This is a genomic window from Hydrogenophaga taeniospiralis (assembly GCF_020510445.1).
Classification (GTDB): Bacteria; Pseudomonadota; Gammaproteobacteria; order Burkholderiales; family Burkholderiaceae_C; genus Hydrogenophaga.
The window spans coordinates 3,520,787-3,573,954 of the sequence record NZ_JAHBAG010000001.1; the positions used below are offsets into that span (position 1 = coordinate 3,520,787).

A 53,168-nucleotide genomic window follows, 5' to 3' on the forward strand; every position below is an offset into this window, starting at 1 on the left:
CTGGAACCTGGCATCCGCGATGAGCCAGGGGAGACAACTGCGAGGCGGATCTGTGGTCTATTCGGTCGCGACGGGCTCGGTGGGTGCCGCAGCGGCCGGCAAGGTGGCGGGTTTGTAGGTCTCGATGGCCTGGCCTGCCAGGTCTTGTGATCCGGTCAAGGCGTTGTTCATGATGCCCAGCTCAGTCTGGCGAATCTCGCCGCTGGTGGTGATGCGCAGGCGCTCCGTTTCGGAGCCTTCATCCAGCGACTTCCACGGCACCACGGCATCACGAAACCAGCCGCGCGCCTCTTGAGACACCGCCAGCCAGGTAGGCTTTTTCTGGGTCGGGGCAGCAATCGAAAGCTGCGGCGAGCCACCAGTTGCCGCCGGCGCGTACACCTTGAACCGCTTGGCGTGGATCACGATGGGCTGGCCGTCCATCGGCTCAATGTCCAGCAGCAGCTGGGGCCCGGCGCCGTCTTTGCCCGCGCCATGCACGGCCTTGACGGCGCCGTAGTAGTCGCGGTTGATGAGCACGTCGCGCGCGTCGCTGCTGGCCAGGCCGGCCGTGACGCCCTTGGCGGTGCTGGTGCTCTCGTCGGTCACAGTCTCGGCCACGCGGACGATGGGGTCGGCCAGGCCGCCAATGTCGAGACCGGCGCAGGCGGTGAGCGCCAGCGCCATGGCGCTGGCGGCGATGAGTCGGTACAGGGTGCGTTTCATGGTGCGTCTTTCGGTGGGGTTGCAGGGGTGGGTGTCAGGTCAGCAGCGGCACGCGGCCGGATCTCGAATGGCCTGGGCGGCACGGCGTTGATAGCGCGCTCGAAGCGGTCTTTGCAGATGACCGCGCAGCTCTTGAGCGCGTCGGGCAGCCACTGCAGGTTGCCGATTTCGTCGCAGCCGCCGGATGCGAGCGGGATCACGTGGTCGATGGACCAGTTGGGGCACGCGGTGTCTGGCTTGTCGGTGGACGGGCAGGGGTGCACGGCCACGAAGTGGCGCAGAACGGCGCGGCTGCGCCTGATGGCGCCGCTGGCGGTGCGCGCGGGATCGCCGCAGTAGCGCGGGTCTGCCGGCGCGCCGGGCTCGCCTGGCGCGGGCAAGGCCGCGCTGGCGCAGAGGGTGGCCAGCGCGAGGGCGGCGGCCAGTGTGGCGTGGGCAAGGCGGCTGATCACGGGGCCTCCAGCACAGGGTTTTCGGTCTTGCCGGCGAAGTACCGGCTGTAGAGCTGCACGGCGGGCACCACCCACACCGGGCGCACCACGGCCAGGGCCTTGAGCGCGAGCCTGGGCACCAAGGGGTACCGGTTGGCGATGATTTTCATATCGTTCCGCAGCATGCGGCCGAGCAGTTTGTCGGCAGCGCGGCGGCCGGCGTCGTCGATCACGCCGAGTTGCCAGAGCTGGCAAATCGCGTCATGCCCCAGGGCCGGGCGAACGAACGCCTTGTCGTTGTAGGCCGGGCCGCTGGCGCCGTCCCACGCGTAGTGCCGGCGCACGATGAGCCGGCCGTCGATGGTCAGCCAAACGAAGTCATTCCCGCCAGGGCCGTTGACCGGGTAGATACCAGCCGAGGCGACCCACATCTCCCAGCCTTCCGTGAGCTGGTACCGGTAGCCGGCCTTGTAGTGCACGACCTGCAGGCCGTCGAACTCGCCAGCACTCACGCCCGCCAGGGCCGCGCCCGCAGGCACCGGGCCGCTCACGCCGCACCCCCGCCCGTGATCGCCTCGACGATGGACGTGGCCACGCGCCACTTGCGCGCTTCGTATTTCGCCAGCTCTTCCGGGTTGCTGAGGAAAAAGCACTCCACCACCAGGCCGCCCAGGCGCACGAAACCGAGGCGGCCGCGGGCGCTCTGGCGCTGGTCGATCCACCCGCCAGCGCCGCGCACCGGCGTCTCCAGCACGTGGGCGATCTTGCGGGCGATGGTGCGGGCCTGCTCCACCTGGGCGTGCAGGCTGACCACCTCCACACCGCGCGCGGCGCGGCTTTCTGAGGCGTTGCAGTGCAGCTCAATGGCAAGGTCTGCCCCCGGCACCAGCGTGAGCGCGTGCACCAGGGGCAGGTTGGTCAGCAGGCCGCCGTCGGTGCGCACGGCGTGGCCCAGGCCGCGCAGCTTGCCGGCAACGATGTCGCGCAGCTCGGTGACGATGGCGGCTTCGGTGGTGCCGTCTGCGGCCACAGCGCCCGGGTCGCGCCCGCCGTGGCCGGCGGTGACTGTGAATTTCATGGGGTGGTCATCCTTCCTTGACGCGGGTGCGAACGATGAGCGTGGCGAAGCCGGAGAGCACCAGCACCTCGGCCAACGTGGGCCGCTCCAGGCGGGCGAGCATGCCCACGGCATCGCCAGCGGGCAGGCCCAGGGCCAGCAGCACGGGCGCGGCCAGTGAGCCAGCGGCGCCCAGGGCCAGCAGCAGCCAGGCTGCGGCCTTGAGCGCGTCCACCAGCCGCTCGCGCGGGCTCAGCCCACACGCCAGCGGCTGGGCGCGCTCCAGCTTGTTGAGCGCCTCGGCCAGCACGACCAGGGTCGAGAGCGCATGCACGATCTGCAGCGTGGTGCTCATGGTGTTGGCCCTCCACTGGCGGGCGTTCCGCGCGGCTTCGGCAAGTACCTTTCCATCACGACGCGAAGCGCCCACTGGGCAAAGGCGCCGATGCTGAACGCTGCCGCCAGCAACAGCGCGTCGGGAAGATTTTTGATGACGAGCGCGGCAGGCGTGAGGTACCCAGCCGTGATGCTGCTGGCCAGACTGACCCAAAGGCGCCGTCCCGTTGTACGCACAAGGTGGCGCCAGGTGTCGCCGCTGGCGGGCACGGAGCCCAGCAGCACAATGGCCACCAGCGCGCCCGCGAAGCCGGCCACCAGCACATCGGGCCGCAGGCCCAGGTTGATGCCGGCAATGGTGAGGGCGGCGATGGCGCCGGGGGCGGTGGCCAGCGTGGCCGCGGCGGGGGTGATGGGCTCGGGCATGGGCTACAGCTCGCACGACAGCGTGGCCTGGTAGCTGATGATGTAGCCGGCACTCGACGTGCCTGCTGCAGTCACCTGGAAATACGACGCCGTGGCCGACGCAGTGCGCGCACCGACCGCGCCAGCTGACGAATCCGTCACCGATCCCACCGACGGCGTTGCCGCCATGGGCGGCATGAGCGGGACACCGATGCCCGTCGACGCTCCGCTGGCGGTCACGCCGGCCACAAAGAGTTTCTCTCCAACACGTACCCACTCCCGCACCTTGGCCCTTGTGACAGCCTGATCCTCATACGCGTACGCCTTTGCAGTCAGGCCGCGGTACAGCCGCACGCCCGTCACCTCGATGTAATTACCGATAGTGTCCAGCACGTTGACCTGGCTGGATGTAGAGAGAAAGCTTCCGGCCTGCCACGACCCGGCCGTGGTCTGACGCGTTGTGCCGTTGGCCAGCGTGAACGACACCGACAGACCAACGCCGTCCTGAAAATTCCACCCAGAACCGAAGGAAGACCCCGATGGAACGGGCGCCGGAACGGTGATCGAATAGAACGCCCAAACGCCGCTGACGGCCACCGTGAATTCGGCTACATAGCTGAGCAGGAACCCACCGTTCCGGAAAGCGACACAGTGCACACCGGCCTTGTTGCTGCGGTACCAGAATCCAATGGTGAAGCCGCGCAGATCGCTCACCAGGCTGCGCGCCCTGCGGCCGACGATGTTCTGGTAGATGAGCTGCACATCGCCTGCTGAAATGGTGGCATCCGCAGTTGTCACCTCGATGCGCATCGCATCGATAAATCCCCGCGAATCAATCTGCACGATGGGGTGGTCCCAGCTCTGCACCTGCGACACCGTGAGCGCTGCCGCATTGCTCTTGCCCACCTTCCAGAGGTCAATGGTGGGCTGACCGTCAACCACCGCTGCGAACGAAGCTCCACGGCTGACGCTGGTCATCTCGCCGTTGATGAGGTAGTTGTCGTTGTTCTGCGCGCCGGCCAGCTCGTCAATGGCGGCCTGCACCGTGCTCGCGGCCATGCCGGAGACGCCGTTGGAGTAGGCGTGCGAGGATGCGGACAGCAGGTCCATCCAGTCCGTGTTAGCGGTCGTCGGCTGGCTGGCCGTCACGTCAGCCAGGTTGACCAGTAGCAGCCAGAGCTTGCCGCCGTGGCTCACCACGGACCCCAGGGCCAGGGCGCCGGTGAGACCGGACCATGCGCCGACGAAATTTGCCGCAGCCAAAGCGGTGGTGGCGGCTTCCAGCGCGGCCGTGGCGTTGGCGTAGGCGCTGGTGCCCAGCAGCTGCATGCCAGGCGAGGCGTCCTCGCGCATCCAGCGGTGCATTTCGGCCATGCGGACCGGCCAGGTGTCGAGGTCGCTCGGGTCTGGCAGCAGCTCCAGCGGGTCGGCGATGGCTACGGGAGCGATTGGGGTGGTCATTTGAATCCTTTGAGTTCGATGGATGTTCTGGAATCGTTCGGGGCAATGGCCTCCACCTCGGCGGTGAGCAGGCCGAAGCCGCGCAGGAAGTCGTAGCGCGCGTCGCGCGAGATGCGCAGGGCCACGGGCACGTCGGCCACGTTGTCCACCGCGCGCTTGATGGCGTTGGCTTCGGAGGTGTCCATGTAGGCCACGGCGCGAATGTCCGATGTGAATCCGCGGCGCAAGATCTTGACGTTCCCAAAGTCGTCTTCTTCCAGCTTTGAAAACGGGCGCTGGCGGGCGCTGGCGCCGTACTCTGCGCAGCCCAGAGCCTGGTAGCGGCCGAAGAGCGCAGCGGCCAAGCTGAGCGGCTGGCCGGCGGTGCCGGTGAGCGTGAGCGTGACTTGGGAGGCGTTGGCCGGCTGGATGCCATTGACCTCGAATTGCTGCCGCACCTGGGGCAGGTCGAAGTAGTAGGTGATCCACGGGCTCTCGCCGCTGGGCCAATAGAGCAGCGAGTAGGTGCGGTCGAAGATGAGGTTTCCGCCCGGCGCGTCGAGCACCTCAACGCGCACGGAGACCACCCCTTCCAGGCCGAACAGCACCACGTCGGAAATGGAGCCCGGGCGCACGACGATGGAGAGCGAGCCCGACGTCACCGTGGTGGCGGTGGACCGGTACCAGTCGGCCCAGGCCCAGCGGTTGGTGGGGCCGGCGTCAATCCAGCGCGTGGGCGCGGTGTGTGGCTGGGCTGCGTTCACGCCGCCGGCTGCGTTTTTGTAGACCCGGTGGGTGACTGAGCTGTAGGCGTAGGCGCCGATGGCGTAGTTCGTCGCCGGGTTGAACAGCACCTCGCCCACCGTGCCATCGGGCATGACGCGGGTGGTATCGGGCTCCGCCGCGCTGCACGACACGAGGTTCGCGTCGGTGATGGTGGCGCCGAGCAGAAAGGCCGTGTCTCCACTCATGACGACGCCCCCACGAACTGCTGGTCTGACTGCATGTCGCCCAGCACGCGGGCCGCCGTGCCGGTGTTGTCCACCACCTTGCCCATGGCCCTCTCCAGGCCGCCGATGCGGTCGGCCAACTTGCTGATGGCGCCGGCCACATCGGCCCCGCCACTGGCCAGCATCTGCCCGGTCTGCTGCGCGGTCCAGTAGCGGGCTGGCCCAGTAACCTCCAGCTCTGGCTCGTACTCACCCACGATGCGGGCACCGCCGTAGTGCATGCCCCCGTCAGCGAACGCTGGCAGGCTGATGCCGGCGCGCTGGCCGATGATGGCGCGCGTCTGCGCCAGGCTGTTGAAAACGAACGCCATGGTGTACTGCTGCTGGGCCAGCGTTTCGGCGGTGGCCTTGGCCATGTCGGTCACGGCCTGGGCCAGCTCGGGCAGGGCCTCGGCTGCACGCTGGTCGCCAGCGCGGGCGGCGGCCGTGGCCAGGGCGAAGTCGGCCATGGTGACGGACTGGCCGGCCAGGCTCTCGCCCAGCAGCTCGCCACGGATGCGGCGCATTTCATCAAGCAGTGTGTCGGCGATGCCGGCCCAGGTGTCTTTGATGGCCTGGGCGGCGCGGGCCTGCGCTTCGGCTGCGGCTTTGGCCTGAGAGGCCGCCGAATTCAAGGCCGATCCGTAGGCCTTGATCTTCGGTGCCGACTTGACGCTGATGTGAGAAATGGTGCCGATGGAGTCTTGCAGGCGCTGCATGCCCGCCTGAAACTCCGGGTCCGACAAGATCGCGTTTAGGGTCTCGATCGCGTGGTTCGCCGTTGCGATCACAGCATCGATTGACGCCTGGCTGATGGCGGTGGAGATTGACCCGCCCGTGGTCACGGCGAGCATCATGGGGGCGATGATCTGCGTCATGAACGCTTGCGAAATTTGCGAAGCAAACGGGCTGACGATGGTGTTGTAGATGCCACCCAGCACCATCTCGCTCAGCTGCTCGCCCACCTGCGAAGCGCTCATGCGGCCCAGCATGCCTTGGGAGATGATGTCGGCCATGCCGGCAGCGCTGATGCCGGCCGCCTCCAGCCGGGCGTTGTTGGCCTCGAGCACGGCGCCGAAGTTTTCCAGCCCGGGCACAGTCTCGGCCATGCGCACCTGCAGCTTCTCCAGCTCTTCGGCCATCCTTTCAGCCGCCTCGGTGTCGCTCAGGCCGCGCAGATTGATCTGCACGGAGCCGACGAATTGCTCGATTGATTCGCTGCTGTAGCCCAGCACGCGTGCCATGGTGGCCGTGCCTTCCTGCAGGTTGCGCAATTCGGTGGTGAAACGGTCCGCCTGCTCGGGGTCCATCTCGCTGCGCGTGGTCTTGTTGGAGCGGAACAGGCCGCCCTTGTAGCGCTGGTAGTTCTGCGCGCTGATGCCGCCCTGGCCATCAAAAGTGCCCTCCATGCCGTAGGCTTTGAGACGGCGACCAAACAGCGTGGCCATGCGCGTGGCGCCGGTCATGATCTCGGTCCACTTGCCGGTGATGCCGATGCTCTCCATGAGCTTGTACTGAAAGTTTTCCAGGGAGCCTTCGTACACCGCAGACCTGCCCTCACCCTTGAGCGCCTGGCGGTTGTAGCCACGGTCGTACAGGCCGCTGGCGGTGGTGAGCGCGGCGTAGATCCAGCCGATGATGGGCACCCACGAACTGGCGCCCGCGCTCGCGGCCCCAGCTCCCGCCCCGGCAGTTGATGCGGTGGACGCGCCGGCCACGCCTGTTGACCCGGCAGATGCGGCGTTGACGCCAGCCAGCGTCGTGGTGTTCACGGTGCCTGCGGTGGACGCGATAGCGGCCGTGCTGCCGGAGCCCGTCCAGGCGCCGTAGAGCTGCTGGGCCGCGTCGATCCAGTTGATGCCGCCACCGCCACCACCGGCCATGCTGGTGGTGCCCTGGCCAGACCAGGCGCCGTAGAGCTGCTGGGCGGTGTTCGCCAGGTTGCCGCCACCAGACGCCTGGCCACCACCGCCGCCGAACAAGCCCGCCAGCGCGGACAGCCAGTCACCCCCGCCCTGCGCGTTGCCGGAGAAGGCCGACAGGAGCGATCGCGAAAGCGTTGTGGCCAGCTCGCGGGCCACGTAGGTTTTGAAGGTGTTGACCAGGGACTTGGCGAAGTTGTCACCGAAGCTGTCGCCGCTCTCGAAGCCGCGCATCAGCGCGTCGGTGAGGCTTTGTTCAATGGAGTCTGCGGTTTTTTGCCAGGCCGCCTTCGCCTTCTCGGCCGCGTCAACCGCCTCTTGCTTGGCAGACCCCTGGCGCTTGAGGTTGGCCAGCGTGTTGAGCTGCTCGGCCTCTTTGCGGTAGGCCTCGCCCATCTGGCCAGACCAGTCGATTTCGTCGGCCAGCGCGGCCAGGCGCAGTTTGGTGGCCGCCGTCTCTTCGAGCTTCGCGGCCTCCAGTGCTGCCACCTGCGAGGTGCTCAGGCCCATCACCTCGATCAGCTCGCGCTCTTTGGCCACCTGCTCTTGCAGCGATGCGGCTGCTGCCTGCTGGGTCTCGACGGCAGCGGCGTTGGCCTTGGCGTCTTCCTCCTGCAGTTTGGCCAGCGCCTGGGCGGCCTCGGCAGCGAAGCGCTGCGTGCCCACGAGGTTTTCCACCGCGGTGCGGTACTCATCGACGCCGATGCGGCCCTTCTGGTAGCCGGCGTAGAGCGTGTTCAGGTCGGCGTAGAACGACGGGTCGAGCCCGACGTCTTTGGCCGTGATCTTGTTGTACAGCTCGGCAAATTCGTCCTTTGCTCTTTTGGCCGCTGCGCCGGCTTTTTCGACCTGCCCATACTTCGATGCGATCTTCCCGACGATCTCGACATAGGCCTGCTCGGTCAACAAGCCGTTGGCACGCGCCGCCTGGGCGGCGTTGAGGTCCCTCGTGTAATCGGCCACGGACCCACGCAGGCCGCTGTACGCGACCCGCAGCGCGTCCAGCCCATCAGATGCGTTGGCTCTGGCGACGAAGCGCCCAAGCCTGGCGTCTTCGGCTCGGGTGTCAACACCGGCAAGCGACTGCAGCGCACGCCCTTGCAGCGCGGCCTGCTTGTCTTGCGCCTCTTCCAGTTTTGCGATGTAGAGCGAGAGCCGGTGAATCCTACTTTTGGTCCAGATGTCGTCAGGAGCCACCGCCAATAGATCGGCCAGTTCACCGTACTCCCGGCGAGCCTCCACCAACTTGGCGTTGGCGCTGGCGGTCTGTTCCGCCATCGTCTTGAGGTTGTCGGGCATCAGGCTGATGTTTTCATTGAGATCGAAAACATCACCGGTGAGCGCGTTGACGGACCAGTTGAAGGTGTTGAACACCCCAGCCAGGCCGCCAAAAGCAGCCCGACCGAGCAACACGCCCGCACCATCGGCCAACTGGCGGATGGCCCCGCCACCAGCCGTATTCGCCGACTGCATGGCTTCCGTCATCACACTCATGGTGGTACTGACGGCCCGGGTGTCGTTTGCCATGGCAGCGCCAATGCCGCCCTGGCTCACGCTCAAGACCAAGGAATTCCAGCTGTCGGCCAGGTTGCTGATGGCGCCGTCGAGCGTGCGAGCGCGCTCATCCATCGCGGAGGCGAAATCCACATTGCCGATGCGCTGCAGGTACTCAGAGATCTCGGCCGCGTTGTTCCCGATGGAGGTGGTGACGCCACGAAACGTAAGCGCCACCTGGTCGCCGTCCTTCTTCGCCCGGATGCCGAACTCTTTCAGGCGCTCAAACTCGCCCGTGGCTGCGTCCGCCACGGCCTCGATCATCTGATTCAGGCCCTTGCCCATGGCGCTGGCGGTATTGCCGTAGCTGCGCAACGCCTTCTCGCTCGCATCCATGCCGAGCGACTTCATCTTGATGAACGCGTTCGTCACCTCGTTGAGGCTGTAGGGCGTGGTTGCCGCAAAGGTCTTGATCCAGGCGAATTCCTTTGCCGCCCTGGCGCTGCTGCCTGTGACGGTGATCAAGCTGGAGTTGATGACGTCGAATTCACGCTGGACTCGGACCAACTCCGACACAACAACGGCCGCACTAAGACCACCAGTCAACCCAGTGAAGAGCTTCATGGCCTTCCCCGCCGACCCAACACTCTTTTCCACTCTGTCAAGGCCGCGCTCTACCGCGCCTGCCCCTTCGAGCGCAAGCTTGATGCGGGCGGTGGTGGTGTTTGCCATGCTGTGTGTTCCGGCTGGGGTGTTGCGGGGTGGTGGTGGTGGTGTCTGCGGTCAGTCTCAGGATTCAGACCACACGGTCAGCGCGGCGCGCTCTGCAACGGCAATGGCGTCCATGGCGGCGCGCAGGCTGCGCTGCCGGCGGTGGGCCCAGCCGTGGGTGGCGAGCCAGCGCTCGACGCCGGCATAGTCCAGGCCCGTGCGCCGAGCCGCCCGCATGTCAGAGAGCCATCGCCACTGCGTTTGCACCTGGTGCCAGGCAAACCAGTACGGCAGGGTTTCAGGCCACAGCCAGAACGCTTCCTCGGTTGGCCTGGGGCCGACCACGCGAAGGCCAAAGGAGGCGGCGGCGGCGTCGAGTTCGTCGACGCTGTCGTCTGGGTCGGTGGCATCGTCAGCGTCATGGCGGGCACTGGTGTCGAGCTTGCCGAGCGCCCAAAGGCGCACGGCGTCCGCTAGTTTTTTTGCACCCCTTTGGCGCCGTTGCTGGCCACCACGGCATTCAGGTACGCCTGATACATCGTCAGGCTCGCACCAGGCAGTTCCTGGAGCGAGGAAAACGCTTCTACGCTGTAAGGCGCCGGCTGGTTGTCTTCGGTGAGCACCAGGGCCTGACCACGCCAACCGGTCACTTTTTCCCGCAGGAATTCGTCGATGGTCAGATCCCCCAGCGTGGTGCCGGAGGTCATGAGCTCATTGGCCTGCGCGGAGTCGATGCGCTTGGCCAGCAAGCTGAACTTGAAGTCTTTGAAGCTTCCACCGTCGCGCAACTTCAGGTGCACGGGGAAGTCGATGATGTCGCCGATGGCGAGTTTGAAGGCCATGTGTCAGTTGCTCCGGGTTGGTGTTGTTGTTGAGGCGATCACAGAGCGACGATGCGGATTTCGTCGTTGCCCGTGAGCGGCAGGGCGCGCAGGTCCATGCCGATCTGGATGCGGCCGTTGTAGTCCTGCTGAGTGGGGTTGATGCGCTGCACGGCGGGCGCGAACACCAGCACCTTGGCGCCGGCCGCGGTGCCATGCACCAGGCCCACAGAGGTGAGCGTGTTGGCGCTGATGGCGGCGTAGGCGGCCACTTCGGCAGCGGCGTCCAGATCGAGCTGCAGGGAGCCAGTGGAGGCGCGGTTGGGGATGTCAACCTCGGTGCACGGGCCGAGCATGGAGCTGTACTGCACCTCGTTGCCCAGGTTGAGCATGAGGCCGCGGCTGCAGAACTCGGTGCCACCGGAGAGGGCGCCCGTGGCGTAGGTGCAGCCGAGCTTGACGGCCGCGCTGTTGGCCGTGGTGACAACAACGGGGGTCTTCCACGCGGTGAGGGTTTGCGTGGGGTTGCTGGCTTCGGCGGGGCCGCCGTCCAGTCCCGTGAAGTTGAAGACCATCTTGGGGATGGAGCCCTCTTCCAGGTTGAATTCGGCGGTGCCGCGGCAACCCAGCGCCTTGTGTACCACGCCGTCGCGGTGGTAGTAGATGGTCAGCGATTCGAATGCGCTGCTGATGGGGTTGTATTCCACACGGGCACCAGCCGAAACGGTTTCGGCCATGCCGCAGGCACGCAGCAGCGGGCCCCAGGCAGGCGCAGTGCCGGCGGCGCCGGAGCCGCTGATTTCGACGGAGAACGAACAGGTGACGTAGCGCGTGCCCACCAGTTCTTCATCACCGCCGAGGTACGACTTGATGTTGTTGCGCGGCTGGTTGTTGTAGGTGTGGCCGAAGGTGGGGTCGCTGATCAACACGGCGTTGTCAGCGCCGGTGGGCACGGCGTCGGTGCCGTAGGTGGTCTCGATCTTGGCGAGGATGGCGGAGAGTCGGGTTTTGCGGGCCATGGCGGGTTACTCCTGTGGGGTGCTGGTGGGTTCGGTGGGTTTGCGGTCTGCAGCGGCCGCCTTTGCCGCCACCAGGGCAGACAGGTCGACCTTGGTCTTCTGGAGCACGAGCGCGCCATCGGGCTGGCGGATGTAGCTGCCACCGGACTGGGGCAAGCGGTCGGACGCGGCAGGGGCGGCGGTGTCTTTGGGGGCGGGCATGTCTATGCGCTCCAGGGGGTGAGGGTGTTGGCTTGGGTGCGGTGGCGCACCACGAGGCGGAAGGTGGCCGAGGCGAGCGGGGTTTCGAGGGCGTCGAACTCCCAGCGCAGGTCTGGCGCGGAGTCGATGTCGGTCACGTCTGGCAGTCCAAGGGGCGCGGCGAGCAGGGTGGCCCAGCAGCTGGCGACCATGTCATCCACCGCGTCGGCGGGGTCTTGTGCTCCACTGGTGGCTCGGGCCGCTGCCTCCACTTCGACCAGGGTTTCCCAGTCGGTAGCGCCGAGGGGCGCGTCGGGCTGGCGCTGTGATCCGGCCAGGCGCACGAAGATGGCCTTGCTCTCGCTCTGGCTGACGGGGCGGCGGCGGTTGCGGTAGACGGTGACGCCGGGATGTGCCAGCTCCAATGGGGCGGCCAGGCCGTCGATCAGCAGCTTGAACGCGGTGCTCACGGCTGGCGCTCCAGCAGCAGGCGCGTCATGCCGGTGCCATCGGGCTGCACGTTGACGACATTGAAGGCCACCAGGGTCGGCGAGCCCACCGCGCTGGGCAACATCAAGACGCTGCCGTGGCCGAGGCCCTGCAGGTCTTGCGTGGCGCCCAAGGCGGTGGGCTGGCTGGATTCAAAGGCGCCGCCGAGGCCGGTTTCATACCCGTCGTCGAAGATGACTTGCACTTCCACGTTGGTAGTCACGATCAGCGCGGTGGTGCTGAACTCGGACTCCTGCAGGAAGGGGGTGAGGTCTTCGACGAATGGCATGGCGCTCAGCCTTTCAGGGCAGCGAGGGCTGCGGCGGCGCGGTCGAGCGCCGCCTGGGCGGCGGCTTTGGCGGCGTCGTCAGCGGCGGCGGCGAGCATGGCTTCGGCTTCGGCCACGGCTTTTTCAGCGGCGGCGAGGGCTTCGGCTTTGGCGGTTGCTTCGGCCTCGGCCTTGCCGGCCTTGGCTTTCTTCACCGCTTCCAGCGACTCGGCCATGCCCTTGGGCAGTTCGCCGTCGTACTGGAACTCTTCGCCGGCCTTGAGCTGCAGGGCACCGGTGGCCTGGTACCAGCCTTTGCGGTCGGGGTTGGGGGTGAGGGCGTGGCGGCGGGCGCTGGCCTGGTCTTTGCTGAGACCGAGCTCGGCACCCGCCGCGAAGGCCACCACCGAGAGGGCGATGTATTTCATGGCGGGTGGTCCGATCAGGTCAGGGTCACCAGGGCGGCGCGCTGCCAGTAGCCGTAGCCGACGTTGCGGCTGGCCTTGACGCCGTAGCGGTGCTTGTTCTCGTTGAACTCCAGCTCCGAGCCTTCGGCCACCGCGCTGATGGACACGGCTTCTTCTTCCTGACGGATGAAGGCCTTGGTCTCGGCGTCGGTGCGGAAGACGGAGATCTTGTCGGTCCAGGTCAGGCGGGCGTTGGCGGCCATGCGCATGGTGAAGCCGCCCAGAGTGCCCAGCGTGAGGATGGTGTTGGTGCGGGAGACCGAAGCGCCGTCCATGATGACGCTGGCACCGATGGCGCCGGCCACGCTGTTCATGAGCGGGATGGGCGTCATGATCAGGAACTCGCGGGCGTTCTCATTCATGGGCTCGCCCTGGTTGTCCTTGAAGCCCAGGATGGCTTGCACGGCTTTCAGGATGGCGGCCTCGGCTTCACCGGCGGTGGGCGCGGTGGGCGTGGTGACGTCGTGGGTCAGGTCGTTCGACTGGGTGCCGCTGTCGCCTTCGGCGTGATCGGTGTCGAAGAAGTACTGGCCGTCGTAACAGACGCCGGATTCGGCAGCGATGATCAGCTGGCTCAGCAGTTTGGCCCAGTGGGCGTTGGTGCGCTGAGCCAGCTCGCGAACGCGGACCATGACCTGCCCGGTTTTGTCGCGGCGCATTTCCTTCACCAGGACTTCGAGCGTGGCTTCAAAGTCTTTGTTGGCGATGGTGACGCCTTCGCTGGTGAAGCCCTTGGCTTGGCGACCGCCAATCCACTCACGCATGGTGGGCGACTGGCCCAGCCACTTGTAGGTCTCGGACTCCTGGTCGGAGTCGAACAGGTTCGAGACCTGGGGAATCCACAGACCCCCCATGTCCTGTTCGAGGGTGTTGTAGAACTCGCCGATGATGGCGCGGCTGGAAAGGCCTTGTGCACTCATGATGTGTTTCCTTCAGTGGGTGTTGTGCGTGTTGGGTGGGCTGCGGCCTGGGCTTACAGCGAGGCGGCGGTGAGCGCGTCGAATTCGACGATGGCCACACCACTGGAGACCCAGCGCGAGACGCGGCCGATGGCGGTGGCGCTGGTGCTGGTGAGGGTGAAGCTGTTGTCGTCGAGCGCGTAGACGATGGGGCGGTCGTTGGCGGTGATGGCCGTGGCACCGGCCACGGCCAGCTGCACCTTGCCGCGCGTCTTGACACGCACGTTGACCGCGCCAGCGGCGCCGGCCGAGTTGTCGGCTTTGGATTCGGCGAAGCCGAGGAAGGGGTCAACGGCCACCAGGGGGCGGGCGTAACCGGAGGCGTTTTCACCCACGGCGGCACCTTCGTAGATGATGTCGGTGGCAACCACCGGGTACTCTTCGATGGTGCCGAGTTCGTAGGCGCGGGGGGTGTCAGCGGCGAGCGTGGTCATGATGTGGGCTTCCTTGTGTCAGGGGGAGTTCAGCCGCGCGCGAAGATGCGAGCGCGGCCTTCTTCGGTGGCTTTGGTGAACGCGGTGAACGCGCCGACGGAGCTGAACTCCTTGCGCAGGTTCGCGTCTTTGTCCCAGGCCGCTTTGCAGCGGTCTTCCAGCGGCAGTGATGCATCGACACCGGCGCCCGCAGCGGCTGCGGCGGCTTGCTCTGCGGCGCTGGGCAGCACGGCGGTGATGGTGGCGCCGGGCACGATGGCGACGGGCTTGGGCGCTTCGGCGGCGGCGGCCTGGGCGGCTGCGGTGCGCAGGTTGCGCTCGGCGGCGTTGATGGCCATGGCGGCTTCGCCGGGGCCGGACTTGCCGTCGAACTTGAGCGAGGCGATCAGGGCTTCGTGGCCGGGGATGAGTTGGGCTTCGACGGCCTGGATGCGTTCGCGCTCGGCGCTCGCACCTTCGGCCATGAGGGCCTGCAGCAGCTCGGGCGCTTCGGCCGCGATCTGTTCACGGGTGATGGTCATGGTGGGTTTTCCTTGGGTGGGGTCAGGGGCGCCGAGCAACACCGGCTCGGTGGGCTGGGGGGTGCCGCCGGCCAGCACACCGGCTGGCTCGGCAGACAGTCCGCCCAGCGCAAACACGGCCTTGCGGCGGTTGGCGTACTGGGCTGGATTGGTGGCCATGCGTTCGACGATGGCGTCAACGGTGGCGAAGCCGTCGGCGAGGCCTGCGTCGATGGCTTGCTGGCCGATGAACTCGCGGGCGTCGGCCATGTGTTCGAGAGCCTGCTCGCTGGACACGCCGCGCTGCGCGGCAACGGTGTCGACGAACACGCTGTACAGGTGGTCGAGGCGGGCCTCGAAATAGGCCATGTATTCGGCGCTCGGGGCCTGACCGTTGATGGCGCTGCGCTTGTATTTGCCGCGCACGAACTCGGTGGCGGTCGGGTCGGCCTGGCTGACGCCGAGGCGGGTGTACACGCCGATGCTGCCGACGTTGACGGTGGGGCCGGTGATGTACACGGCGTTGGCGGCGGAGCCGATCCAGTAGGCGGCGCTGGCCATGGTGGCGTCGCTCACAGAGACCACGGGCTTCTCGCGCGACACCTGCGAGATCGCGGCGGCCAGCTCGGGGGTGCCGAAGACGCTGCCGCCGGGAGAGTCGATGCTGAGCACCAGGCCTTTGACGCGGCTGTCGGCTGCGGCGCTGAGCACTTGCTGCGTGAGCATCTGCGCCGATGCGCCGCCGCTGATCTCGGTGAAGAGGTTGGCCTTGGGGGCGATCACACCTTCGATGGGCAACACGGCCACACCGCCTTCGCGCACCTGGTAGCGCTGCTGCTCGTTGGCGAGCGGGCGGCCGAGGCGCGCTTCGAGCGACGGGATGTCGATCTTGTCGCCCTTGAGGTGGGTGGCGTAGATCTGCTGGATCTCGCGCAGGCTGTCCGGGAGGATGGCCCAAGGCGAGGTGAGCAGTTCGGTGAGTTTCATTGCGCGGTCACTGGTTGGATTCAGTGCCGCGATTGTGAAAATGCAGGCCTTTTAAAAATAGGCCAAATTGGCACAACTCAATCGGTTTCGGTGTCGTCGTCGCTGCCGTTGCTGCTGGTGCGGGCAGGCTGCGCGTTCTGCTCTGGCGCTGGCGAGCCGGGAGGCGCGGCCCAGATGCCGTCGCGCTTCTCGGCGTTGGTCTCTTTCACGCGCTGGCGGTGCTTGGTCTCCCAGTCCACGCCGTCGTGCAGGATGCTCTCAGCCTGCTTGGTGCTGATGCCGAGGGCCACGCGCTTTTCGGCAGCGGCCACGTCTTTGCCCGGGTCCACGCTGCCGGGGCCGTCGCCTGTCCACACGGCGCCGCACCAGGCTGCGCGCACGATGGGGTCGGCGAAGAAGCCGCGGGCGCTGATGAGGCCTTGCGACACTTCGTTTTCAAGCCACAGTTCGTACACCGGCTGGCACTTCTCAGTGACCACCATGTCGCGCTCCATGCGGAAGAACTTCCAGGCCATCATGAAGGCGCCGCGCGCCGCCGTGTAGCTGCTCTGGAAGTGCATGATCAGCACCTCGAACGGGATCTCCAGCGCGGCGCCGATCTGCCGCAGGATGGCGAGCACAAAGGGGTCGAACTGGGGGTTTGGCCGGCCCGGGGTGAGGTTCTTGATTTCCTCGCCGGGCAGCAGGTTGACCACCTTGTTGTTGCCGGCGACGTTGCCATCCCACTTCTGACCTTCGGCGATCAGCTTGTCCTGAGCAGATTCGTCATACAGCTCGGCGAAGGCATCGGGGTCCATCTCCGTAAAGAAGCTGGTCACGGCGGAGTCGACGGCCGCCTTGAGTTCGGCGTCGGTGTACTGGCTCAGCTGCTTGAGCGGCTCCAGGATGGGGGCGATCCATGGCACGCCGCGCACTTGCCCGGGGCGCAGGAGTTTGTAGCTGTGCAGCACGTTGCGGCGGCCGGTGTTGGCGCCTCGAACCTCTCGGCGCTCCCAGGTGTTCTTCACCAGCCGGTCACCCGGGTGGTGTTTGGCCACGTGCACAGCGACGGCCTCGCCCGTCTCGGGGGATAGCTCGATGCCATCCACGAGGGTTTCGGTGTCGGCCTTGCGGTCTGGGTTGCACACGCGGTCGGCTTCAATGAGTTGCAGCACCAGCATGCGCTGGCCGTCACGCTCCATCAACGGGGTGAGCACAAAGCTGTCTCCGCTCTCCTTGGTGCTTCGGTAGTCGAGGCCCTGCAGCTGGTAGAAGTCTTGGCGACGGTCGAGGGTGCAGGCCTTGCTGCGCGCCCAGACTTCAAAGCGTGCGCGGGTTTTGAGTTGCCACGCTTCGGCGGCTTCGTCGCTCAGGCCGAGGATGGCGGCGTTGATGGCGGGGTTGCAGCTGAGGCCGGTGCCGACGCTGTGGCTGGCGGTGATGTTGAGCGCGCCCAGGGCAATGGGGGCGTTGCGCATCTGGTCGCGGCTGCGCGAGCGCAGCATGGGCAGGTCGCCGATGATGTCGGTGTTGGGCGAGCCGGCGCTGGTGCGCCAGTTGGCCAGGGCAGCACGGTCCACGCGGGCGCCGGTGTATCCGCCGGAGAGCGCGAGCACTTCGCGTGCGTGCTGGCGGCGCTGCGCGAGCTTGGGGTTGAAGTAGGCGATGGCCTTGTCGAGCAGGTTGGCTTCGACCAGGGGTTTGCGTGGGGTCCTGGCTTTCATGTTCAGCGCACCATGGTTGCGGAGCGGCCACGGCGGGAGGCGCTGGCGGTGAGCTGGCTCACGCGGGCGCTCCACAGGCTGATGCCTTGCTGGATCTGCGTGAGGTCTTGGCGCGTGAGCTTGCGGCCGGCGATCTCGTAGGACTTGTTGGCGAGCGCGGCGGTTTCGGCGGCCAGGTAGGCGTCGAGCTGGGCCTGGGCTTGGGCGAGGGTGATTCCGGCCATGGTTGATGGACTCCTATGTTGGGCGATGGTAGGCAGCAGGCGCTGCGGAAAATAGGCCAAATTGGCACATCAATTGCCCGATCCCAACTTGACGTAGCGGTAGAGCGAGCGGCGGCTGATGCCGTGCCGATCGGTCAGCTCTTCGTCGCTGGCATTGCCCATGGCTTCCTGGAAGATGGCCTGGCGCTGCTCGCGGCTGGGGTGCTTCTTGCGCTTGGGGATGCGCACGCGCAGGCCGCCGAGTTCGGCGCGCACGTCGTCTTCGATCTGGCGGGCTTGCTCGTCGGTGAGCAGGGGGGTGGCGGCGCGCACGCGCAGCAGCACGACCTGCAGGATGTCGGGTTCGGGGTCGAGGCCTCGGCCGTCGGGCTTGGTGCTCATTTGCCACCACGGCGCAAGCCGCCCAGGGAGATGCGGCCATTGACGACGGCAGGAGATCCAGCGGTGGGCGCGGGGCCGGCCCGGGTGGCTGGTGGCGGTGGCGTGGTGCCGGGCTCGGCCGCTGCCGGGCTTTCGGTGTCCACATCGATGGGGCGGTGTTGCTCCTGGTCGAAGAGGTCGCCCACGGCGGGCACGAGGCGATCGCGCAGCAGCTGCCAGGCGTGTTCGCTTTTGCGGTGCAGGCCGAGCATGAAGGCGGCGGCGAGGTTGTACACGCTCAAGTCCAACGGCTCGTTGGGCTCGCCCTTCTTCTGTTCCCACCAGCTGACCTTGCGCCCGCGCTTGAAGCCGCTGGTGCGGTATTCGGCGGTGAGGCCTTTGAACCAGCTTTCAGGCAGAGACTGGCTGAAGTGCATGGCGCCGGGGCCTTGCGCCCTGCCCCACCGGGTCTGCAGGTAGTCTTTGGCGGTGTCGGTGCCGATGATCCAGAGCTTGACGCCGTTGCGCTCGACCTTGCCGCGTTTGTCCACGCCCACGTTGCTGGGTTTGTTGCCGACGATGGGGCGGTTCTTCTTGTTGGCGTCGCCCTTGACGGCGTAGATGTTGCGGTGCCGGCGGGCCTGGGTGAAGGTGTAGACCTCCTGGGTGTGGTGGCCACCGGAGTCCACGAAGGCGGCGCTGATGTTCATGAGGGCGCCGCTGGCGTGGCGGTACCGGGCCTTGAGCAGCTCGTCGGCCTTGTCCCAGGTCTGCTGGCTGGCGGGGTCGCCGTGGATCACCTGGTAGTCGATCACCCAGCATTCCATGCCATCGCCCCAGGCCATCACCTGGAATTCGAGGCGGTAGGCCTGCACGTCGATGGCGGCGGTGAGCATCACGCCGCCGGCGGGCACGCCGCCCAGGCGGTAGGTTTCGGCGCGGGCCATGAGGCCTTCGTAGCGCGTCGTCTCTTTGCTGCGCGCCCAGCACTTGGCGAGGCGCGTGTTGTAGAACACGATCATCGACTCTTCGCTGCCCTCCTCAAGCTGTGCCTTTGCTTTCTCGTACTGGTTGAGCAGAGCGACCCAGGGGAGCCAGCCGTAAGGCAGGAACATGCCGGAGATTTGGAAGCTCTCGGTCTCTCCGTCGCCAGGGACACCCTCGCTCCAGAGGCCGCGGGCAAACATGCGTGTCTTGTCGCCCTCGCTGTGCAAGCCACCGCACACGGTGCAGGGGTAGAACGCCTGTTTGCCATCGTCGCTGCGGATCAGGCGCGGGGCGCCGTTGTCGTCGAAGAATTCCAGCGACTGGGCTTCGCCGCAGTGAATGCACTCGGCGAGGGCGACACGCTGGGTGCCGCGATCGTGCAGCGTCTGGATCGGGCTTTCGCCTTCGATGGTGGGCGAGCTGGGGTAGTAGGTTTTCTTGTCGCGCTGGTGGCTGGTCTGGCGGGTTTCGACCAGCTCGTCGGGTGATCCTTCGCCGCCGACGTTGTCTTTGCTCCGGTCTACCTCGTCGTACACCACGTAGGTGACGGATAGCTCGGAAAGGTTGGCCGCGGCGCCGGCGGTGGCGATGTACAGCGCGCCGCCGGGGTATGCCTTGATGTCGTTGTTGTTGGTCGAGACGCGCGAGGCCGGTCGGGCGAAGCGCTCACGCAGCACGGGAACGGCGGCGACCATCTTGTCGATGCGAGCGGCGGCGCGCTTGTGCAGTTTTCCGGTGGGCACGACCCAGAGAAAGTTCTTCGGGCGCTGGTGCACGGTCTCGCCCAGGAAGTTGAGCGCCACCTGGGTCTTGAGCATCTGCGATGCACCCATGACCACGATGCGCTTGCACGGGTGGTCGGCACTCAGGGCCTGCATGACCATGCGGGCGTGTGGCGTGCGGCTGGTCTTGTAGGGGCCGGGCTCGCTGGCGCCGGTTTCCTTGGGCACGATCATGTGACGGTCTGCCCAGACATCGACCGGCAGGTTCGAGTCGGGCTCGATGCCGCGCGCGAACGCGTCGAGCATCAGGTAGTAGCCGTCGTGCATGTCGTTCACTCGGCGGCCACCTTCACGCTGAGTTTCTCGCGCAGGCCCTTGGCCAGCATCTCCTGGATGGTGCGGTTGTGCCGGCGCAGCACCTGGGCGCAAGCGTCGGCGCTGTCCAACGGGGCCAGCTCGGCCGCCAGGGTATTGACCGAGGAGTCCATGGCGTCGCGCAGTTCGCGTGCGATGTCGAAGCCGCCCCGGTTGATGTCGCTCACGTCGCGCACCTCGCCGCGAAGCTTCGCCAGCTGCAGCTCGGCGATGCCAGCGTTGGCCTGCTCGGTGCGCGCGCGGGCGGCGGTGTAGCCGTCTGGGGCAGGCGCCGGCGCGGCTGCAGGCTCGGCGGTCGATGCACCTGGTGCGCTCAGCAGGTCGCCGGCCGGGTCGGATACGTGTCCAGCATCGCTGGAGCCCACACGCGCCCGGGTGTTGCGCGCCCACTGGCTGTCCGCCAGCGCCTGGTCGATCAGCTTGTCCGGGCCGAACGCACTGATGCGTTTTTCGTCCACCGCCTTGCGCACCGACTCCCGCGACGCGCCCGGGAGCCCGCGATCCTTCCGCGACCGCGCGTATTCCGCCTGTGTCAACAGGTTCGGGTCACTTTTCGCCATCTGTCAACCCGTGTGTCAACTTTTCCCCAGCCACCCCGCTAGCGCTCCGACGCGGTATCAATTGCCCGCGTTTGGGTGGGGTTTCAAAGGACCCGTTGGGGGGGGTGGTCTGTTTCACTTGACCCCCTGCTTGCGGTAGGCCGAGGCTGAGCCGGTGGCCATGAGGGAGCGCAGGGCTTTGTCGAACTCGTCGGGGAAGCGGCGCTGCACGGTCTTGTTGACGATGCCGAAGAAGTCGAGGCGCGCGGTGTAGTGCGCTCGGTTTACGAAGATCATCATGGGCTTGAGGCTGGTGCCAAAGGCGGTGTACACGCGGCGGTAGACGCCGGGCTGCAGGTGCCTCGCTCGGCTGCCACCCACCGGGTTCACCCAGTATTCGAAGCCGTACACCCCCTTCTTCTCATTGCCCTTGCGCAGGCGCTGCCGGGTCTTGATGTTGGCCTTGTTGAAGCCGCTCTCGGTGTAGCTTCCCAGCACGTTGAGGATGCGGGAGATCTCGCCCGCGCTCATGTTGCCGTAGGCATCGAGGGGTGCGGCATCGCCCGGCACGATAAACCAGCCTTGCGGCAACACGCCGATGCGCTGCAGGCGCATCTCCATGGGCTTCATGTCGCGCTGACCACCGGCGATCTGGGGTCGGGCCCACAGCTTGTCGGCGTCGTGGCTGCGCTGCCTGAACCACAGCATCGCCTCGGGCTTGCGGGCGCTGGCATAGAACACGCGCAGCGAGCGCAGGGTGAACGGGACGGGGCGGTCGAACACCTTGCGCATCTCGCGGCGCACGTCGGTCTCGGCCCACTCTGCCGTGCGGTTCAGTGCCTCGCGAGATGCGGTGTTGACGCTGGCGCCCAGCTTCTGCACCCAGGCCTGCACCTCGGGGAAGTTGGAATCGATGCGGATTTTCATGGGTCAGATCTGGGTGGTGTTGGTGGTGCGGCCGAAGGGCGAGGCCATACCGACCGAGCGGCCAGCCTCTTCTGCGTGGAAGGTGCAGCGGTGGGCGTTGCGCTTGAGCCAACGGGCCGCGGCTTCAGCGCCCTGCTCTTCCAGCACCTGGGCGTGCTCACGACGGGCCTGCTGGGCGGTGGCCATGGCGGCGTCCACGTCGACGAACTGCCCGTCATAGGCTGCGCGGCACAGGTCGATGAAGGCCGCCACCTCGGGCATGGCTTGCCTGCGTGCCGAAACCCCTGCAGCAGGCTCGGAATCTGGCGCTGCTGGGGCGTTTGGCTGTTGGTCGAGGGGGTCGCCCATCCTGTTTCCTTTTTTCTTTTGAAAAAGAGAAAAGCGAGTTACGCGGTTGCGCGTGCGCGTAACCGCGTAACCCGCAGCCCGCCTAGCGAGTTGCACGGTTACGTGGTTACACCAACACACAGGTACATGCACGTGCACGCACACACACGCGCCCGCCCGCCCACGCACACACGCACATGTATAGATGGGTCGCGTAACCGCGTAACCGCGTAACTCCCAGCGTCGTTGCTGGGTTTCGGAGTTACACCCCCGCGCAACCGCGTAACCGTGAAATGTCATTCGCCCTCTCCTTCGCCGACACTCGATCCACCCGGGGAGGGGGGTTTCCCATCTTTCGACCAACCGAGGTAGCTGCGCAGGTGAGGCTCGAAGGTGGTCACGCAGTCGGTGGCCCAGGCGCCCTGGGTCATGGGCATGCCCGTGTCGTCGTACAGGCGGGCAATGGCGTCGTCTGGGTCGCACACCAGGAACATGCGCTCCACCTTCTTCGCGCCCTCGGTCTCCAGCTTCATGGGCTTGACCCGTGCCGGCTTGCCCTGGCTCTCGCTGAAGCGGCACACCGTGGGCGTGAACTGCTCGCGCTTGAACGGATAGCGGTCCCCGGTGCGCGCGCACCACTTGGTGTAGGCCCGGTACACCTGCTGCATCGAGCAGGTGCAGTACGGCAGATCCAGCTCGCCGTTGGCCCACTCCCACCAGAACTGCTCAGGGCTCTTGCGGTTGAGCGTGATGAGGTTGGTTTTGGCCTCGGTGTAGGGCGCCGGGCTGTAGGGGTCGAAGCCATCGAGCGGATACGACAACAGGTAGGCCATGAAGGCTTCGGTGCCGCCGTTTTTGCGCCACTCGCCCAGTGCCCTGTAAAACTCGAACTCCCGCGCCCTGGGCGTGTACACCACCAGATACCGCCGGTCGCTGTTGTCCAGCGCCAGCGGCTGCAGTTCGTTGCTCAGGAACACGATGTTGATGTGGTTCGCTTCCTCGCGCCTGGGCAGGTTCTTGGGGTTGATCTGCACCGTGGGCGAGGTGATCAGCGCCTTGAGCCGGTTCTTGTTGTGCACCAGCTCGGCGCGGCTCGACACCTCGTCGCCCACCACAAACAACTTGCACGACCGCCAGTCGTTGAACTTGTCTTCCAGTTCGTCCTGGCCGACCAGCGCGCCGTATTTTCCATAGATCGACACCACGGTGTCGAATAGGAAGTTCTTACCCGCTCCCTCGTCGCCGTGCATGATTACCGAGGTGCGCATCTTCGCGCCCGGGTGCTGCAGCGGGTATGCCAGCCAGCACAGCAGCCAGTGCATGATGGCGTCCACGTCGTCAGCGTTGTCGCTGGCCCGGCTCACCAGGTAGCGCACCAGGTCCAGCATGGGCTTCACATCGCCATCGACCGGCTCCATGGCCAGGCCGTGGTAAAGATTGACGCACCGGGCGTCGCAGGTCTCCGTGGGGTCGAACACCACGTCAGACGGCAGCACCGTGCGCCGGCGCTCGCTGCCCTTCCACAGCCGCACCATCTCAGACCCATGGGCGTGGCCCATGTTGGCGATCTTCATGATCATGCGCTGCGTGCCATCCCACACCGTGTCGGTGCCATAGATCAGCGCGAAATGTTCGGCCAGGATGTTGAATTTGCCCCAGTCCACCGCCTTCTCGGGCTTCTTGGGCTTGGCAGTGGCCTTGCCGGAGGAAGATTCGCCCGAGGCACCGGGCTCTCCCCCGTCCCCCGATGGTTGCGCAATAGCGCTTTCTTGGGGGGAGGGGGGAGGCGACGATGCAGCCGCGATGCCCTCTTCCACAGCCTTGCGCCACGCCGCCGCTTCCGCCAGCGAGACAACGTTGTCCAGCGGCGCTGACGCGCCGAGGGCTGACGACGGCGAAGGCGAGTCCGCACTGGCGGACTCGGGCGCCTGCGGCGCTGGTTCGCCGACTTCTCCGGCTGCGTCCATAGGGTGATCGGGTGGCAACTGCTCAGCCATACACCCGCCCCATCACGTTGATCACCCCGTCCAGCTGGCGCGTCACCGCGTCCAGGCCGGCCAGCACGTGCAGGTCGTTGAAGTCCGTGTCCTTCTCGCCCCGATTGGGGCCGAACACCGGGTAGACGAAGTCGCAGCCCGGCACATCGCGCGCCACCTTCTTGGCGGCCGTGCGGCCCGGGTTCAACAGCTTGCCGGTGCGGCGGTCCTTCGTGCGCCAGTCGTCGTCGGCACAGATCAGGATTCGGTGGGTCGAGGGGTACAGGCTGCGCAGCAGCGGCACCACGTGCGCCAGGTTGCCCGCGTCGAACGCCACGAACACCGGCAGGCGGTGGCCTGTGGCCATGCGGATCGTGAGGCCCGTGGCATAGCCCTCGCACACCAGCAGCAGCGCCAGCGCCGCGCCATCCACACTGCCCAGCCGCACACAGCTGCCCGGCTTTTCGAAACCGCGCTGGTAGATCTTGGCGCCGTCGGGGGTGATGAACTGCAGGCCGCGCAGGGCTTGGTCTTTCGGGTAGTCCAGCCGCACCAGCGGCACCAGCAGCGTGCCGCCCACCAGGCGCACCACCGTGTCGGCCTCGCCCGGGCGGTCACCGGGCCAGCGCAGCACCAGTTGCTCGCGCAGCCAGCGGCAGGCCTCGCCCACCACCTGCTTGCGCTCCAGGTAGGGCGAGGCAACGCCCTCTTTCACGCCCTTGCGCCAGATCGTGATGGCCTCGGCCGCGGCGTTGGCGATCTCGGCCGCGCGCTCGGCAGCGGCCCGGGCCTGGGCGGCCTCGCGCTCGGCCTTCTGGCGCGCGCGCTCTTCCTCGGCCATGGGCTTCCAGTCGGGCACCACCTTCTCGAAGCTGCCGCCGTGGCGGTAGGTGCCGAAATAGCCCGTGAGGTACAGCCCACCCGAATCGGGGCGAAACTCGTGCAGCTTGTAGTAGTCCTTGCCACCCTGGCCGCACGTGACCCGCTTGTCCAGCCGCTTGGGGAAGGCCTGCACGTCCTTGTCTTTCAGCGCAATGCCGAACTGCTCCATCTGGAGCAACACCTGTTGAAGGTTCTCGTAGGACGACATCAGGCGAGCTTTCCCCGCAGCACCTGCGTCAACGCTTCCACCTGCGTGCGCAACACCCGGTTTTCTCGCTCCAGCGCGGTCTCGACCTTGCGCATGGCAAACAGGTCGTAACCCCGGGCGTGGTTCATCCAGAGCAACGGCGCGTCGTTGCCGCAGTGGTCCATCACCGCTGACAGCTTGGGCCAGTTCACACCTTCCTGGCCGCTCGCCCAGCGGCTGAACTGCGCCTTGTCGAGCTTCAGCGCGTGCTGCACCTGCTTGGGCTCAAAGCCGCCCAGCTCAAGGCAGAGATCGAGCGCGGCGCCCAGCGAGGGCTTGCGCATCACCTCGGCCGGCGACACCTCTACGGGCAGTGCAACCTGGTGCATTTCAGTGCCTCTCAAATTTGTTGAGTGGTGTTGAGTGGCACCGATGGGCAAAATTTTTTGCATGCACCCGAACACACACCATGAAAAAGAAAAACCCACCACCCGCCCGGCCCGCAGCGTTTTTGATCAGGGAGGAAGACCTCGCCCGGGCCAGGGCAGCGCGGGCAACCGCGCCAGAGGGGTGGTGGGGGAAAACGGATCGAAGGGCCGCCGCGCGCGCCATGGCGCGGCTGGCGATCAAGGCCAGGCGGCGCAAAGCACCGGCGGGCGCGGTGAGAGTGTTCGTGCTGATGGCACGCGAGGCGAGGCGCTGGGGCCGCTGAATGGCGGGCCTGCCCAGCCCGGTAAAGTGGCGGCTCTCACCCCAACCACCCACCAGAAAGGGCAGACCCATGGAACCGCAACTGCTGATCAACCCACGCGTGAAATGGGCATGCCCCGCCGGAGACGTGGGCAAGCTGCACTTCGTCGAGGGGTACAAAGGCGAGGTGCCCAAGTTCCCCCACGAAAACGACGTTCTCACGGTGCCGTTCATTCTGGATGCCGTCACGCGCCAGCCGGTGCCTGTGCGCGTGGTGCAGATCCAGACGCATCAAGATCAGGCAGGGCATATCCAAGTCGTTGTAGTGACTCCCGCGTCTCCGGGTCACTGAGATCGAGCGGAAACTCCCTGCGCGAGAGCATCACAATCCCGGGCAAGGCCGGGTCGATGTACTGGCCCGCGGGGAGTTCGGGCGATCGGGCCGTCTCGTCACGCACCAAGTCGCAAGCCGGTTCCTCGGCAGAGATTGGATCGACGCGTAGGGCGGCGCCCTGGTTGGCCGTAACTTTCCGCAGGCGCTCAATTAAAGCGGCCAGCAGGGCTATCTCTTGCGCAAGCTCGTGGTCAGTCACAGGCGCCTTCCATTCATCGCTTGACAGCACAGCGGCAAACCCCGCCATCCCGGCCCGGGCCGCGATCACGGCCCTGGTGCCCAATTGCTCCTCAGTGAGGCCTGGCTGGCGGTCGAGTGCATCGCGAACCACATCGCAAACCAGCCTCTCCAGCGACTCTCGACGCTCATCAGTCAGGTACTGCTTCTGCTTTTCATCGGCTGGCAAATCGACGCGAAGGGTGGTGCCTTGTTGGACCATGGGTGTTCTCCTCGGGGTGGTTGATGAAGCGGGCGCGCGCAGCGCCCGAAGGGACTCAGGCGCCCTGCCCTGCGGCCTCGGTCGTGGCGGGCTGTTCTTGGGGTGTGGCGGCGTTGGCCGCCTGCTCTGCGGGCTGCGGGGCGTCCGGGTCTTTAGCCACCGGCACAGCACCATGCAGGCGGGTGTAGGCCCCGAGAACACGGTCAGATATCCGCAGAGGCAGATCGTCCGGCCACTTGTCCACGGCCTGGTAGGTAACTCGAAGGGCTTCTGCGGCCTTTGGCACAGTTCCCCCGAGCAGTTCGATGGCTTGCGACTTTTTCATAAGGTCGCATTGAACCATAGTTCATGCAACTATGCAACCATAGTTCCCGGAGAACATGGGAACATCAACCATGGTTGATTTCAGAGATTACAGAGACCGCCTCAACTGGGCGATGAAAGAGGTCGGTACGACAGCGCAACGGCTCGCCGACCACATGGGCGTAAGCTACCAAGCCGTGAAGAAGGTGATGGATGGCAAAACCAAGGCATTCAGCGCCGCCAATAACGATGTAGCCGCAGCCTTTCTTGGCATCACAAGCCGCTGGCTTGCCACCGGCAAAGGCCCCATCAAAGCAGCCGACGCCATAGACGTTGAGGCGAGTTTCACACCACGAGAGCGCTCACCCGCAGCGGGCGTGAGCGACATCAAACCACCGGACATCCGTCCAGCGTTCTTGCATGAAGACGCCTGGATTGCGGAGGCCATCCGAACCTTGCAGAGCCTTTCAGACCAAGACCGCCGAGCCGCTGTGCTCAATTTGCGGGTGTTTGTCGCAACGCTCGATAAACCCGGCGACGGCCAGGCTCTATCAGTGGCCGCATAACAACAGGGAGCCGCGCGACCTGTTGTAAGGCAGGCGCCAATCCTTCAGTCAGCCGGGTCACCCGGTGCACTTGCTGACAACGTTTGCCAACACGATCACCGCAACAATAGCCCCAACGCCAATTGCAAGATTGCTGTTATCTTCTTTCTTGCTTGCCTCGGCGATCTTCGCTCGCACCACGTAGAAGTCGGCATCAGGCGCCAGAGCGCCGCCGCAGTGCTTGCACACCGAGGCCTCTGGCAATACCCACTCCGCGCAAGCAGGACACCGCACGTGGGTGGATCCCGTTGGGGCGGCGTTGACCGCTCCCGCTGATGTACTGAGGTCCTTCGCGATCAAGACAAACACAAAGCCGATCAGCGGACTTAACAACAAGGCGATAACGAACCATCCGAAGCCGCTGCGCCCCCTCTTGCTGGCCAGTACACCTACTGCGATAGCCAGCAAAAACCAAATCAACGGAAGCATTTTCCCCTCCTGAAAGTTGTGGCGTTCCAGCCGAACTTTACAGCACCATTTTACAAATAACTGAACCATAGTTGCACTCCATACTGAACTATGGTTAAATATCCCTCACGTCCACAAAACGGAGGGCCAGATGGCACACCAAACCCCAGCCGCGGGCAGCGGCACCACCCCACCCGCGCCCGGCCAGTTCTGGCCCGAGCAAAACGCCTGGTACGCCGGGCCCGTGGCCTATCCCGACGGCCGCGTGTTCGCCCTGCTGCTGCCGGCCGACTTCGCCGCCGTGGGCGAAAAGGCATGGGGCGAGTACGGCCGGAAGATCGAAGGCGCCGACAGCCTGCACGACGGCCTGAGCAACACGCAGGCCCTGGCCGCCGCCAGCTCGCCCGCTGCGGCCGCCGTGATGGCCCACGGCGATGGCTGCTACCTGCCCAGCCGCGTCGAGGCCCTGCAGCTGTTCGCCACCCTGAAAGACCAGATCGGTGGGGGCTGGATATGGACGAGCACGCAGTCCTCGGCCGACGACGCCTGGTACCAGCTCTTCAGCGGCGGCCTCCAGCACGCCTACTACAAGGGCTGTGAGTTCCGGGCCGTTCCAGTCCGCAGATTGATCCTTCAATCCTTCGGTACTTTGGCATGAACCGCCACCTCACCCCCAGCGCGACCGTCGTGAACTGGCTCGCCGCCATCCTGCTTGTGGTGCTGTTTTTCGGCATCGTCCACCAGTTGGAGCGCGACTCGCAGGCCGCCCAAACGCTCGACGCGATGGACGCGGCCGTGGCCGCCACGGAGGCCCGCATCGACCGCGCAGCGCGCGCCCTGTGCCGCGCCGAACTGGGCACCGGCAGCGTGGCCGCATGGACGCCAGAAGGCCGGCTGGTGTGCACACCGCCCACCGAGCCGCGCACCACCGGCGCGGCCGTGGCATGGACGGGGAGCGAGCGATGAGCCACCCGACCCAACACCCCCGCCGCGCCGAGCTGCTGCGCCGCATCGACGCCGCCGAGTTCGCCGCCATGCAGCAGCCCGCCAAAGTCGCCCCCGTCAAGCGACTGAGCGAAGGCACCCGCAGCGCCCAGGCCATCCAAGAGGGCTTGCGCACTGGTGCCATCCGCCAACAGCCGGCGCCACAGCCGCAGCACCGGCCCATGACGGCCGACCGCTACCTGCTGCGCGACAACGCACCCACGTTGCGCGCGGTGCGAGAGCTGGACTCCCTGGGGGAGCACTACCGGGCTGCGTGCAGGCGTGTGGACGCCGCTCTACCCACCGTCAGCCAATCGGCACACGACCGGCTGGCCGCCCAAAAGGCCGCGGCGGAGGAGCTGGACCGGTCGCGCCGGCGGCGCACGCACGTCCTGCTGGCCGTGTATTTCGCTGCCCTGGCCGCCCTGCTCTTCGCCGCCGTACAGAAGGCCTGAGCCATGCCCACCCACCTCACCGAGCAGCAGCTGCGTGCCGCCTGGGCCGCCATGCGCACACGCCGCTGCCTGAGCGCCTGGCCCAACAGCTTCGACGCGGTGATGGCCGACCCGAGGCGCGGGCAGCTGGTGCGCCTGGAAGCGCTGGCCGCAGCCAGGGCCGCCGCGCGGCGACTGACCAGGCCGTGCCAACCGGTGAACCCGATCGAGCACCACGCGCCACCGCCGCCCCATCCACAGCCCTACCGGCTGGACCGCAAGAAAGCCGCCGCGGGCGACCGCGACGACTGACCCATCACCACCACCAACCCCAACCCACCCAACCGGAGGAACCATGCTCAAACCCAAGATGAAAACCACCATTGGCCTGCTCGCTGCAGCGCTCGCCGCGTCGTCGGCGGCTGCTCAGGACGGCGACACGCCGCGCCCCAACCCCACGCCCGTGCCGTGCATTCAGTGCAACGTCAGCACGCCGCCGAACACGGCCATCAGCAGCCCGGTGGCTACTGGCAATGGAAACGCGGCGGCCATCGCCAACACCACCGCCACCAAAACCAGCGCGGCGGGCGGCGATGCGGCGGCCGATGCGTCCAACACCATGACCATCGGTGGCGACACCAGCAAATCACTCGTGGCCGTTTTCCCGGCGCCGAGCACAGCCGTGGTACCCGCAGCCCAGCACTGCATCGTCACCCGCTCCAGCGCCGGCGGCCTGGGGTGGAACCTCATCCAGGCCGCCCACAGCGAACAGCACAGCGACCCGGTGTGCACCCTTATGGCGCTGCATGCCCGCGCCACCTCCCCGGCCCAGGCCGACCTCCTGTTCACGGAAATCCTGCGGCGCCTCGCCGCCGGGCAGTGACACAGCGACGAACCCGGAGAACCCCATGCCACAAGTCCACATGACATTCACCGACACGCCAAGCGGCGGCGTGGCGGTGCACAGCGACTTCCAGCCCGCCGTGGGCAAGCCCTGCAGCCCGGCCCAGGCCGCGGCGCTGGAAATCTACAACCGCACCCGCAAGCAGTGGGGCGTCGAGGACGTGCACGCGCACGCCGAGACCGCCAACACCGCGCAACCCGTGGCCGGGGCCTGAGCCATGCGCGGAGCCCTCGCCCCCATCACCATCGCAGCGCTCAGGCACCTGAGCGCGAACGGCGCCACCCCGCTGTCCACCATCAAGGCCGCCATTGCCGGTCTGGAGACCAATACCATGAACAATCTGGTGCAACTCGGCCACGCGCTGCGCACCGAGACCGGCCTGTGCATCACGCCCAGGGGCCGCGCCAAGCTGCGGGGGATCGACAACCCCGACCAAGCGGCGCCCGCCGCCAAGCCAGCGCCCGCAGCACCCCAGCTCAGCAACAACGAGCTGGACGCTGCCATCCTCGCCACGCTGGGCGCAGCCGGGCGGGGCCTGCCGCTCGCCACGCTCGCCCACCGTGTGGGCCAGCCCATCAACGTGGTGCGGCCGGCCGTGACGATGCTCTCGCAACGCGGGCGCCTGCACTCCAGCGCCAGCAAGCCGCCGCGCTACAGCTTGCCCGAGGCCGTGGGCCGCACCGCCACGCGCCCGACAGGCACCTACGCCGGCACCGAGCTGCAGCGCAACCCCGGCATCGGCCCCGAACGCTACGCCGCGTTCGATTTGCCGAGCCGCATGGGAAACCGGCTGCATTACCCCGATGGGCGGGTGACCTCGCTCGAACACCACCTCGGCCAACCAGCCTGATTCACCAACCGAAACCATCAAGGAAACCATGCGCATCTATCTCAGCGGCCCCATGAGCGGCATTACTGACAACAACTTCCCCGAGTTTCATCGTTGGGCCGCTGCCCTGCGCTCAACCGGCTTCGATGTCGTCAGCCCTGCGGAGATTCAAGAGGCTGGAACGTGGGAACTGTGCCTGCGCGCCGACCTGAGCGAGCTTTGCACCTGCGATGGCATCGCGCTGATGCCCGGGTGGGAGGGCAGCAAGGGCGCGCACCTTGAACTGCACGTCGCCCACCGGCTCGGCATGAAGGTCATGCACCTCCCGCTGCAGTTCGACCTTGTGACGCATCTGCACCGCCAGATCGCATTCAGCGAGCGCACCTTCGGCCCTGGCGACCGGACGGCCGGCGTGTGCGACCACATCCGCAAGGAACTGCGCGAGGTTCAGGACGATGCAGCGGCTGGCCTGCCGACGCTGGCCGAGTGGGTTGACGTGATCATCCTGGCCTTCGATGGCGCATGGCGCTCCGGCGCAACGCCCGAGCAGATCACCAAAGCCATTGTTGCAAAGCAATCCAAGAACGAGGGCCGCAAGTGGCCGGACTGGCGCACAGCCGATCCGACAAAGGCCATCGAGCACGACCGCACATCGGAAACGATGGCCTAAACCCCCACCCCCGAGACCACCCCATGACCACCGAAACCCAAGAAACCACCACCCTCACGGCCAACGACCCCGCCGTGGGCTCCACCGTGCAGATCAGGCACGATCTGACCAACGAAGTCGACGCCCCACACAAGTCCGCCGGGCTCCACGGCGTGATCACCGGCCGCGACCCGTTAGGCGGCTACATGGTGAAGGTTGGCAACCAGAAGCCAACGCGCCTTTTCCGAGCCGACTTCATCGTCACCAGCGCCCCCAGCGCCGAGCAGCTGGACAGTGCGAACGCCAGCACGCCCAGCAGCGCCACCACCGCCGCCGAGCCCGAACCCATCCGCCTCGTCAACGCCCACCCGCTCGACGCCATCAACAGCACCACCAACCCCCGGCGCCGCCGCGGGCTCGACCTGGACAGCCTGCGCGCCCTGGCCGACAGCATCTTGCAGCACGGCCTGGGCAACCCGATCCTGGTGCGCCCGCTGCCCGCTGGCCGCGTGGTCGAAACCAGCGGCATGGACCCACGCCCGGCCTACGAAGTGATCGCCGGCGAGCGCCGCTGGCGCGCGGCCCAGCTGGCCGAGCTGAGCGCCATGCCCATGTTTGTGCGCCACATGGACGACCGGGCCGTGCTCGAAATGCAGCTGGTCGAAAACATCGAACGCGAAGACCTCGACCCCATGGAAGAGGCCGAAGGCTTCGCCCTGCTGCGCGACGAGCTGGGCTACACCGTGGAACAGATCGCCGAGCGCATGGGCAAAGGCCGCGGCACCAGCTACGTGCGCAAGCGCATGAAGCTGCTCGACCTCACCCCCGCCAGCCGGGAAGCCATGTACGACGGCGTGCTGCAGCTCAGCACCGGCCTCGCCGTGGCCCACTACCCCGCCGAAACCCAGGCCAAGGCCGTGAAGATCATCAAGGCCATGGAGGCCACCGGCACCGACGGCCGGCGCATCCCCGCGCCCTTTCGCACCGTGGTGCTGGAGCTGTACCGCAAGCTCAACACCCTGCTCAAAACCGCCGCCTTCGACACGCAGGACCCGGGCCTCGTGTTCAACGCCGGCCCCTGCAGCACCTGCCCCAAGCGCAGCCAGGCCGCGGCCGACCTGTTCGCCGAATCGCGCGACGCTGGGGATGACAGCTGCCTTGACACCGCCTGCTGGGAGTCCAAGAAAGCCGCCCACGTGCAGCGCGTGCACGCCGACGCCAAGGCCCGCGGGCTGGAAGTGATCGACGGGGCCGAGGCCGCAAAGCTGGTGCCCAGCCCGCACAGCAGCTACGTGATGGGCTACACCCCGCTCACCGCCACCGCCTACACCGAGCTGGGTGACGACGAGACGATGCGCGTCGTCACCTACGAAGACGCCCTGCGCGCCCAGGGCCGCAAAGCGCCCAAGCCCGTGATCGTGATCAACCCCCACACCAACAAGGCCGTGGAAATGATCCCCGACGAGGTGGCCCAGAAGCTGGTGCCCACCGAGGGTGACGACGAAGGCGACAAGCCGGGCCCCAAGGGCGCGCCGCCGCCCCACGCAGCACCCGTGCCCGAAGAGCACCGAGCTCTGAGGCACTTGGACGTGCGCCGCGCCCTGTTTTACCGCCTGTTCGACGGCGTGCGCAACCGCCCGCGCACCGTGGAAGACCTGCGCCTGGCCGCCATCGCCATCATGTGCCAGACCGAAGACGCACACCCCCACGTCGAAGCCTTCATGGGCTGGGAAGAGGCCGTGGACGCGGACGAGCCCGAGGAATACCTGCGCGAGAAGATCGGAGCGCTCGACGCCGACCAGCTCGGCCAGTTGATCACCATGGCCGCCATGGAACAGGCCCTCGATTGGTACACCGGCAACTTGTACAACGTCGAGCAGGAAGCCGCGTTCTTCGAAGCCCAGGGCATCGACGTACTGGCCGTGCGCGACAAGGTGCTGGAAGACCTGGAGCGGCAGCAGGCGGCGGCCGGGGGCGGGGGAAGCGCCGAGGGCGACGAGCAGGATGAAGACGCGGAGGAAGCGGCATGAGCCTCCTGCACGAAATCCAGATCGTCCAGCGCAACGCCGGGGAAGCCGCCGTCATCCGCAACCTGGAACGCCAGGGACTCATTGCACCGGCAGCGCCCAACCCAACCACCACCCTCGTCGGCCAGATCCTCGTCATGGCCACGCTGCTGGAGCAAGCACTGCGCGTGGTGAAGAACGTCGAGGCCGAGGGCGGCGACGAAGGCGAGCTGCTGCAGGCCCTGATCGACCAGGGCGAAGCCGCCATCGCCACCGTGCTCACGCAGCACGCCATGCAACCCATCACCTCACCCACCACCTCCACCAAAGGAACCACCATGACCGTCGCCACCATCACCCCGCCCGCACCGCTCACCACCTGGCAAGGCCAGGGCGGCACCTACATCGGCATAAAGGCCACGCCCGACGGCAAGGCCTTTCACGTCGTTGCAGCCATCGGCACTCGCGAGCTCGAAGACCAGCAGTGGGGCGAATACGGCAAGCGCATCACCGGCGCCGACAGCTACCACGATGGCCGCGCCAACACCGAGGCCATGGCCGCCGCCGGCAGCGCGCTGGCCCAGAAGATTCTGGCGCTCGACATCGACGGCCACACCGATTGGGCCTTGCCCAGCCAGGCCGACGGCCACCTGCTCGCCGCCAACGCCAAGCACCTGATGCAGCAAGACGAGTACTACTGGCTCAGCACGCAGTTCTCGGCCGACAACGCCTGGTACCAGTACTTCAACTACGGCTACCAGGACACCGGCCTCAAGGACTGTGAGTTCCGGGCCGTTCCAGTCCGCTGCATTCAGATCGTCTGACCTTCGTTCCTTTGTTCCTTTTTTCTGATCACCACCATGTCCGCCATCACCATCCCCATTGAGTTTGAACTCTCCCCGCGCTCACGCGCTGTCATGGACGCGCTCAGCCGCGCGCTCGACCCGAAGTTCGTCAGCGCCGACGAATCCACCGCCGAGCCGGCAGGCGACCCCATTGCCCACTCGCTCGCCGCCCCGGTGGCGGCCGGCGCCTTCTGGCCCGAACACGACGCCTGGTACGCCGGGTTGCAGATGACCCCAGGCGGCCGCTACTGGCACGCGCTGGTGCCCAAGGAACACATCAACACGCTCACCGACGTGAAGTGGGGCGGCTACGGCACACAGATCGAGGGTGCGGCCGACATGTACGACGGGCTGGCCAACACCCAGGCCATGAGCACCGCAGGCCTTGAGCTTGCCCAGCGTGTGCAGGCCCTTGGCAAAGGCATGTATCTGCCCTCGCGCGCCGAGGTGTTGCTGATGTTCGCCACGCTCAAGAGCGTGATCGGCGACGGTGTGGTGTGGACCAGCACGCAGTACTCGGCCAACAACGCCTGGTGCCAGTTCTTCTACTACGGCGACCAGGGCACCAACAGCAAGGGCTGTGAGTTCCGGGCCGTTCCAGTCCGCAGATTGTTCCTTTGATCCTTTGAACCCCTGAGCGAAACAGCATCATGGTCATGCACACCCAGTTGCCCATTCACAAAACCGGCAGCGACCTCTTGGGGATCGCCACGCTGATCCTGGTCAAGATGAAGCGCGACTACAAGCGCGCCGTGGGCGAGAAGATCGTCGCCAACTGCTCCGACATGCTGAACCTCATGGCGCTGGCCAACGCCACGCGGGGCCGGCAGCGGGCGGAGCACCTTCGGGGCATCCTGGCGCACCAGCGCGCGGCCACCATGTGGCTGCGCGTAGCGCTGGACCTGAAGGCCGTGGCGCCGGCCCACTGGGGCAAGGCCATCCAGATGCTGGAGAGCGTCAGCAAGCAAGCCACCGGCTGGCTCGCCAAAACCAACGAACCGGCGCCTGCAGCATGACGAGCAAGCTCCTCACGCCCGCGCGCTTTGATCTGAATCTGGTCGCGCCCCTGGCTCACAAGGCCACGGACATGCACACCACAGACACCGCAGCGCCCGCGCTGGCCCGGTCTGGTGCAATTGCCCCGCTGATCGGCCTGAGCGGCCATCTCCAGAGCGATGCGGATCGCGCGAACCGACGCAGTACTCGGCCAACAACGCCTGGTACCAGAACTTCAACAACGGCAACCAGAACACCAACAACAAGGACTGTGAGTTCCGTGCCGTTCCCGTCCGCAGATTCAGCACCCTATTCATTCGACGGCCTGGTGCAGGCCTACCTCGACTGCCGCCGCCACAAGCGCAACACCTCCAGCGCCCAGCGGTTCGAGGCCCACCTGGAGCGCAACCTGGTGAGCCTGCACGCCGAGCTGTGCAGCGGCCAGTATCGCCCCGGCCGGTCCATCTGTTTCGTGGTCACGCGGCCCAAGGTGCGCGAGGTGTGGGCGGCCGACTTCCGCGACCGCATCGTGCACCACCTGTTGCACAACCACATTGCGCCGCGCTTCATTGCCCGGTTCGACGCCGGCAGCAGCGCCTGCATTCCGGGGCGCGGCACGCTGTACGCGGCCGAGCGCGTGGAGGCCGGCGTGCGCTCGGTCTCGCACAACTGGAGCCGGCCAGCGTGGTACCTCAAGATGGACCTGGCCAACTTCTTCGTTGCGATCGACAAGCGCGTGCTGCTGCGCCAGATCGCCCGCCACGTGCCTGAGCCCGAATGGTTCAGCCTGGCCGAGACCATCCTCATGCACGACCCGCGCACCGACGTGGACGTGCGCGGCAGCGCCCAGCTGCTCGCCCGGGTGCCGGCGCACAAGAGCCTGTTCAACGCGCCGGCCGACACGGGCTTGCCCATCGGCAACCTATCAAGCCAGTTTTTCGCCAACGTGCACCTGAACGACCTTGACAAGTTCGTGAAGCACCAGGTGCGCGCGCGGTACTACACCCGCTACGTCGACGACTTCGTTCTGATCCACGAAAGCCCGCAGTGGCTCAACGCTGCCCGCGAGCGCATTGAGGCCTGGTTGCCCGAGCGGCTGGGCGCGCACGTGAACCCGCGCAAGACCATCCTGCAGCCCGTGGAACGCGGCGTGGACATGGTGGGCCACGTCATCAAACCGTGGCGGCGCATCACCCGCCGCCGCACCCTGCACCAGGCCCTACAGCGGCTCGACGCCACCCCGGCCGAGCAGTTGCACCAGTCCGGCAACAGCTACCTCGGCCTCGTGCGCCAGGCCACCCACAGCCACCACGACCAGGCACTGATCGCGCGCCTGCTGCTCGACCGCGGGCATGCGGTAGCTGGCGATCTCACCAAGATTTTCAGGAAGGCAGTATGACCCGCAAGACCACCCCCTACGGCCGCCGCCTGGCCCGCTTGCGCGCTGCAGGCGTCAGCGAGAAGCGCGACGGCATCACCACGGCCCGCATGCACAACACGCGGCTGACCCCCGCCGAGGTTGAGCGCATCCTCGCGCCCTGCCACAGGGCGGTCAAGGCCTTCCAGACCGGCCTCGCCAGCCATGCGCAGTGGGTCGTGCTGTGCACCGCCGGGCACGTGGCCGAGGCCATTGAAGACGGCGGCGTTATTCGTGGCCAGCGCGAGATCATCGAAGAGGCCACCGCCATGCTCGACGCCATTGGCGAGCGCGCAGGCCGCAGCGCCGGGGCCTGGAAGCCAATCACCCTGCACGGCCCGGAGATCACCGCCCTCGCCGACCTCGTGGCCGCCCACAGCCGCCAGGTGCGCGAGCTGACCTACGGCGAATACACCCGCGCCGCCGACAAGGCCGTGGCCCGCGTGGCCACCGACGGCGGGCAGGTGTTTCGCATGGAGCCCGCATGAACCCCACCCTGATCATCGAACTCACGGCCGCAGCCTTCGGCGTGCTCGGCACCGTGCTGCTCGCCCTCAACGGCCCGCGCGCCGGCTGGGGGTTTGTGGCCTTCCTGGCCAGCAACGCCGGCTGGATCGCCTTCGCGTGGATACACGCGCACTGGGCACTGCTCGCGCAGCAGCTGGCTTTCACGGTGAGCAGCTTGCTGGGGGTCTGGGTGTGGCTGGTGAAGCCGCTGCTTGATGACCTGGAGGCTGCATCGTGACCACCCGCCCCGACCTCACCGACGCCGAGGTGGACGATCTCTGCTCGGGCCTGCGGCAGAACGCCGCCAAGGCGCGCTACCTGCGCGAGCTGGGCCTGACCGTCAACACCCGGCCCAACGGCCGCCCGCTGGTGATGCGCGCCCACGCCGAGCAGGTGCTCGCTGGCCAGCGACCTGCCCCGGCCGCCAACGACACCGACACACCCAGGCCCACGCCCAACCGCGCGGCGCTGATTCAGCTTTACAGCCGGAGGACGGCGTGACAAAAGCCATTGCTCGCCCAGTCGTGCGCTACCACGGCGGCAAGTGGAAGCTGGCCCCGTGGATCGTCAGCAACCTGCCGCCGCATCGCTTGTATGTCGAACCCTTTGGCGGCGGCGCGTCAGTGCTGCTGAGAAAGCCACGGTCCTATGCCGAGGTCTACAACGACCTCGACGGAGAAATCGTCAACCTCTTTCGCATGGTCCGCGACAAGGGCGAGCTGCTGGCGCAGGCCTGCGAGCTGACCCCATTCGCCCGCAGCGAATTTGAGGGCGCCTACGACCCGGCAGGCGACCCCATCGAGCAAGCGCGGAGAACCCTGGTGCGCGCATACATGGGCTTTGGATCCGCTGGCGCCAGCGGTCAATCCACCGGCTTCCGCGCCAACTCCAGCCGGTCAGGCACCACGCCGGCGCACGACTGGATGAACTACCCCGACCACCTGCGCAACAACGTGCAGCGGCTGCGCGGCGTGGTCATTGAAAACCGCAACGCCATCACCGTGATGCAAACCCATGACAGCGACCAGACCCTGCACTACGTGGACCCGCCGTATGTCCACAGCACGCGCAACCTGCGCACCAGGGCCCCCGCCTACAAGCACGAACTCAGCAACGCAGACCACGAAACGCTGGCCAGCGCCCTGAAAGAACTGCAGGGAATGGTGGTGGTCAGCGGCTACCGCTGCGACCTCTACGACCACCTCTTCAACGGCTGGCAACGCATCGACCAGGCCGCCCATGCTGATGGAGCGAAAGATCGAATCGAAAGCCTGTGGCTGTCCCCACGCTGCCCGCAGCAAGGGCTCTTTCTTCAGGCCGCATAACACCACAACCGAGACCCGCTACCATGCCACCCATGGGCCGCCGCCGCAAAGACACCGCCTCAGACCTTGAGCCCAGGGTCTACCTGCGCTCGGGCGCCTACTACTACGTGCACCGCACCGGCAAGTGGGAAGGCCTGGGCAAAGACAAGGCCGCGGCGAACGAGAAGGCGCGCCTGTTCAACGACCCTGCCGGGCTGCAGGGCACGCTGGTGCACTGGCTTGACCTGTTCCTGGTGCACTGCGAGGCCCGTGTGAAGGCCGGCAGCATGGCCCAGCGCACACTCGACGACTACACCCAGGCCATACGGGGCACGCCCGACCGCGAGGCCAAGGGCAAGCGCACGGCCACCGAGGGCAAGGCCGGCCCGCTGCGCGTGTTTTTCGCGCCGCCCATCACCCCGCTGGACGTGACGCCGGCCATGGTGAACGAATACCTTGAGATCGGCGCGCAGATGGGCCGCCCCGTGCCCGCCAACCGCGAGAAGGCGGCGCTCTCCAGCTGCTTCGGCTGGCTGTGCCGCAACAGCAAGGTGCCGGGCCTGCTGATCAACCCATGCCTGCGCGCCTCGGGCATCCAGCGCAACCGCGAGACCAGCCGCGAGCGCTATGTGACGCACGAGGAATACCGCGCCGTGTGGGCCGAGGCGCACCTGAGCACGCGGCTGCTGATGGAGATCACCTACCGCACCCTGCAGCGGCCAGAGAGCGACGTGATCCACTGGGACACCACCGTGCTCAGCCGCAACGCCGCCGGCAAGCGCGTGCTCAAGTTCAAGCAATGCAAGACCGGAAAAGTGATGATGATCGAGGTCGACGACCAGCTCGAGGCGCTGATCCAGCAGAGCCTGGGAGACGTGCGCTCGCTGCGCCAACCACTGGTGCGCAACCGCGACGGCCACGCCTACACCTACGACGGCATCAGCGCCAACCTCAAGAAAGCCATCTCCCGCGCCAACGCCAAGCGCAAGGCCGCTGGCCAAGCGACCATCCCCAGCTTCGGGTTCAGGGACCTGAAGGGCAAGGGCGCCACCGACATGTGGCTCGCCGGCGTGCCGCTGGAAGAGATCCAGGCCCTGTGCGGCCACGGCGACAAGACCACCACCGAGATCTACGTCAAAGCGCGCTGGCGCGAGACTGTGACGCCCAACCGGGTGGCGATGTAATGGTGGACCGCAGCAGGTACTGGCCCAAGAAGCAAGATCATTCTGCTGATGTTGACTTGCCAAAGGGCGTATTTCGCAAGGGGTTGCAGCTCTACCACGTGACCCAAGACGCGCAGACAAAGCGCCAGATCTGGACGAAGCTAGGGCCCACCTGGAACGGAACAGCACAGGGCAAGTGGAGAGCGAGCATCCTCAGGCACAACTCTGCTGGACACGTCAAGCGCACGCTCTACGTCGATGACACAGGCCCGGTGGCTCTGCCAGCACTCAAAGATCTACTCGCCAACGCCCGCAAGAATGCGCGGGCTCGTGGGCTGGAGATCACCATCACCTTAGACGACATCCTGGCGCTCGCAGAGCTTTCTCAGGGTAGGTGCATGCTGACCGGAATCAGCTTTGAGCACGGCGCGGCCACGAGCCTGGCAGACATCAGTTCACGCCGAAAGCGCGTCTGGGCACCCAGCCTGGACCGGATCGAAAGCTCCAAGGGCTACGTGCCAGGAAACGTGCGGCTGGTCTGCATGGCAGTCAATGCGGCCCTGCAGGAGTTCGGTGATGCCGTTTTGCTGCGCATTGCCAAGGCCCTTGTGGAGCGCCATGGTATTTCCAATATCCAGTAGTTTCGAGACCTGAAACTGCCTCAATTAGGGCGCTGGATTGACAGTTTTTCGGGAACCATATGCGATAAATGAAAACTATAATTCAGGCTTTGTGCGGTTTCCAAGGCCTTTGTTCTGTCGGACTGTTAATCCGCAGGTCCCTGGTTCGAGTCCAGGTCGGGGAGCCAAGTAAATCAAGAGTCAGCAGGTTAGCGCCTGCTGACTCTTTTGCTTTCTGGATGGCTCGTGTCCGACACGTGTCCGAAAATCTTCGCGGACCGAGGCATGTGTCCGGAACACAACACACCACAGGACGGCAAGTTGTCTCCCGACTCAAAGTCGATGGACAGGCATCAACGCACGACTCTGCAGCAGTTCACCAGAGCGCGGAGTCCTTAAGATTTCGACCCTCACTTTGCAAACGCCGCGAGTGAAACCAGCGGGCAGAAAGTGCAGCTACCGCCACCAGCAGCGCGAGACCCAGCACTTCTGCAGCGGACAAGCTCCGTCCCAGGACGCCTTCTATTGCCTCGTGTAGGGCGAATATCAGCACAAGCACCACCACACCAGACACCGCGTACCGCAGCGGTCGGTGCTTGGTTTTTCTGGCATTCAAGAACAAGGTCCGCATGGGTTAGTGACACCACCAAGGCATCACATTTGACTCGAAGCAGTTGATTATGATGCCCGCCCGCGGAGCCCAGTCACCTGCGGTCGGCCACTCCTGAGCACGATTTGGATGTGAATCCAGCAGATAACCCGCGCCCTTATATGCCTACAGTGAAGTCATGGCCGCAAATGGAGGATGCCGTGCAGCACACAATCCCCGAGTCGTCATCGGATCACTCCGATCAGGTTTCGCCCGTCTTTTTGCGGATGCACGCCGTTGTACGGATCACGGGTCTTGGTCGCTCGACGATCTACCGTCTGATCGCCAACCAGCGGTTCCCAAACCCTGTGCGCCTGGGGCCTCGTGCGGTGGCCTGGCGACGCACCGAGATCGATGAGTGGAGCGAGGCTCGTCCAACCGCCACACATTGAAGGTCGTGAACGTATCGGACGCATCATGGACTTGATTCACGAGCCGAACACCGTGCAATGGAGAGTCGGCGACCTGGTCATCCACGATTCGGATGTCAAAAGAGCAGACATGCTCATGATCGTGCTCGGGCAAGAGCGCTCAGGTGTCTTCCGCACTCGATATGCGTTTCCCTGGGCGCAACCCCGCCCCTGGCGGCGCAAGATCTGGCGAAACAGCATTGAATGGCTTCACGACCCTGCTCGATTCGGGATCACTGTTGCTCGCCTGGCACCAACCTCAAGAGAGAGCCTTGATGGCAACGCCCACCAGGATCAGAGCGAGTGTGACACCACCCCAGCGCCAAGTGGTGAACCAATACCGGTGGTTGTTCCAAATCGCCCGCTGCAGGCGGATGAATGACGCCGCCAAAGCCGCAACAGACGCCACGATCCCGAAGACACCCAGTGGCTCCGGAGATATGTAAACCAGCAGGAAGACCATTGCTGGCCACACAACGGCATCAAAGGCCGCAAGCCCTCTTCTGCCCATCCATTGCGGGGCATCTTGTCTGGGTTCCCGAGCTACCAATAGCCACATCGCGTGCCTCCATTGCGCATGCGATATAGGTTGCCACACCGTGTCAGCCGATTCATTCCACATGGCAACCGCGTGTAAGTTTTGTGTTTGTGCAGATGATCGCGACTCAACGTCATAGCGCTTCAATCCCCTCTTTGATAAGGCACTCAACCGAGAGCACGCGGATGACAGAGTAAGGCTTATCTTCTCAAGACCGGCTGATTTCGAAAAGAAACACCGCCAAACGAAGCCCAGCATCGGATACGGCTCGTAACCTTTTCAATGTACGAACAACGCAAAAAACATCGACAGATATCCTGGCACACCCATTAAATGGTGCAGGTTGGCAACGCAGTCAGCCAGCACACCGGGAGAGCCCCATGCTGGATCGCGATCAGTTGGAAACATTTGCGGTGGTGATTGAACAGCAAAGCTTCGACAAAGCGGCCGCTGTGTTGAGCATCACAAGGGGTGCGGTCTCCCAGCGTATCAAGGCGTTGGAGGAATCGCTGTCCACGGTCCTCGTACTCCGTGAACGACCCGTCTCACCCACCCCTGCCGGCGAAGTGCTTTTGCGTCACGTGAAGGCAATGAGGGTAATGGAAGGCTCCGCGTTGCGGGAACTGTTCCCCAGTCCAAAGCCCCACGCACCGATCCCTATGTCGATCGCTGTCAATGCGGACTCATTGGCCACTTGGTTTCCGGAGGTGTTGAAGGAGATTTTATTGAGTCAATTGGTGGCCTTAGAGGTGATTGCCGATGACCAAGACCACACCTCTCAGTTGCTGTCTCGCGGGGAAGTCATCGGCTGCATTTCAACCAGTGTAAAAGCAGCCGAAGGATTTGTCGCGGATTGCCTGGGTGCGATGGAATACCGTTGTTACTCGACACCTGAATTTTCTCGGAATGCCTTTCCGGATGGACTGACTGTCCCATCTGTTTTGGCTGCACCGGCAGTGCTGTTCAATCGGAAGGACTCCCTACACGACGAATTTCTGAAAGGTCTGTTCGGGTTTTCGATTGATCGGTATTCCAAGCATTTCTTGCCATCGCCCATCGCCCTTCTGGAAGGAGTGGCCATGGGTGCGGGCTACGGACTGATACCCAGTACCCAAGCCGGGCCGCTGATGGACAGTGGCCGCCTCATCGATTTGTGCCCGGAAGAAGCCGTCGTGGTAGACCTGTACTGGCACCACTGGGAGCTCGAACCACCACTGGCCCACGACATCACGGCTTTGATCATCAAGGTGGCCCATCGGGCGCTTTTGCCTGCCAGCGTGAGCGCACAGGCGCCGGAGGTGCCTTCACTCGCGGTGTCAACGCCCCGACTTCGTGACACGATTTCCTCCGTGACAGTTCAACAAGCGGAGGCCGAACGCCACGCAGGTTGATATCAACAATCCGAGAACCAGCGACAGCGTGTCAGCCCGTCCGTCCAAAAGACCGAACCAGCCCATGACATAGATAAAGCCTGACACCGCAAGGCCGGCGGCCATGGTGGTACGGGCTTGCTCTGGGGGCAGCATGATGTTGGCCAGAAGGGCCACGAAGCAAACGCCAACGCTAGCAAGGTAGATGACGTTGACCGACACCATGGTTTCAACGATGCCTTGTTCCCGAATGGCAAGCATCGCCCCTAGAAACAGCGCCATCAAAGATGCCATCCAAGGCTGACTCACCCATTGCACTGGCAGAGAGGCTGCAAGTGCAGAGCCCATCGCGCGCAGGATGGCGGCACCAGATCCAAGAGCCGCCAGGGAGAGCGCCAACAGCATGCCGGCGCCCAGCCCATCTGCTACTGTGCCCGCCACTTTGGACAAAGCCCACGGAATGACCTGCTTTCCATCAGGCATGTCCGACAGCGCACCCGACGTCTCCATGGCCAAGACCAAGGCCGAAGGTAAAAACCCGATCAAGAGCAGAGCGAGCCCTGCCAATACACAACCCATGACCGCGCTTCGTGCGCTTCGGCCAGACATCATCAGGAACTGGTGGTAGCCGGCTCCCGTGACGACCAGCAGACACACAGACAAAGAAATGGTCAAGAACTGGGTCGGTCCGAAGGTGTCCAGATCAGCCAAGAAGGTGGGTACAGCCAACGTGTAAACCGCCAGTCCGTCGAACGAAAACAGGGCATAGATCAACACCAGCCCGCTGGCCAGGAGACAGGCAGAGAAAACCCCAGAAGCCACCCGCAAGTCCATCCGCGAGGCAACAAAGATCAGGCTCAAGACCACCAGCAGCCCGTAAGGATCGGCCAGTCCCAGCAGGCGTGCTACAGCCACCCCTCCGTGGATCTGTGCAGCCAACACACCCGCCATCCAGACCAAGGAGAGGAAAGCGACCCACCCGCGCAGATGCGCTCCATACTCTTTGCCAAACAGGTCCCATACCGACAGCCCCGATGACCACAACGGCCGGGGCAACCACCGCAAGTGCCGGCATGCCGAAGTCAGTGGCGATGCCATAGATACTGCCAGCCATGCCGTGCGTCAAAGTCAACTCGCCGGTCTCGAACAGAAAACCGATTCCATAGCTGGCCGATACCAACAGTGCCGCAATCTGCAGGCTGTTCAGCGCGCGCTCCATCACGCCACCGCCTTGCTCTGCCATTCGGCTGTCACTGCAGCGCGTGCCGAGAAGTAGCTTCGACACTGATGTGATCGCTCCTTGAACATGGGCAGACTGCGCAACAACTCGTGCGCCTCGGGCAAGCGGTAGTAAGGCACAGCGGGCAGCAGGTGGTGGGTCAGGTGGTAGCCGTTGTTGCGCGGATGAATGATCCAGCGCCAGGGGCCGTGACAAACCATGTCACGGGTGAAGCCGAACACGCCACCCGGGAGCAAGCCAAAGTGGTCGCACATCTCGCGACAGGTGGTGATGCAATGGAACAGCGTTGCACGAGCGGCCAGCCACAGGCACAGGAAAATCCACGCGACGTCTATGCCGGCCAGGACCGCTGTCAGCCCAATGAAGCACGCCCACCAGCCAACGATGTACAGCTTGCTCACCACCCGCACTTCCGGGGAAAGCATGTGGCCACTAACCGAGCCCACCCAGTTGCTCCAGTGGAAGACACACCGCTGGTAGCTGACGATCCAGTGAGCGGGCAGTGGCCCGTTTCTGGGGATCAGGTCTGGATCGCCCTGCGTTCGACCCAATTCCAGGTGGTGCTGAAAGTGCGTCTCCCGGTACTGGGTCAGGCTCGCGAACAGCAAGGGCGCGACCAAGAGCCTGGTGATCAGATCGTTTCGTCGCTTGTCTCGCCAGATATTGCGATGACCCGCGTCGTGCAGGATGTTGCCCAATGCACGCTGCCGATTCGAGATCACCACCACGGACACTGGCGCCATCCACGGGCTCAGCCACACGACGGTAGCAACCGCCATCGCGATGAGCAGCCAATCGAACGCGATGTCCCACAACACGCGTGTGGGGTGCAACTTGAAGAGCTCGCTATACGGGCTGCCTTGCTGGCGCAGCTGCTCGCGAAGCTCGGCCATGTCCATGAGGACTTCGGAAGTCGGTGCCATGGGGACACTCCTTCACATGAGGCTTTGCCGTGTCGTGCCCGGCGGCGAAAGCGGTCTATGGCAAAGGCTGTTCCGGGCTGCGCCAGACGGTAGCAGGACGTGCCGCACCAGCGACAAGGTTTAGGAACTTTGGCCCGCCGTCAAATCCGCTAAACCACGCTGGTCTTGGGTCTTTATGAGCACTTGTGCACATACAACAAGAACGCCGCACACCCATAATCGACTTCGAAAGTTCACATCGTTGCCCTGAGCAGGAGACCATCAGATGAGCGGTGAAAAAAACCAGATTCGGCTGCAGCAGATGATGGCCCCCGACCTTCGGCCAGAGACTTACGTCTACTGCACGTTCCCCGACCAGCGACTCCCCATTGGCCTGGATCCCATCTGCACTTTCAGGGAAGCGGAAGGATTGACGGCCATCGTGGAGCAGTCGCAAGCAGTGCGCGCCAACGTGAAGCACATCTTCGAAGCAAAGCTCATCACTCTTACGGTGCACTCGTCCTTGGAAGCCATCGGCTTCCTGGCCATGATTTCCACACACTTGGCCAAAGCCGGTATTCCCTGCAATGCAGTGGCGGCCTACCATCACGATCATCTGTTCATCCCTGTGGACCGTGCAGACGACGCGTTTTCCCTGCTGGAATCACTCAGTCAAAGTAGCCCGCACGCTGTGGCCTGATGGACCGATCGCACCGATGCGGGTGCGTTTAGCCCGACTGAACCCGCTGCAGATTTGGTCATCCTTTCTGGATTTCCTTTGACACTGCGCAGCGCGCCTGTCTACCCTACTCCCCAATCCATCTGCTGAGATGTGATGCGCGGATCGCGCGGCTTCAGGGCTGCGCGGCCTATCGGTCAACCCGACCTGTAGGAGCAGGGATGAACAGCCTCCAACATCCGGTGGTAGCACAACCAACGCGTGCGGTGTCCAAGCGACCAAGCGGCAGGCGCCGCCTTGATCCCATCGATGAGCCCGCGCGTCCGTTGGGAGCCAAGCGCGCGGCACTGCTGGCACAGCGTACGCTGCAGCCAACGCAGAGGGCGAGGAAAAAGAAGGAGTGCTCGGCCACTGGCGAAGTTCGTCTGGCGAGCAACAACGACGCGGTGACGCTCGTGCTGCGCCGTACGGCACACGGCCTTCTGATTGAGCGGACACAACGCCAGGTCGTCGGTATGCGTCTGGTACAGGCGCTGATGTTTACTGACCAGAAAAGTTTTGACTACTGGTGCGACTTCGAGCCTCTGCGTTTCGAGGATGGTCTGCTGTTCGGAAAACTGGTGCGAGAAGGCCATGCAGCACTTGCTTGCCAAGGCTGAAGATCTCAGCACTTCACGGCTTGCCCAGGCCGATCGTCAGGATGCACACGTCCTCCACCTGCTGCCACAGATCGGAGAAGCCAGATCAACAGGCGAAGTGATCGCCTTGCTCCATGAAATTGTGATTGCCCTGGGTGCAGAGGCCGGTGTTTTCCTGAGTTGCCTGCGGGATGACGCAACCCGGTCTTCCATGCGATCTCTCTGGGCATGTGATCCCGCATGGGCAGCGGACTACGCGAGCCATCGATGGTTTGAGTGTGACCCTTGGTTGCGGCGGGCATCGGAAGATGCCGAGCCGTTTCGGTCCAGCGATCTGAAGATCAAAACCTCAGAAGATCAAGCGTTCATCGAATCGGCTGCAGCGCGCGGCTTCGCCTCAGCATTGATCGCACCCGCTCCCAGTCTTGTAGGCCAGTCAAGGGTGGGGGTGCTTTACCTTGGCTCCCAGACCGTCGCCATCCTTGAAGGTGCTCGGTTCAGCCATGTCCGCGTATTGGCGCGCGCCCTCGCCATGGAGCTGCATCACTGGGTCATGAAAGCCATGCGCGAGGAGCTACTTCAAGGCTCCAACCTGACCGAAGCCGACTTGAACCTGCTTAGTCATGAAGCGGCAGGTCATAGCAGCAAGGTCATCGGGTCAGCGCTGAACCTGGAGGCCAAGACCATCGACTGCCGATTCCAGCGCCTCAATGCCAAACTGGGTGTTCCGGACAGGCGGACTGCAGTCCGAATCGCCCGCCTGTATGGGCTTCTGTAATGCCTCAGCCCGAGGCAACTCAACGCCCTTTCTTCCTACAACGCGCTGCGCGAGCAGTGGACCCATGAGGACAACCTGATCAACCACCGGTTGATGTGGTTGATCCTCTCGCAAGGTCTGCTGTTCACCGCCTACGGCACGCTCAACGTCGACCAGCACCGCTGGCTGGTGAAGGGGTTTCCGTTGTTCGGCATGGCGGTGTCGGCGGTCATCGGCATCAGCATCTACGCCGCGCTCGACGCCTCACACGTCATCGAGCGCGCCTACCGGGCCGCCGGTCTGGACCGGCTGTGCCAGCTCACGCCGCACGGCGCCGGCAACCGCAGCAACTGGGCCGCCAAAGCGCTGCCCTTTGTCTTCGGCACCTTGTGGCTGCTGGCGGCCACGGGCTTCATCCAGCAGGCGTCGGTCTGAGCCCTCACATGTTGGCGGGCGTGCAGACCACAAACGGCAGTGCCGCCTGAAGTTTGGTGCCACCGGGCGGTGTGCGCACCGCCGACACCATGGCCTCACACAGGCGCACCGCCATCCAGTCATAAGGGTGTGACAGCAGCAGCGTGACACAGCCGTCGAGAACGGCCTGCCGCGTCACCTCGGTCAGGTCGTGGCAGACCACCACCAGATCAGGCCGCGCCGCCTCTCGCAGCGCCTCGATCACGCCTTCGACCCCGCCCCCGGCGACGTAGACGCCCACCAGATCCGGGTGCAGGTGCAGCAACTCCTGCGTGGTGGCCCGCGCCAGGCCCACGTCTTCGAGGCTGACCAGCGATTCGAGCACCTGAAAGGCCGGCGCGCTCTCGCGCAGCCAGGAACGGAAGCTGACCTCGCATTGCTCCTGGCACAGGTAGCGGTGGCTGCCCAGGATCAGCCCCACTTTGCCGGGACGGCACAGGCGGGCCATGGTCCAGGCCGCGGTGTGGCCCACCTTGCGGTTGTCCACGCCCACATAGCCCGCCAGCGAAGGCGCCGTCAGGTCCGACACCAGGGCAAACACCGGCACGCCCTGCGCGCTCACCGACTCCACCGCCTGGGAGATCTGCGGGTGGTCGGCGGCCACCACGGCGACCGCGTCACAGGACTGCCCCAACTCGACGATGCCCTGGGCCACGCGGCGTGGCGTCAGGTCTTCCAGGTAGGACAACACCACCTTGGGCGACGGCGCTGGCATGGCCTGCGCGGCGGCCTGCAGGGCGGCGCCCAGCGTCCGGTAGAAGGGCGAACGCGCGCTCTGCAGCACGAAACCCAGCGTGGGTGCGCGCGTCTGCTCGCCGGCTCGGCGGCGGATCAGACCGGCGCGACGAAAACCCAGCGCTTCGGCCGCGGCCAGCACGCGCAGCACCGTGTCTTCGCGCACCGGGGCACGCCGGTTGATGACCCGGTCCACCGTGGCCACGCCCACACCGGCTTGACGGGCCACATCGGCCATGGTCGGTTCGCTGCTTTTGTCTCTACCCATGATAGTTCTATCAGATCTTCAATGAAGCGGTGATGTGCCTGATAGCTGAATCGACCTCTGCATTGCATTTCACCTATGTGAAATCAACAATCCACGCCTGCTCCTGATGCTGCCGAGGCCCCATGCAAAAGGCAAACAGACTATCAGGGCAATGATAAATGGACAGCCACAGGAGACACACCATGAAGATTGCCCTCGACCCGTACATGATCCGGCACCTGCCGCTGACCGAGCTGCCGTCGGCGGTGGCCGCGCTGGGCTACGACCAGATCGAACTCTCGCCCCGCTCGGACTTCCTGGACTGGTGGGTCATGCCGCGTGCGACCAAGGAGCGCATGGCCGGCTTCAAGGCTGCGATGCGTTCGGCCGGCGTCGGCCTGGCCACGCTGCAACCCATGTACCGCTGGGCCAGTCCGTTCGAGGACGAGCGAACCTGGGCCATGCGCTGCTGGAAGAAGGCGATCGAAGTGGCTGTCGAGATGGACTGCCAGCTGATGATTTCCGAGTTTGGCCGCGGCTCGTCACCAGAGCGGTCCGTCGGCGAGCGCCCTGGCGCCAACGCCAAAGAAATGTGCGAAGCGGCGTGGTTCCGCAGCATGGACGAGCTGCTGCCCATCTTCGAGCGCGAAGGCCTCACCTTGTCGGTGGAGCCGCACCCCGAAGACTGGATCGAGCAGATGCAGCCGGCGGCCGACATCGTCAAGAACATCGGCTCCAAGGCGCTGAAGCTGTCCTACATCGCGCCGCACACCTTCTATTACGGCGACGACATGGCCGCCATGATCCGCGAGGCCGCGCCCGTGCTGGCCCACGTGCGCGTGGCCGACACCTTCAACCACAAGAAAAGCAGCCAGCTGCGCTACATCGTCAACCCGCCGGGCTCCACGCAGATCCGCGTGCACCAGCACCTGGACATGGGCCAGGGCGAGATCGACTGGGACGTCTTCTTCGGCACCCTGGCTGAAGTGAAGTTCGACGGCGTGCTCTCGTCCTGCGTGTTCGCCTGGGAAGACCGCGCCGACGAGTCCAGCCGCTTCATGCGCACCGAGATGCAGCGCCTCCTCGACCAGTACGCACAGCGCTGAGCACGTTTTCCATTCTTCTATTTTCACTACCCAAACCATGAGCATCCACATCATGAGCGCGCCCTGCTGCTGGGGCGTCGACGACGTCAAGAACCCGCACCTGCCCCACTGGACCAGTGTGCTGAGCGAGGCCAGCCAGGCTGGCTACCAGGGCCTCGAACTCGGCCCCTACGGCTACATGCCGCTGGACATTGCCACCGTGTCGACCGAGCTGGACAAGAACGGTCTGCGCATCGTCGCCGGCACCATCTTCGATGACCTGGTGGCGCCAGCCAACGGACCCAACCTGCTGCGCCAGACGCATGAAATCTGCGCACTGATCCGCCAGTTGCCCCAACTGCCCACCGAAGAAGGCCAGCGCTTCGCCGCACCCTACCTGGTGGTGATGGACTGGGGCCACGACGAACGCGACTACGCCGCCGGCCACAGCGACCGGGCACCGCGCCTGTCGCCAGAACAATGGCAGACGATGGTCGGCCACATCCGCGCCATCGCCGAACTGTCGTGGAACACCTACGGCATCCGCACCGTGATCCACCCGCACGCGGGCGGCTACATCGAGTTCGCCGACGAGATCGACCAGATCATGGCCGACATCCCGCACGAGGTGGCCGGCCTGTGCATCGACACCGGCCACAGCTACTACGCGGGCATGGACCCCTCCACCTGGCTGCGCAGGTACGCGCACCGCATCGACTATGTGCACTTCAAGGACATTGACCGCGCGGCGTTCGACGCGGTGCTGGCCAAGCGCATCCGCTTCTTCGAAGCCTGCGCCGAGGGCGTGATGTGCCCGATCGGCCAGGGCTCTCTGGACTACGACGGTATCCGCCAGGCGCTGGCCGACATCGGCTACCAGGGCTACATCACGGTCGAGCAGGAACGCGATCCGCGCAACAAGGGCTCGGTCATGAACGACGTCAAGGCCAGCCGCGACTTTCTCAAAAGCGTCGGATTTCACTGAACACACACGGAGCACACACACCATGATCAACGGAGAAAACCTCGTTCCTGCATCCATCCCCTGGGGCATGGTCGGCGGCGGGCGCCAGAGCCAGATCGGCTACATCCACCGCTCGGCAGCGCTGCGCGACGGCGTGTTCAAGCTGGTGGCCGGCGCCTTCGACATCGACGCCCAGCGCGGCCGCGATTTCGGTACCGCCATCGGCGTGGACGCCGAGCGATGCTATGCAGACTACAAGGCGATGTTCGCGGCCGAAGCCCAACGCCCGGACGGCATCCGAGCCGTGTCCATCGCCACCCCCAACGGCACGCACTTCGCCATCAGCAAAGCCGCGCTCGAAGCCGGCCTGCACGTGGTGTGCGAGAAGCCGCTGTGTTTCACCACGGCCGAGGCCGAGGAGCTGCGCGCGCTGGCCGCTGCCCACAAGAAGATCGTCGGCGTGACCTACGGCTACGCCGGCCACCAGCTGGTCGAGCAGGCGCGCGAGATGATCGCGGCCGGCGAACTGGGCGAGATCCGCATCGTGCAGATGCAGTTCGCCCACGGCTTCCACAACGAAGCGGTGGAAGCCGCCAACCCCGCGACCAAGTGGCGCGTGGACCCGAAGATGGCCGGTCCCAGCTATGTACTGGGCGACATCGGCACGCACCCGCTGTACCTTAGCGAAGTGATGCTGCCGCAGCTGAAGATCAAGCGCCTGATGTGTTCGCGCCAGAGCTTCGTGAAGAGCCGCGCGCCGCTGGAAGACAACGCCTTCACGATCATGGAGTACGACACCGGCGCCGTGGGCTATGTGTGGTCCTGCGCGGTCAACGCGGGTTCCATGCACGGCCAGAAGGTGCGCGTGATCGGCAGCAAGGCCAGTATCGAGTGGTGGGACGAACGCCCCAACCAGATGACGTTCGAAGTGCAGGGCAAGCCCCTGCAGGTGCTGGAGCGCGGCATGGGCTATCTGCATCCAGACGCCCTGGCGGACGACCGCATCGGCGGCGGTCACCCCGAGGGTCTGTTCGAAGCCTGGTCCAACCTGTATGTGCGCTACGCACAGGCCATGGTGGCGAGCGACCGGGGAGAAGCCATCGATGTCCACTACCCCGGCATCGAAGCCGGCATCGAAGGCGTGCGCTGGGTCGAAAACTGCGTGCGTTCGGCCGATGCGGGCGCGACATGGGTGGACTACGTCTGAAACGCTTTAGAAGCCCGGAAGGTCACAGACGCAAACAAGCGTCTGTGACCTTCGAACCCAGTCAGGCGGCGACCTGCTACTCGATCCAGCCGATGCTCTCGGTCAGGGCAGCCTGCGGGTCGGCCAGTTCCTGCACTTCAGTGGCAAACGGCTCGAAGCTGTACGGACCGTTGTAGCCAGCGGCCTTGAGCTCACGGATCTGCGCCACGTTGCCCTGGCGCTGACGCCGGTATGCGAGCTCGCAGTGGCCAAGCCAATTTGCAGGGCATCGACAACCAGGCCGCCGCTAGAGGCACGTGCTCATCCTGTCGAGCCGGCGCGACTACCTGGGCCACATCGAATACAGCGGCGCTTGCCGCGATGTGCTGGCCGTGCGGCTCCACAACTGTGCTGCGATGTAGACGTGACCGAAACCTACGGCGACCCAAAGCGCTGTTACCTTGCACTCAAAAAGGCACTGTAGGACGGGAGCGACATGGTCGGCCTATAGAACGGAGACAGGCTCCACCGGCATCCAGGCCGACAAGCCTGAGACTTTCTTCTTGCAGGGTTACACCGACTAGCAGCTGGAGATCGAGCACTTCTTCAGCTGTCTGCAGTCGAGCAAGACCTCCAAGACCACGGTGCAGGACTCAGTGCCGGCGCAAAAGCTGGCCGATGCGGCAACGTGGAGTGCAACCGACGGCCACACATTAGCCCTATACCCCCCCGCAGCTTCAAATGAGCGACGCTGGGACCAAGGCCGCGATCGGCGAAGGCTGTGGAGGGTGGACCTCTTGTTGCGTTCGAAGACGACGTCCGCATTGGATAGCGGATTCAATTGGGCGATACCCAAACTACAGACCTCGCACACACGCCATTTTGCGAGCCGCACCGGTCGACGCAACCGACAGCTGCTTTGTGATGATCAGGGAGCCACCACTTATCAGCATCGGCTGTCGGAAGCTGCTGCT

General features: G+C 65.3%; 67 protein-coding genes. 31 read left to right on the forward strand and 36 right to left on the reverse strand.

Annotated elements, in window-relative coordinates; genetic code table 11:
- Nucleotides 1–57 precede the first annotated feature (57 nt).
- The 29 genes from KIH07_RS16820 to KIH07_RS16960 all read right to left on the reverse strand — a co-directional run bounded on the left by KIH07_RS16820 (nucleotide 58) and on the right by KIH07_RS16960 (nucleotide 25,212).
- The gene (locus tag KIH07_RS16820; RefSeq protein ID WP_226493063.1) at nucleotides 58–705 is read right to left on the reverse strand and encodes a hypothetical protein; all 648 of its coding nucleotides are present in this window, start codon (nucleotides 703–705) and stop codon (nucleotides 58–60) included.
- On the reverse strand, nucleotides 702–1,157 hold the full coding sequence (locus tag KIH07_RS16825) for an HNH endonuclease signature motif containing protein (RefSeq protein ID WP_226493064.1): 456 nt from the start codon (nucleotides 1,155–1,157) through the stop codon (nucleotides 702–704). Before KIH07_RS16825 ends, KIH07_RS16820 begins: the two co-directional genes overlap by 4 nt.
- The gene (locus tag KIH07_RS16830; RefSeq protein ID WP_226493065.1) at nucleotides 1,154–1,687 is read right to left on the reverse strand and encodes a hypothetical protein; all 534 of its coding nucleotides are present in this window, start codon (nucleotides 1,685–1,687) and stop codon (nucleotides 1,154–1,156) included. Before KIH07_RS16830 ends, KIH07_RS16825 begins: the two co-directional genes overlap by 4 nt.
- The gene (locus tag KIH07_RS16835) at nucleotides 1,684–2,214 is read right to left on the reverse strand and encodes an N-acetylmuramoyl-L-alanine amidase (protein ID WP_226493066.1); all 531 of its coding nucleotides are present in this window, start codon (nucleotides 2,212–2,214) and stop codon (nucleotides 1,684–1,686) included. Before KIH07_RS16835 ends, KIH07_RS16830 begins: the two co-directional genes overlap by 4 nt.
- Nucleotides 2,215–2,221: 7 nt before the next feature.
- Nucleotides 2,222–2,548, reverse strand: coding sequence for a hypothetical protein (locus KIH07_RS16840; RefSeq protein WP_226493067.1), 327 nt, complete (start codon nucleotides 2,546–2,548; stop codon nucleotides 2,222–2,224).
- Nucleotides 2,545–2,955 (reverse strand): hypothetical protein, encoded by a 411-nt coding sequence (locus KIH07_RS16845; protein WP_226493068.1) that lies wholly within the window; start codon nucleotides 2,953–2,955, stop codon nucleotides 2,545–2,547. The genes KIH07_RS16840 and KIH07_RS16845 overlap by 4 nt, the downstream gene beginning before the upstream one ends.
- A gap of 3 nt (nucleotides 2,956–2,958) precedes the next feature.
- Nucleotides 2,959–4,395: a hypothetical protein gene (locus KIH07_RS16850; protein WP_226493069.1), complete on the reverse strand. Its 1,437-nt coding sequence runs from the start codon at nucleotides 4,393–4,395 to the stop codon at nucleotides 2,959–2,961.
- Nucleotides 4,392–5,345 carry a hypothetical protein gene (locus KIH07_RS16855; protein WP_226493070.1) on the reverse strand — a complete coding sequence of 318 codons (954 nt, stop codon included), beginning with the start codon at nucleotides 5,343–5,345 and terminating at the stop codon, nucleotides 4,392–4,394. Before KIH07_RS16855 ends, KIH07_RS16850 begins: the two co-directional genes overlap by 4 nt.
- Nucleotides 5,342–9,511 carry a tape measure protein gene (locus KIH07_RS16860; protein WP_319004817.1) on the reverse strand — a complete coding sequence of 1,390 codons (4,170 nt, stop codon included), beginning with the start codon at nucleotides 9,509–9,511 and terminating at the stop codon, nucleotides 5,342–5,344. The genes KIH07_RS16855 and KIH07_RS16860 overlap by 4 nt, the downstream gene beginning before the upstream one ends.
- 57 nt (nucleotides 9,512–9,568) lie before the next feature.
- Nucleotides 9,569–9,955 (reverse strand): DUF1799 domain-containing protein, encoded by a 387-nt coding sequence (locus KIH07_RS25495; protein ID WP_226493072.1) that lies wholly within the window; start codon nucleotides 9,953–9,955, stop codon nucleotides 9,569–9,571.
- 8 nt (nucleotides 9,956–9,963) lie between these two features.
- Nucleotides 9,964–10,332, reverse strand: coding sequence for a hypothetical protein (locus KIH07_RS16870; RefSeq protein WP_226493073.1), 369 nt, complete (start codon nucleotides 10,330–10,332; stop codon nucleotides 9,964–9,966).
- A 38-nt stretch (nucleotides 10,333–10,370) separates the two neighbouring features.
- Nucleotides 10,371–11,330: a phage tail tube protein gene (locus KIH07_RS16875; RefSeq protein WP_226493074.1), complete on the reverse strand. Its 960-nt coding sequence runs from the start codon at nucleotides 11,328–11,330 to the stop codon at nucleotides 10,371–10,373.
- Between the two features lie 6 nt (nucleotides 11,331–11,336).
- A complete protein-coding gene (locus tag KIH07_RS16880) occupies nucleotides 11,337–11,531 on the reverse strand; it encodes a hypothetical protein (protein ID WP_226493075.1) in 195 nt (64 codons plus the stop codon).
- 2 nt (nucleotides 11,532–11,533) lie between these two features.
- Nucleotides 11,534–11,980, reverse strand: a complete 447-nt coding sequence (locus KIH07_RS16885; protein ID WP_226493076.1) for a hypothetical protein — start codon at nucleotides 11,978–11,980, stop codon at nucleotides 11,534–11,536.
- Nucleotides 11,977–12,288, reverse strand: coding sequence for a hypothetical protein (locus tag KIH07_RS16890; RefSeq protein WP_226493077.1), 312 nt, complete (start codon nucleotides 12,286–12,288; stop codon nucleotides 11,977–11,979). The genes KIH07_RS16885 and KIH07_RS16890 overlap by 4 nt, the downstream gene beginning before the upstream one ends.
- Nucleotides 12,289–12,293: 5 nt before the next feature.
- Nucleotides 12,294–12,695 carry a hypothetical protein gene (locus tag KIH07_RS16895; RefSeq protein WP_226493078.1) on the reverse strand — a complete coding sequence of 134 codons (402 nt, stop codon included), beginning with the start codon at nucleotides 12,693–12,695 and terminating at the stop codon, nucleotides 12,294–12,296.
- A gap of 14 nt (nucleotides 12,696–12,709) precedes the next feature.
- Nucleotides 12,710–13,654: a Mu-like prophage major head subunit gpT family protein gene (locus KIH07_RS16900; protein WP_226493079.1), complete on the reverse strand. Its 945-nt coding sequence runs from the start codon at nucleotides 13,652–13,654 to the stop codon at nucleotides 12,710–12,712.
- A 53-nt stretch (nucleotides 13,655–13,707) separates the two neighbouring features.
- Nucleotides 13,708–14,127 carry a hypothetical protein gene (locus KIH07_RS16905; RefSeq protein WP_226493080.1) on the reverse strand — a complete coding sequence of 140 codons (420 nt, stop codon included), beginning with the start codon at nucleotides 14,125–14,127 and terminating at the stop codon, nucleotides 13,708–13,710.
- A 29-nt stretch (nucleotides 14,128–14,156) separates the two neighbouring features.
- Complete coding sequence (locus tag KIH07_RS16910; protein WP_226493081.1) at nucleotides 14,157–15,614, reverse strand: S49 family peptidase; 1,458 nt, start codon at nucleotides 15,612–15,614, stop codon at nucleotides 14,157–14,159.
- Between the two features lie 77 nt (nucleotides 15,615–15,691).
- The gene (locus KIH07_RS16915) at nucleotides 15,692–17,317 is read right to left on the reverse strand and encodes a phage portal protein (protein WP_226493082.1); all 1,626 of its coding nucleotides are present in this window, start codon (nucleotides 17,315–17,317) and stop codon (nucleotides 15,692–15,694) included.
- Between the two features lie 2 nt (nucleotides 17,318–17,319).
- On the reverse strand, nucleotides 17,320–17,541 hold the full coding sequence (locus tag KIH07_RS16920) for a DUF6148 family protein (RefSeq protein WP_226493083.1): 222 nt from the start codon (nucleotides 17,539–17,541) through the stop codon (nucleotides 17,320–17,322).
- A gap of 69 nt (nucleotides 17,542–17,610) precedes the next feature.
- Nucleotides 17,611–17,922, reverse strand: a complete 312-nt coding sequence (locus tag KIH07_RS16925; RefSeq protein WP_226493084.1) for a hypothetical protein — start codon at nucleotides 17,920–17,922, stop codon at nucleotides 17,611–17,613.
- Entirely contained in the window at nucleotides 17,919–19,937 is a 2,019-nt protein-coding gene (locus KIH07_RS16930) for a phage terminase large subunit family protein (RefSeq protein WP_226494737.1), read from the reverse strand. Before KIH07_RS16930 ends, KIH07_RS16925 begins: the two co-directional genes overlap by 4 nt.
- Before the next feature lie 5 nt (nucleotides 19,938–19,942).
- Complete coding sequence (locus KIH07_RS16935) at nucleotides 19,943–20,443, reverse strand: hypothetical protein (RefSeq protein ID WP_226493085.1); 501 nt, start codon at nucleotides 20,441–20,443, stop codon at nucleotides 19,943–19,945.
- Nucleotides 20,444–20,659: 216 nt separating this feature from the next.
- Nucleotides 20,660–21,451: a hypothetical protein gene (locus KIH07_RS16940; protein ID WP_226493086.1), complete on the reverse strand. Its 792-nt coding sequence runs from the start codon at nucleotides 21,449–21,451 to the stop codon at nucleotides 20,660–20,662.
- Between the two features lie 3 nt (nucleotides 21,452–21,454).
- Nucleotides 21,455–21,712, reverse strand: coding sequence for a hypothetical protein (locus tag KIH07_RS16945; protein WP_226493087.1), 258 nt, complete (start codon nucleotides 21,710–21,712; stop codon nucleotides 21,455–21,457).
- 362 nt (nucleotides 21,713–22,074) lie between these two features.
- Nucleotides 22,075–23,745: a primase-helicase family protein gene (locus KIH07_RS16950; RefSeq protein WP_226493088.1), complete on the reverse strand. Its 1,671-nt coding sequence runs from the start codon at nucleotides 23,743–23,745 to the stop codon at nucleotides 22,075–22,077.
- A gap of 22 nt (nucleotides 23,746–23,767) precedes the next feature.
- Nucleotides 23,768–24,844: a toprim domain-containing protein gene (locus KIH07_RS16955; RefSeq protein ID WP_226493089.1), complete on the reverse strand. Its 1,077-nt coding sequence runs from the start codon at nucleotides 24,842–24,844 to the stop codon at nucleotides 23,768–23,770.
- Entirely contained in the window at nucleotides 24,844–25,212 is a 369-nt protein-coding gene (locus KIH07_RS16960) for a hypothetical protein (RefSeq protein ID WP_226493090.1), read from the reverse strand. The genes KIH07_RS16955 and KIH07_RS16960 overlap by 1 nt, the downstream gene beginning before the upstream one ends.
- A gap of 80 nt (nucleotides 25,213–25,292) precedes the next feature.
- Between KIH07_RS16960 and KIH07_RS16965 the strand changes: the two genes are divergently transcribed.
- Nucleotides 25,293–25,535, forward strand: coding sequence for a hypothetical protein (locus KIH07_RS16965; RefSeq protein WP_226493091.1), 243 nt, complete (start codon nucleotides 25,293–25,295; stop codon nucleotides 25,533–25,535).
- A 223-nt stretch (nucleotides 25,536–25,758) separates the two neighbouring features.
- Here KIH07_RS16965 and KIH07_RS16970 read toward each other — a convergent pair whose 3' ends face one another.
- Both KIH07_RS16970 and KIH07_RS16975 read right to left on the reverse strand, forming a co-directional pair.
- Entirely contained in the window at nucleotides 25,759–26,346 is a 588-nt protein-coding gene (locus KIH07_RS16970; RefSeq protein WP_226493092.1) for a hypothetical protein, read from the reverse strand.
- Between the two features lie 55 nt (nucleotides 26,347–26,401).
- Complete coding sequence (locus KIH07_RS16975) at nucleotides 26,402–26,671, reverse strand: Cro/CI family transcriptional regulator (protein ID WP_226493093.1); 270 nt, start codon at nucleotides 26,669–26,671, stop codon at nucleotides 26,402–26,404.
- Between the two features lie 70 nt (nucleotides 26,672–26,741).
- On the opposite strand from KIH07_RS16975, the gene KIH07_RS16980 reads away from it, so the two are divergent.
- Complete coding sequence (locus KIH07_RS16980) at nucleotides 26,742–27,215, forward strand: hypothetical protein (RefSeq protein ID WP_226493094.1); 474 nt, start codon at nucleotides 26,742–26,744, stop codon at nucleotides 27,213–27,215.
- Between the two features lie 57 nt (nucleotides 27,216–27,272).
- Here the strand turns inward: KIH07_RS16980 and KIH07_RS16985 are convergent, their stop codons facing one another.
- Complete coding sequence (locus KIH07_RS16985; protein WP_226493095.1) at nucleotides 27,273–27,752, reverse strand: hypothetical protein; 480 nt, start codon at nucleotides 27,750–27,752, stop codon at nucleotides 27,273–27,275.
- A 61-nt stretch (nucleotides 27,753–27,813) separates the two neighbouring features.
- On the opposite strand from KIH07_RS16985, the gene KIH07_RS16990 reads away from it, so the two are divergent.
- The 22 genes from KIH07_RS16990 to KIH07_RS17095 all read left to right on the forward strand — a co-directional run bounded on the left by KIH07_RS16990 (nucleotide 27,814) and on the right by KIH07_RS17095 (nucleotide 43,308).
- On the forward strand, nucleotides 27,814–28,320 hold the full coding sequence (locus KIH07_RS16990) for a DUF1566 domain-containing protein (RefSeq protein WP_226493096.1): 507 nt from the start codon (nucleotides 27,814–27,816) through the stop codon (nucleotides 28,318–28,320).
- The gene (locus tag KIH07_RS16995; RefSeq protein ID WP_226493097.1) at nucleotides 28,317–28,628 is read left to right on the forward strand and encodes a hypothetical protein; all 312 of its coding nucleotides are present in this window, start codon (nucleotides 28,317–28,319) and stop codon (nucleotides 28,626–28,628) included. Before KIH07_RS16990 ends, KIH07_RS16995 begins: the two co-directional genes overlap by 4 nt.
- Nucleotides 28,625–29,101, forward strand: coding sequence for a hypothetical protein (locus KIH07_RS17000; protein WP_226493098.1), 477 nt, complete (start codon nucleotides 28,625–28,627; stop codon nucleotides 29,099–29,101). Before KIH07_RS16995 ends, KIH07_RS17000 begins: the two co-directional genes overlap by 4 nt.
- A 3-nt stretch (nucleotides 29,102–29,104) precedes the next feature.
- Nucleotides 29,105–29,392: a hypothetical protein gene (locus tag KIH07_RS17005; protein ID WP_226493099.1), complete on the forward strand. Its 288-nt coding sequence runs from the start codon at nucleotides 29,105–29,107 to the stop codon at nucleotides 29,390–29,392.
- 43 nt (nucleotides 29,393–29,435) lie between these two features.
- On the forward strand, nucleotides 29,436–29,963 hold the full coding sequence (locus tag KIH07_RS17010) for a hypothetical protein (RefSeq protein ID WP_226493100.1): 528 nt from the start codon (nucleotides 29,436–29,438) through the stop codon (nucleotides 29,961–29,963).
- Between the two features lie 25 nt (nucleotides 29,964–29,988).
- Nucleotides 29,989–30,198 (forward strand): hypothetical protein, encoded by a 210-nt coding sequence (locus KIH07_RS17015; protein ID WP_226493101.1) that lies wholly within the window; start codon nucleotides 29,989–29,991, stop codon nucleotides 30,196–30,198.
- Nucleotides 30,199–30,201: 3 nt separating this feature from the next.
- The gene (locus KIH07_RS17020; RefSeq protein WP_226493102.1) at nucleotides 30,202–30,834 is read left to right on the forward strand and encodes a hypothetical protein; all 633 of its coding nucleotides are present in this window, start codon (nucleotides 30,202–30,204) and stop codon (nucleotides 30,832–30,834) included.
- 28 nt (nucleotides 30,835–30,862) lie between these two features.
- Entirely contained in the window at nucleotides 30,863–31,483 is a 621-nt protein-coding gene (locus KIH07_RS17025) for a dATP/dGTP pyrophosphohydrolase domain-containing protein (RefSeq protein ID WP_226493103.1), read from the forward strand.
- Between the two features lie 23 nt (nucleotides 31,484–31,506).
- The gene (locus KIH07_RS17030) at nucleotides 31,507–33,492 is read left to right on the forward strand and encodes a ParB/RepB/Spo0J family partition protein (RefSeq protein WP_264181851.1); all 1,986 of its coding nucleotides are present in this window, start codon (nucleotides 31,507–31,509) and stop codon (nucleotides 33,490–33,492) included.
- Nucleotides 33,489–34,292 (forward strand): DUF1566 domain-containing protein, encoded by an 804-nt coding sequence (locus tag KIH07_RS17035; RefSeq protein WP_226493104.1) that lies wholly within the window; start codon nucleotides 33,489–33,491, stop codon nucleotides 34,290–34,292. The genes KIH07_RS17030 and KIH07_RS17035 overlap by 4 nt, the downstream gene beginning before the upstream one ends.
- 36 nt (nucleotides 34,293–34,328) lie before the next feature.
- Entirely contained in the window at nucleotides 34,329–34,934 is a 606-nt protein-coding gene (locus KIH07_RS17040) for a DUF1566 domain-containing protein (protein ID WP_226493105.1), read from the forward strand.
- A 29-nt stretch (nucleotides 34,935–34,963) separates the two neighbouring features.
- Complete coding sequence (locus KIH07_RS17045; RefSeq protein ID WP_226493106.1) at nucleotides 34,964–35,329, forward strand: four helix bundle protein; 366 nt, start codon at nucleotides 34,964–34,966, stop codon at nucleotides 35,327–35,329.
- Nucleotides 35,330–35,589: 260 nt separating this feature from the next.
- A complete protein-coding gene (locus tag KIH07_RS17050; RefSeq protein WP_226493107.1) occupies nucleotides 35,590–36,708 on the forward strand; it encodes an RNA-directed DNA polymerase in 1,119 nt (372 codons plus the stop codon).
- Complete coding sequence (locus KIH07_RS17055; RefSeq protein ID WP_226493108.1) at nucleotides 36,705–37,214, forward strand: hypothetical protein; 510 nt, start codon at nucleotides 36,705–36,707, stop codon at nucleotides 37,212–37,214. Before KIH07_RS17050 ends, KIH07_RS17055 begins: the two co-directional genes overlap by 4 nt.
- On the forward strand, nucleotides 37,211–37,471 hold the full coding sequence (locus KIH07_RS17060; protein ID WP_226493109.1) for a hypothetical protein: 261 nt from the start codon (nucleotides 37,211–37,213) through the stop codon (nucleotides 37,469–37,471). Before KIH07_RS17055 ends, KIH07_RS17060 begins: the two co-directional genes overlap by 4 nt.
- A complete protein-coding gene (locus KIH07_RS17065; protein ID WP_226493110.1) occupies nucleotides 37,468–37,734 on the forward strand; it encodes a DUF4224 domain-containing protein in 267 nt (88 codons plus the stop codon). Before KIH07_RS17060 ends, KIH07_RS17065 begins: the two co-directional genes overlap by 4 nt.
- Nucleotides 37,731–38,558 (forward strand): DNA adenine methylase, encoded by an 828-nt coding sequence (locus tag KIH07_RS17070; RefSeq protein ID WP_226493111.1) that lies wholly within the window; start codon nucleotides 37,731–37,733, stop codon nucleotides 38,556–38,558. The genes KIH07_RS17065 and KIH07_RS17070 overlap by 4 nt, the downstream gene beginning before the upstream one ends.
- A 23-nt stretch (nucleotides 38,559–38,581) precedes the next feature.
- A complete protein-coding gene (locus tag KIH07_RS17075; protein ID WP_226493112.1) occupies nucleotides 38,582–39,721 on the forward strand; it encodes a tyrosine-type recombinase/integrase in 1,140 nt (379 codons plus the stop codon).
- Entirely contained in the window at nucleotides 39,721–40,341 is a 621-nt protein-coding gene (locus tag KIH07_RS17080; RefSeq protein WP_226493113.1) for a hypothetical protein, read from the forward strand. Before KIH07_RS17075 ends, KIH07_RS17080 begins: the two co-directional genes overlap by 1 nt.
- Nucleotides 40,342–41,196: 855 nt before the next feature.
- Entirely contained in the window at nucleotides 41,197–41,361 is a 165-nt protein-coding gene (locus tag KIH07_RS17085; RefSeq protein WP_226494739.1) for a helix-turn-helix transcriptional regulator, read from the forward strand.
- 25 nt (nucleotides 41,362–41,386) lie between these two features.
- Entirely contained in the window at nucleotides 41,387–41,761 is a 375-nt protein-coding gene (locus tag KIH07_RS17090) for a hypothetical protein (RefSeq protein ID WP_226493114.1), read from the forward strand.
- Nucleotides 41,762–42,297: 536 nt separating this feature from the next.
- Complete coding sequence (locus KIH07_RS17095; protein WP_226493115.1) at nucleotides 42,298–43,308, forward strand: HTH-type transcriptional regulator ArgP; 1,011 nt, start codon at nucleotides 42,298–42,300, stop codon at nucleotides 43,306–43,308.
- On the opposite strand, the gene KIH07_RS17100 is transcribed toward KIH07_RS17095, so the two are convergent.
- Complete coding sequence (locus KIH07_RS17100; RefSeq protein ID WP_226493116.1) at nucleotides 43,234–44,385, reverse strand: hypothetical protein; 1,152 nt, start codon at nucleotides 44,383–44,385, stop codon at nucleotides 43,234–43,236. The genes KIH07_RS17095 and KIH07_RS17100 overlap by 75 nt on opposite strands.
- Before the next feature lie 120 nt (nucleotides 44,386–44,505).
- Nucleotides 44,506–45,450, reverse strand: coding sequence for a fatty acid desaturase family protein (locus KIH07_RS17105; protein ID WP_226493117.1), 945 nt, complete (start codon nucleotides 45,448–45,450; stop codon nucleotides 44,506–44,508).
- Between the two features lie 265 nt (nucleotides 45,451–45,715).
- Here KIH07_RS17105 and KIH07_RS17110 point away from each other — a divergent pair, with 265 nt between their 5' ends.
- The 4 genes from KIH07_RS17110 to KIH07_RS17125 all read left to right on the forward strand — a co-directional run bounded on the left by KIH07_RS17110 (nucleotide 45,716) and on the right by KIH07_RS17125 (nucleotide 47,938).
- Nucleotides 45,716–46,129 carry an ACT domain-containing protein gene (locus KIH07_RS17110; protein WP_226493118.1) on the forward strand — a complete coding sequence of 138 codons (414 nt, stop codon included), beginning with the start codon at nucleotides 45,716–45,718 and terminating at the stop codon, nucleotides 46,127–46,129.
- A gap of 200 nt (nucleotides 46,130–46,329) precedes the next feature.
- Entirely contained in the window at nucleotides 46,330–46,767 is a 438-nt protein-coding gene (locus KIH07_RS17115) for a hypothetical protein (protein ID WP_226493119.1), read from the forward strand.
- Nucleotides 46,742–47,524: a helix-turn-helix transcriptional regulator gene (locus tag KIH07_RS17120; RefSeq protein ID WP_226493120.1), complete on the forward strand. Its 783-nt coding sequence runs from the start codon at nucleotides 46,742–46,744 to the stop codon at nucleotides 47,522–47,524. Before KIH07_RS17115 ends, KIH07_RS17120 begins: the two co-directional genes overlap by 26 nt.
- A gap of 93 nt (nucleotides 47,525–47,617) precedes the next feature.
- Entirely contained in the window at nucleotides 47,618–47,938 is a 321-nt protein-coding gene (locus tag KIH07_RS17125) for a hypothetical protein (RefSeq protein ID WP_226493121.1), read from the forward strand.
- Nucleotides 47,939–47,942: 4 nt separating this feature from the next.
- Here KIH07_RS17125 and KIH07_RS17130 read toward each other — a convergent pair whose 3' ends face one another.
- Nucleotides 47,943–48,980, reverse strand: coding sequence for a LacI family DNA-binding transcriptional regulator (locus KIH07_RS17130; RefSeq protein WP_226493122.1), 1,038 nt, complete (start codon nucleotides 48,978–48,980; stop codon nucleotides 47,943–47,945).
- Nucleotides 48,981–49,162: 182 nt separating this feature from the next.
- On the opposite strand from KIH07_RS17130, the gene KIH07_RS17135 reads away from it, so the two are divergent.
- From KIH07_RS17135 to KIH07_RS17145, 3 genes are read left to right on the forward strand one after another with little or no spacing between them, the layout of a single operon-like run.
- Complete coding sequence (locus tag KIH07_RS17135; RefSeq protein WP_226493123.1) at nucleotides 49,163–50,065, forward strand: sugar phosphate isomerase/epimerase family protein; 903 nt, start codon at nucleotides 49,163–49,165, stop codon at nucleotides 50,063–50,065.
- Between the two features lie 37 nt (nucleotides 50,066–50,102).
- Nucleotides 50,103–51,029: a TIM barrel protein gene (locus tag KIH07_RS17140; RefSeq protein WP_226493124.1), complete on the forward strand. Its 927-nt coding sequence runs from the start codon at nucleotides 50,103–50,105 to the stop codon at nucleotides 51,027–51,029.
- Between the two features lie 22 nt (nucleotides 51,030–51,051).
- A complete protein-coding gene (locus KIH07_RS17145) occupies nucleotides 51,052–52,215 on the forward strand; it encodes a Gfo/Idh/MocA family protein (RefSeq protein ID WP_226493125.1) in 1,164 nt (387 codons plus the stop codon).
- 76 nt (nucleotides 52,216–52,291) lie between these two features.
- Here the strand turns inward: KIH07_RS17145 and KIH07_RS25400 are convergent, their stop codons facing one another.
- Nucleotides 52,292–52,423 carry a hypothetical protein gene (locus tag KIH07_RS25400; protein WP_264181852.1) on the reverse strand — a complete coding sequence of 44 codons (132 nt, stop codon included), beginning with the start codon at nucleotides 52,421–52,423 and terminating at the stop codon, nucleotides 52,292–52,294.
- Nucleotides 52,424–53,168 lie beyond the last annotated feature (745 nt).

Coding starts and splice junctions, on each gene's coding strand:
- KIH07_RS16985 (WP_226493095.1), bottom strand. CDS start 27,752: ATGGTTCAGTTATTTGTAAAATGGTGCTGTAAAGTTCGGCTGGAACGC.
- KIH07_RS16930 (WP_226494737.1), bottom strand. CDS start 19,937: ATGCACGACGGCTACTACCTGATGCTCGACGCGTTCGCGCGCGGCATC.
- KIH07_RS17020 (WP_226493102.1), top strand. CDS start 30,202: ATGCGCGGAGCCCTCGCCCCCATCACCATCGCAGCGCTCAGGCACCTG.
- KIH07_RS17115 (WP_226493119.1), top strand. CDS start 46,330: ATGAACAGCCTCCAACATCCGGTGGTAGCACAACCAACGCGTGCGGTG.
- KIH07_RS16835 (WP_226493066.1), bottom strand. CDS start 2,214: ATGAAATTCACAGTCACCGCCGGCCACGGCGGGCGCGACCCGGGCGCT.
- KIH07_RS17105 (WP_226493117.1), bottom strand. CDS start 45,450: ATGGCACCGACTTCCGAAGTCCTCATGGACATGGCCGAGCTTCGCGAG.
- KIH07_RS17085 (WP_226494739.1), top strand. CDS start 41,197: ATGCACGCCGTTGTACGGATCACGGGTCTTGGTCGCTCGACGATCTAC.
- KIH07_RS17110 (WP_226493118.1), top strand. CDS start 45,716: ATGAGCGGTGAAAAAAACCAGATTCGGCTGCAGCAGATGATGGCCCCC.
- KIH07_RS16990 (WP_226493096.1), top strand. CDS start 27,814: ATGGCACACCAAACCCCAGCCGCGGGCAGCGGCACCACCCCACCCGCG.
- KIH07_RS17095 (WP_226493115.1), top strand. CDS start 42,298: ATGCTGGATCGCGATCAGTTGGAAACATTTGCGGTGGTGATTGAACAG.
- KIH07_RS16845 (WP_226493068.1), bottom strand. CDS start 2,955: ATGCCCGAGCCCATCACCCCCGCCGCGGCCACGCTGGCCACCGCCCCC.
- KIH07_RS16870 (WP_226493073.1), bottom strand. CDS start 10,332: ATGGCCTTCAAACTCGCCATCGGCGACATCATCGACTTCCCCGTGCAC.
- KIH07_RS16910 (WP_226493081.1), bottom strand. CDS start 15,614: ATGAAACTCACCGAACTGCTCACCTCGCCTTGGGCCATCCTCCCGGAC.
- KIH07_RS17030 (WP_264181851.1), top strand. CDS start 31,507: ATGACCACCGAAACCCAAGAAACCACCACCCTCACGGCCAACGACCCC.
- KIH07_RS16860 (WP_319004817.1), bottom strand. CDS start 9,511: ATGGCAAACACCACCACCGCCCGCATCAAGCTTGCGCTCGAAGGGGCA.
- KIH07_RS17005 (WP_226493099.1), top strand. CDS start 29,105: ATGCCCACCCACCTCACCGAGCAGCAGCTGCGTGCCGCCTGGGCCGCC.
- KIH07_RS17125 (WP_226493121.1), top strand. CDS start 47,618: ATGTGGTTGATCCTCTCGCAAGGTCTGCTGTTCACCGCCTACGGCACG.
- KIH07_RS16995 (WP_226493097.1), top strand. CDS start 28,317: ATGAACCGCCACCTCACCCCCAGCGCGACCGTCGTGAACTGGCTCGCC.
- KIH07_RS16890 (WP_226493077.1), bottom strand. CDS start 12,288: ATGCCATTCGTCGAAGACCTCACCCCCTTCCTGCAGGAGTCCGAGTTC.
- KIH07_RS17000 (WP_226493098.1), top strand. CDS start 28,625: ATGAGCCACCCGACCCAACACCCCCGCCGCGCCGAGCTGCTGCGCCGC.
- KIH07_RS17145 (WP_226493125.1), top strand. CDS start 51,052: ATGATCAACGGAGAAAACCTCGTTCCTGCATCCATCCCCTGGGGCATG.
- KIH07_RS17100 (WP_226493116.1), bottom strand. CDS start 44,385: ATGGCATCGCCACTGACTTCGGCATGCCGGCACTTGCGGTGGTTGCCC.
- KIH07_RS17090 (WP_226493114.1), top strand. CDS start 41,387: ATGGACTTGATTCACGAGCCGAACACCGTGCAATGGAGAGTCGGCGAC.
- KIH07_RS16900 (WP_226493079.1), bottom strand. CDS start 13,654: ATGAGTGCACAAGGCCTTTCCAGCCGCGCCATCATCGGCGAGTTCTAC.
- KIH07_RS16975 (WP_226493093.1), bottom strand. CDS start 26,671: ATGAAAAAGTCGCAAGCCATCGAACTGCTCGGGGGAACTGTGCCAAAG.
- KIH07_RS16955 (WP_226493089.1), bottom strand. CDS start 24,844: ATGTCGTCCTACGAGAACCTTCAACAGGTGTTGCTCCAGATGGAGCAG.
- KIH07_RS16920 (WP_226493083.1), bottom strand. CDS start 17,541: ATGGCCGGAATCACCCTCGCCCAAGCCCAGGCCCAGCTCGACGCCTAC.
- KIH07_RS17075 (WP_226493112.1), top strand. CDS start 38,582: ATGCCACCCATGGGCCGCCGCCGCAAAGACACCGCCTCAGACCTTGAG.
- KIH07_RS16820 (WP_226493063.1), bottom strand. CDS start 705: ATGAAACGCACCCTGTACCGACTCATCGCCGCCAGCGCCATGGCGCTG.
- KIH07_RS16980 (WP_226493094.1), top strand. CDS start 26,742: ATGGTTGATTTCAGAGATTACAGAGACCGCCTCAACTGGGCGATGAAA.
- KIH07_RS16965 (WP_226493091.1), top strand. CDS start 25,293: ATGAAAAAGAAAAACCCACCACCCGCCCGGCCCGCAGCGTTTTTGATC.
- KIH07_RS16905 (WP_226493080.1), bottom strand. CDS start 14,127: ATGACCACGCTCGCCGCTGACACCCCCCGCGCCTACGAACTCGGCACC.
- KIH07_RS17080 (WP_226493113.1), top strand. CDS start 39,721: ATGGTGGACCGCAGCAGGTACTGGCCCAAGAAGCAAGATCATTCTGCT.
- KIH07_RS16925 (WP_226493084.1), bottom strand. CDS start 17,922: ATGAGCACCAAGCCCGACGGCCGAGGCCTCGACCCCGAACCCGACATC.
- KIH07_RS16875 (WP_226493074.1), bottom strand. CDS start 11,330: ATGGCCCGCAAAACCCGACTCTCCGCCATCCTCGCCAAGATCGAGACC.
- KIH07_RS17045 (WP_226493106.1), top strand. CDS start 34,964: ATGGTCATGCACACCCAGTTGCCCATTCACAAAACCGGCAGCGACCTC.
- KIH07_RS17055 (WP_226493108.1), top strand. CDS start 36,705: ATGACCCGCAAGACCACCCCCTACGGCCGCCGCCTGGCCCGCTTGCGC.
- KIH07_RS17010 (WP_226493100.1), top strand. CDS start 29,436: ATGCTCAAACCCAAGATGAAAACCACCATTGGCCTGCTCGCTGCAGCG.
- KIH07_RS16940 (WP_226493086.1), bottom strand. CDS start 21,451: ATGAAAATCCGCATCGATTCCAACTTCCCCGAGGTGCAGGCCTGGGTG.
- KIH07_RS17040 (WP_226493105.1), top strand. CDS start 34,329: ATGTCCGCCATCACCATCCCCATTGAGTTTGAACTCTCCCCGCGCTCA.
- KIH07_RS17120 (WP_226493120.1), top strand. CDS start 46,742: ATGCAGCACTTGCTTGCCAAGGCTGAAGATCTCAGCACTTCACGGCTT.
- KIH07_RS16895 (WP_226493078.1), bottom strand. CDS start 12,695: ATGAAATACATCGCCCTCTCGGTGGTGGCCTTCGCGGCGGGTGCCGAG.
- KIH07_RS16950 (WP_226493088.1), bottom strand. CDS start 23,745: ATGGACGCAGCCGGAGAAGTCGGCGAACCAGCGCCGCAGGCGCCCGAG.
- KIH07_RS17015 (WP_226493101.1), top strand. CDS start 29,989: ATGCCACAAGTCCACATGACATTCACCGACACGCCAAGCGGCGGCGTG.
- KIH07_RS16970 (WP_226493092.1), bottom strand. CDS start 26,346: ATGGTCCAACAAGGCACCACCCTTCGCGTCGATTTGCCAGCCGATGAA.
- KIH07_RS16880 (WP_226493075.1), bottom strand. CDS start 11,531: ATGCCCGCCCCCAAAGACACCGCCGCCCCTGCCGCGTCCGACCGCTTG.
- KIH07_RS16915 (WP_226493082.1), bottom strand. CDS start 17,317: ATGAAAGCCAGGACCCCACGCAAACCCCTGGTCGAAGCCAACCTGCTC.
- KIH07_RS16960 (WP_226493090.1), bottom strand. CDS start 25,212: ATGCACCAGGTTGCACTGCCCGTAGAGGTGTCGCCGGCCGAGGTGATG.
- KIH07_RS17025 (WP_226493103.1), top strand. CDS start 30,863: ATGCGCATCTATCTCAGCGGCCCCATGAGCGGCATTACTGACAACAAC.
- KIH07_RS17135 (WP_226493123.1), top strand. CDS start 49,163: ATGAAGATTGCCCTCGACCCGTACATGATCCGGCACCTGCCGCTGACC.
- KIH07_RS17130 (WP_226493122.1), bottom strand. CDS start 48,980: ATGGGTAGAGACAAAAGCAGCGAACCGACCATGGCCGATGTGGCCCGT.
- KIH07_RS16945 (WP_226493087.1), bottom strand. CDS start 21,712: ATGCCCGAGGTGGCGGCCTTCATCGACCTGTGCCGCGCAGCCTATGAC.
- KIH07_RS16855 (WP_226493070.1), bottom strand. CDS start 5,345: ATGAGTGGAGACACGGCCTTTCTGCTCGGCGCCACCATCACCGACGCG.
- KIH07_RS17140 (WP_226493124.1), top strand. CDS start 50,103: ATGAGCATCCACATCATGAGCGCGCCCTGCTGCTGGGGCGTCGACGAC.
- KIH07_RS16850 (WP_226493069.1), bottom strand. CDS start 4,395: ATGACCACCCCAATCGCTCCCGTAGCCATCGCCGACCCGCTGGAGCTG.
- KIH07_RS16840 (WP_226493067.1), bottom strand. CDS start 2,548: ATGAGCACCACGCTGCAGATCGTGCATGCGCTCTCGACCCTGGTCGTG.
- KIH07_RS17035 (WP_226493104.1), top strand. CDS start 33,489: ATGAGCCTCCTGCACGAAATCCAGATCGTCCAGCGCAACGCCGGGGAA.
- KIH07_RS17060 (WP_226493109.1), top strand. CDS start 37,211: ATGAACCCCACCCTGATCATCGAACTCACGGCCGCAGCCTTCGGCGTG.